54 protein-coding genes and 5 pseudogenes are annotated in these 51,118 nt (G+C 61.2%); 25 read left to right on the top strand and 34 right to left on the bottom strand.

What is annotated here, in order from left to right; all coding sequences use genetic code 11:
• Nucleotides 1-10: 10 nt before the first annotated feature.
• The 9 genes and pseudogenes from A3AS_RS0134310 to A3AS_RS44195 all read right to left on the bottom strand — a co-directional run bounded on the left by A3AS_RS0134310 (nt 11) and on the right by A3AS_RS44195 (nt 6,288).
• A complete protein-coding gene (locus A3AS_RS0134310) occupies nt 11-487 on the bottom strand; it encodes a DUF2269 domain-containing protein (protein ID WP_049815071.1) in 477 nt (158 codons plus the stop codon).
• Nucleotides 487-1,764: an SDR family oxidoreductase gene (locus A3AS_RS0134305; RefSeq protein WP_026202654.1), complete on the bottom strand. Its 1,278-nt coding sequence runs from the start codon at nt 1,762-1,764 to the stop codon at nt 487-489. Before A3AS_RS0134305 ends, A3AS_RS0134310 begins: the two co-directional genes overlap by 1 nt.
• Before the next feature lie 22 nt (nt 1,765-1,786).
• Complete coding sequence (locus tag A3AS_RS0134300; RefSeq protein WP_026202653.1) at nt 1,787-2,341, bottom strand: hypothetical protein; 555 nt, start codon at nt 2,339-2,341, stop codon at nt 1,787-1,789.
• 21 nt (nt 2,342-2,362) lie between these two features.
• A complete protein-coding gene (locus tag A3AS_RS45975; RefSeq protein ID WP_371260736.1) occupies nt 2,363-2,500 on the bottom strand; it encodes a DUF2934 domain-containing protein in 138 nt (45 codons plus the stop codon).
• A 344-nt stretch (nt 2,501-2,844) separates the two neighbouring features.
• On the bottom strand, nt 2,845-3,915 hold the full coding sequence (locus A3AS_RS0134290; protein WP_018322003.1) for an ROK family protein: 1,071 nt from the start codon (nt 3,913-3,915) through the stop codon (nt 2,845-2,847).
• A gap of 338 nt (nt 3,916-4,253) precedes the next feature.
• A pseudogene (locus A3AS_RS0134285) lies at nt 4,254-4,729 on the bottom strand (DUF3147 family protein).
• On the bottom strand, nt 4,726-5,073 hold the full coding sequence (locus A3AS_RS0134280) for a DUF3147 family protein (protein ID WP_018322002.1): 348 nt from the start codon (nt 5,071-5,073) through the stop codon (nt 4,726-4,728). The pseudogene A3AS_RS0134285 and the gene A3AS_RS0134280 overlap by 4 nt, the downstream one beginning before the upstream one ends.
• On the bottom strand, nt 5,070-5,675 hold the full coding sequence (locus A3AS_RS0134275) for a cupin domain-containing protein (RefSeq protein ID WP_018322001.1): 606 nt from the start codon (nt 5,673-5,675) through the stop codon (nt 5,070-5,072). The genes A3AS_RS0134280 and A3AS_RS0134275 overlap by 4 nt, the downstream gene beginning before the upstream one ends.
• On the bottom strand, nt 5,662-6,288 hold the full coding sequence (locus A3AS_RS44195) for a phosphatase PAP2 family protein (protein WP_018322000.1): 627 nt from the start codon (nt 6,286-6,288) through the stop codon (nt 5,662-5,664). Before A3AS_RS44195 ends, A3AS_RS0134275 begins: the two co-directional genes overlap by 14 nt.
• 191 nt (nt 6,289-6,479) lie before the next feature.
• On the opposite strand from A3AS_RS44195, the gene A3AS_RS0134265 reads away from it, so the two are divergent.
• A complete protein-coding gene (locus A3AS_RS0134265; protein WP_018321999.1) occupies nt 6,480-7,748 on the top strand; it encodes a DUF892 family protein in 1,269 nt (422 codons plus the stop codon).
• Between the two features lie 967 nt (nt 7,749-8,715).
• Here A3AS_RS0134265 and A3AS_RS44190 read toward each other — a convergent pair.
• Both A3AS_RS44190 and A3AS_RS50180 read right to left on the bottom strand, forming a co-directional pair.
• A complete protein-coding gene (locus A3AS_RS44190; protein WP_018321997.1) occupies nt 8,716-8,952 on the bottom strand; it encodes a hypothetical protein in 237 nt (78 codons plus the stop codon).
• Between the two features lie 47 nt (nt 8,953-8,999).
• Nucleotides 9,000-9,461, bottom strand: a complete 462-nt coding sequence (locus tag A3AS_RS50180) for a hypothetical protein (RefSeq protein ID WP_371260735.1) — start codon at nt 9,459-9,461, stop codon at nt 9,000-9,002.
• 71 nt (nt 9,462-9,532) lie between these two features.
• Between A3AS_RS50180 and A3AS_RS0134245 the strand changes: the two genes are divergently transcribed.
• On the top strand, nt 9,533-10,522 hold the full coding sequence (locus tag A3AS_RS0134245; RefSeq protein WP_018321995.1) for a sensor histidine kinase: 990 nt from the start codon (nt 9,533-9,535) through the stop codon (nt 10,520-10,522).
• Between the two features lie 16 nt (nt 10,523-10,538).
• Entirely contained in the window at nt 10,539-11,198 is a 660-nt protein-coding gene (locus A3AS_RS49470) for a hypothetical protein (protein ID WP_245283344.1), read from the top strand.
• A 423-nt stretch (nt 11,199-11,621) separates the two neighbouring features.
• Here A3AS_RS49470 and A3AS_RS0134230 read toward each other — a convergent pair whose 3' ends face one another.
• Nucleotides 11,622-12,725: a DNA topoisomerase IB gene (locus tag A3AS_RS0134230; protein ID WP_018321993.1), complete on the bottom strand. Its 1,104-nt coding sequence runs from the start codon at nt 12,723-12,725 to the stop codon at nt 11,622-11,624.
• Between the two features lie 258 nt (nt 12,726-12,983).
• On the opposite strand from A3AS_RS0134230, the gene A3AS_RS0134225 reads away from it, so the two are divergent.
• On the top strand, nt 12,984-13,808 hold the full coding sequence (locus A3AS_RS0134225; protein WP_018321992.1) for a ribonuclease HII: 825 nt from the start codon (nt 12,984-12,986) through the stop codon (nt 13,806-13,808).
• A gap of 31 nt (nt 13,809-13,839) precedes the next feature.
• Here the strand turns inward: A3AS_RS0134225 and ligD are convergent, their stop codons facing one another.
• From ligD to A3AS_RS0134180, 9 genes are all read right to left on the bottom strand, one after another.
• Complete coding sequence (gene ligD / locus A3AS_RS0134220; protein WP_018321991.1) at nt 13,840-14,787, bottom strand: non-homologous end-joining DNA ligase; 948 nt, start codon at nt 14,785-14,787, stop codon at nt 13,840-13,842.
• Nucleotides 14,784-15,326: a hypothetical protein gene (locus A3AS_RS48645; RefSeq protein WP_210163482.1), complete on the bottom strand. Its 543-nt coding sequence runs from the start codon at nt 15,324-15,326 to the stop codon at nt 14,784-14,786. The genes ligD and A3AS_RS48645 overlap by 4 nt, the downstream gene beginning before the upstream one ends.
• Before the next feature lie 107 nt (nt 15,327-15,433).
• Nucleotides 15,434-15,739 carry a DUF2934 domain-containing protein gene (locus A3AS_RS45970; RefSeq protein ID WP_018321989.1) on the bottom strand — a complete coding sequence of 102 codons (306 nt, stop codon included), beginning with the start codon at nt 15,737-15,739 and terminating at the stop codon, nt 15,434-15,436.
• 14 nt (nt 15,740-15,753) lie between these two features.
• Nucleotides 15,754-15,915: a DUF2934 domain-containing protein gene (locus A3AS_RS45965; RefSeq protein WP_018321988.1), complete on the bottom strand. Its 162-nt coding sequence runs from the start codon at nt 15,913-15,915 to the stop codon at nt 15,754-15,756.
• A 730-nt stretch (nt 15,916-16,645) separates the two neighbouring features.
• The gene (locus A3AS_RS0134200; protein WP_018321987.1) at nt 16,646-17,287 is read right to left on the bottom strand and encodes an HD domain-containing protein; all 642 of its coding nucleotides are present in this window, start codon (nt 17,285-17,287) and stop codon (nt 16,646-16,648) included.
• Between the two features lie 183 nt (nt 17,288-17,470).
• Complete coding sequence (locus tag A3AS_RS0134195; protein ID WP_018321986.1) at nt 17,471-18,445, bottom strand: GlxA family transcriptional regulator; 975 nt, start codon at nt 18,443-18,445, stop codon at nt 17,471-17,473.
• A gap of 221 nt (nt 18,446-18,666) precedes the next feature.
• Entirely contained in the window at nt 18,667-19,089 is a 423-nt protein-coding gene (locus tag A3AS_RS0134190; protein WP_026202649.1) for a cupin domain-containing protein, read from the bottom strand.
• Nucleotides 19,090-19,210: 121 nt separating this feature from the next.
• On the bottom strand, nt 19,211-19,882 hold the full coding sequence (locus A3AS_RS0134185) for an HD domain-containing protein (RefSeq protein ID WP_018321984.1): 672 nt from the start codon (nt 19,880-19,882) through the stop codon (nt 19,211-19,213).
• Nucleotides 19,883-19,956: 74 nt separating this feature from the next.
• Entirely contained in the window at nt 19,957-20,946 is a 990-nt protein-coding gene (locus A3AS_RS0134180) for an NADP-dependent oxidoreductase (RefSeq protein WP_018321983.1), read from the bottom strand.
• Between the two features lie 551 nt (nt 20,947-21,497).
• Here A3AS_RS0134180 and A3AS_RS0134175 point away from each other — a divergent pair.
• On the top strand, nt 21,498-21,917 hold the full coding sequence (locus tag A3AS_RS0134175) for a CopG family transcriptional regulator (protein ID WP_026202647.1): 420 nt from the start codon (nt 21,498-21,500) through the stop codon (nt 21,915-21,917).
• 4 nt (nt 21,918-21,921) lie between these two features.
• Complete coding sequence (locus A3AS_RS0134170; protein ID WP_018321981.1) at nt 21,922-23,070, top strand: PHB depolymerase family esterase; 1,149 nt, start codon at nt 21,922-21,924, stop codon at nt 23,068-23,070.
• Nucleotides 23,071-23,533: 463 nt separating this feature from the next.
• Here the strand turns inward: A3AS_RS0134170 and A3AS_RS49465 are convergent.
• From A3AS_RS49465 to A3AS_RS0134160, 4 genes and pseudogenes are all read right to left on the bottom strand, one after another.
• Nucleotides 23,534-23,837: pseudogene (locus tag A3AS_RS49465) on the bottom strand (Ku protein); the annotation flags it as partial.
• Between the two features lie 258 nt (nt 23,838-24,095).
• Nucleotides 24,096-24,311 (bottom strand): hypothetical protein, encoded by a 216-nt coding sequence (locus tag A3AS_RS49460; protein ID WP_018321979.1) that lies wholly within the window; start codon nt 24,309-24,311, stop codon nt 24,096-24,098.
• 58 nt (nt 24,312-24,369) lie between these two features.
• A complete protein-coding gene (locus A3AS_RS45945) occupies nt 24,370-24,612 on the bottom strand; it encodes a hypothetical protein (RefSeq protein WP_018321978.1) in 243 nt (80 codons plus the stop codon).
• Between the two features lie 96 nt (nt 24,613-24,708).
• A complete protein-coding gene (locus tag A3AS_RS0134160) occupies nt 24,709-24,918 on the bottom strand; it encodes a cold-shock protein (RefSeq protein WP_026202646.1) in 210 nt (69 codons plus the stop codon).
• A 390-nt stretch (nt 24,919-25,308) separates the two neighbouring features.
• Here A3AS_RS0134160 and rpsU point away from each other — a divergent pair.
• A pseudogene (gene rpsU / locus A3AS_RS45940) lies at nt 25,309-25,581 on the top strand (30S ribosomal protein S21).
• Nucleotides 25,582-25,696: 115 nt separating this feature from the next.
• Here rpsU and A3AS_RS0134155 read toward each other — a convergent pair.
• A complete protein-coding gene (locus A3AS_RS0134155; protein WP_018321976.1) occupies nt 25,697-25,975 on the bottom strand; it encodes a DUF1488 domain-containing protein in 279 nt (92 codons plus the stop codon).
• A gap of 103 nt (nt 25,976-26,078) precedes the next feature.
• Nucleotides 26,079-26,375, bottom strand: coding sequence for a hypothetical protein (locus A3AS_RS0134150; RefSeq protein WP_018321975.1), 297 nt, complete (start codon nt 26,373-26,375; stop codon nt 26,079-26,081).
• Nucleotides 26,376-26,916: 541 nt separating this feature from the next.
• On the opposite strand from A3AS_RS0134150, the gene A3AS_RS48640 reads away from it, so the two are divergent.
• From A3AS_RS48640 to A3AS_RS0134115, 5 genes are all read left to right on the top strand, one after another.
• Complete coding sequence (locus tag A3AS_RS48640; RefSeq protein WP_018321973.1) at nt 26,917-27,261, top strand: hypothetical protein; 345 nt, start codon at nt 26,917-26,919, stop codon at nt 27,259-27,261.
• A 235-nt stretch (nt 27,262-27,496) separates the two neighbouring features.
• Nucleotides 27,497-27,739 carry a hypothetical protein gene (locus A3AS_RS44175; protein WP_018321972.1) on the top strand — a complete coding sequence of 81 codons (243 nt, stop codon included), beginning with the start codon at nt 27,497-27,499 and terminating at the stop codon, nt 27,737-27,739.
• Nucleotides 27,740-28,703: 964 nt separating this feature from the next.
• Complete coding sequence (locus A3AS_RS0134125) at nt 28,704-28,988, top strand: hypothetical protein (protein ID WP_018321971.1); 285 nt, start codon at nt 28,704-28,706, stop codon at nt 28,986-28,988.
• A gap of 167 nt (nt 28,989-29,155) precedes the next feature.
• Nucleotides 29,156-29,407 (top strand): hypothetical protein, encoded by a 252-nt coding sequence (locus A3AS_RS0134120; RefSeq protein ID WP_018321970.1) that lies wholly within the window; start codon nt 29,156-29,158, stop codon nt 29,405-29,407.
• Nucleotides 29,408-30,748: 1,341 nt separating this feature from the next.
• Entirely contained in the window at nt 30,749-31,726 is a 978-nt protein-coding gene (locus A3AS_RS0134115) for an ABC transporter substrate-binding protein (protein ID WP_018321969.1), read from the top strand.
• Nucleotides 31,727-32,239: 513 nt separating this feature from the next.
• Here the strand turns inward: A3AS_RS0134115 and A3AS_RS0134110 are convergent.
• The 6 genes from A3AS_RS0134110 to A3AS_RS47855 form a co-directional block, all read right to left on the bottom strand.
• Nucleotides 32,240-32,911, bottom strand: coding sequence for an ATP-binding cassette domain-containing protein (locus A3AS_RS0134110; RefSeq protein WP_018321968.1), 672 nt, complete (start codon nt 32,909-32,911; stop codon nt 32,240-32,242).
• Complete coding sequence (locus A3AS_RS0134105; RefSeq protein WP_018321967.1) at nt 32,908-33,651, bottom strand: ABC transporter ATP-binding protein; 744 nt, start codon at nt 33,649-33,651, stop codon at nt 32,908-32,910. The genes A3AS_RS0134110 and A3AS_RS0134105 overlap by 4 nt, the downstream gene beginning before the upstream one ends.
• Nucleotides 33,651-34,607, bottom strand: a complete 957-nt coding sequence (locus A3AS_RS0134100) for a branched-chain amino acid ABC transporter permease (protein WP_157644470.1) — start codon at nt 34,605-34,607, stop codon at nt 33,651-33,653. The genes A3AS_RS0134105 and A3AS_RS0134100 overlap by 1 nt, the downstream gene beginning before the upstream one ends.
• Entirely contained in the window at nt 34,607-35,506 is a 900-nt protein-coding gene (locus tag A3AS_RS0134095) for a branched-chain amino acid ABC transporter permease (protein ID WP_018321965.1), read from the bottom strand. The genes A3AS_RS0134100 and A3AS_RS0134095 overlap by 1 nt, the downstream gene beginning before the upstream one ends.
• Before the next feature lie 71 nt (nt 35,507-35,577).
• Nucleotides 35,578-36,882, bottom strand: a complete 1,305-nt coding sequence (locus tag A3AS_RS0134090; RefSeq protein ID WP_018321964.1) for an ABC transporter substrate-binding protein — start codon at nt 36,880-36,882, stop codon at nt 35,578-35,580.
• A 71-nt stretch (nt 36,883-36,953) separates the two neighbouring features.
• Entirely contained in the window at nt 36,954-37,304 is a 351-nt protein-coding gene (locus tag A3AS_RS47855) for a thermonuclease family protein (RefSeq protein WP_157644469.1), read from the bottom strand.
• A gap of 658 nt (nt 37,305-37,962) precedes the next feature.
• Here A3AS_RS47855 and A3AS_RS0134080 point away from each other — a divergent pair.
• From A3AS_RS0134080 to A3AS_RS45930, 8 genes are all read left to right on the top strand, one after another.
• Nucleotides 37,963-38,841 carry an N-acyl homoserine lactonase family protein gene (locus A3AS_RS0134080; protein WP_084674971.1) on the top strand — a complete coding sequence of 293 codons (879 nt, stop codon included), beginning with the start codon at nt 37,963-37,965 and terminating at the stop codon, nt 38,839-38,841.
• Nucleotides 38,838-39,875: an ABC transporter ATP-binding protein gene (locus A3AS_RS48635; protein ID WP_198293749.1), complete on the top strand. Its 1,038-nt coding sequence runs from the start codon at nt 38,838-38,840 to the stop codon at nt 39,873-39,875. Before A3AS_RS0134080 ends, A3AS_RS48635 begins: the two co-directional genes overlap by 4 nt.
• Nucleotides 39,872-40,573 (top strand): ABC transporter permease, encoded by a 702-nt coding sequence (locus A3AS_RS0134070; protein WP_018321960.1) that lies wholly within the window; start codon nt 39,872-39,874, stop codon nt 40,571-40,573. Before A3AS_RS48635 ends, A3AS_RS0134070 begins: the two co-directional genes overlap by 4 nt.
• Before the next feature lie 4 nt (nt 40,574-40,577).
• The gene (locus A3AS_RS0134065) at nt 40,578-42,113 is read left to right on the top strand and encodes a GldG family protein (RefSeq protein WP_018321959.1); all 1,536 of its coding nucleotides are present in this window, start codon (nt 40,578-40,580) and stop codon (nt 42,111-42,113) included.
• A gap of 8 nt (nt 42,114-42,121) precedes the next feature.
• Nucleotides 42,122-42,652, top strand: coding sequence for a hypothetical protein (locus A3AS_RS0134060; RefSeq protein ID WP_157644468.1), 531 nt, complete (start codon nt 42,122-42,124; stop codon nt 42,650-42,652).
• The gene (locus tag A3AS_RS44170) at nt 42,649-43,752 is read left to right on the top strand and encodes a HupE/UreJ family protein (RefSeq protein WP_018321957.1); all 1,104 of its coding nucleotides are present in this window, start codon (nt 42,649-42,651) and stop codon (nt 43,750-43,752) included. The genes A3AS_RS0134060 and A3AS_RS44170 overlap by 4 nt, the downstream gene beginning before the upstream one ends.
• A gap of 1,181 nt (nt 43,753-44,933) precedes the next feature.
• Nucleotides 44,934-45,344, top strand: coding sequence for a hypothetical protein (locus A3AS_RS0134045; protein WP_157644467.1), 411 nt, complete (start codon nt 44,934-44,936; stop codon nt 45,342-45,344).
• Nucleotides 45,345-45,404: 60 nt separating this feature from the next.
• A complete protein-coding gene (locus tag A3AS_RS45930; protein WP_084674968.1) occupies nt 45,405-45,698 on the top strand; it encodes a hypothetical protein in 294 nt (97 codons plus the stop codon).
• A 624-nt stretch (nt 45,699-46,322) separates the two neighbouring features.
• Here the strand turns inward: A3AS_RS45930 and A3AS_RS0134040 are convergent.
• Nucleotides 46,323-47,417, bottom strand: a complete 1,095-nt coding sequence (locus tag A3AS_RS0134040; protein WP_084674972.1) for an IS110 family transposase — start codon at nt 47,415-47,417, stop codon at nt 46,323-46,325.
• Nucleotides 47,418-47,785: 368 nt separating this feature from the next.
• Between A3AS_RS0134040 and A3AS_RS0134035 the strand changes: the two genes are divergently transcribed.
• The 5 genes and pseudogenes from A3AS_RS0134035 to A3AS_RS0134015 all read left to right on the top strand — a co-directional run.
• Nucleotides 47,786-47,995 carry a hypothetical protein gene (locus tag A3AS_RS0134035; RefSeq protein ID WP_018321953.1) on the top strand — a complete coding sequence of 70 codons (210 nt, stop codon included), beginning with the start codon at nt 47,786-47,788 and terminating at the stop codon, nt 47,993-47,995.
• A 240-nt stretch (nt 47,996-48,235) separates the two neighbouring features.
• Nucleotides 48,236-48,418: a hypothetical protein gene (locus A3AS_RS44165; RefSeq protein WP_018321952.1), complete on the top strand. Its 183-nt coding sequence runs from the start codon at nt 48,236-48,238 to the stop codon at nt 48,416-48,418.
• 419 nt (nt 48,419-48,837) lie between these two features.
• Nucleotides 48,838-48,972, top strand: a pseudogene (locus A3AS_RS49450) (starch synthase); the annotation flags it as partial.
• Between the two features lie 110 nt (nt 48,973-49,082).
• Nucleotides 49,083-50,685: pseudogene (gene istA / locus A3AS_RS0134020) on the top strand (IS21 family transposase).
• A partial coding sequence (locus tag A3AS_RS0134015) for an ATP-binding protein (RefSeq protein ID WP_018321950.1) occupies nt 50,582-51,118 on the top strand: 537 nt, incomplete at its 3' end. The pseudogene istA and the gene A3AS_RS0134015, both read left to right, overlap by 104 nt.

Here is a 51,118-nt window from a genome sequence, read left to right as displayed (position 1 = left end):
CTCCCATCTTTCAAAAAACCGCAGGTTGGGGTTTGGCTATCATCAGCCAGAGTATAGCGGCTACGGCAGTGAACGCTGGAATGCCGAAGGCGAACCACAGCCAGAAAAGTCGGTGATATTCAGGAGGCAGAAGCGCACCTTTTGCCGCTGCGGTTGAGGCAAGATCCCTCAGGCGGATTTGCATCCAAACAACGGGCAGCCATAGTGCCCCCGTGATGAGATACAGCACGATCGACCAAATGATCCATCCTTCCCAGAAGGAGTAGCCGACGTGCAGCACAAGCAGCGAGCCTGTGACGGGCTGTGCAACGACAGCGGTGGCTGTGAAGATAAAATCTGCAATCACGACAATTCGGGCGACGCCTGCGATGACGGAGGGTTTTCCGCCGAGGTGAGCTGCAAGCATGAAAAACGCAATGCCGGATCCTGTGCCAAGTAAGACCGCAGCGCCGACGATATGTAAGTATTTGAGAACGAAGTACAGCATCATCGATCTTCAAGAAGAGCTAGCGCGGCGAAATGCAGGACGATAATCGGCCAGATTTTCAACATCGGCCCTAGAGGATCGGTCCATAGGCGAGGCACAAGGATGGTCCCGATGATCGCGTAAGTGAAGGAGATCGCGATGGCGGCATAGAGCCCGTACCGGCTGGTTGGTCGATAGGCAATCGCGAGTCCAATCAGCAGATCGGATAATGCGCCGGCGATCACCGTGACCGCCGCACTCGTTCCTTCGACACCGCCCTCGCCCATGAGGCCCATACCGTAGCCCCAACCCGGGCCCAGCGAGACAAAGGCGGTCGAGATCCAGAATAGAGACAACACGATAAATATCGCTGGTTTAAGCAAGTACATGCGCGCAAACCAGCGTTCCTGCACTGAAGCTGGTTCGGAGGCGAAGAACTCCGGAAGCCCTTTTGGATGCAGCCCAAGCCGCCGCATGTCTCCAACATCGCCGACCGCGCCTCGCCTAATCTCCCGCTCGGCAGTGCTCCGTACGGGAGGCCGCCAGCCCAAAAGCGATATAATGTCACCGAACTTGTACATCACACTTGAAGCAAAGTTCGGCAAGCGGATCTCGTGCGCCGGAGGCCAACGGTACCAACGGCGGATCAGTGCGATGACTTCGGGGAAAGAATGGCGATGCGGGCCGACAAGTTCGACAATTGTCCGTGTGGGCGCACCGGGCTCTAGAAAATGCTGCACGGTTTGCACGACGTCCTCAAGCAGGACGATCTGGAGCTGTCCCGTGTTCGGCATCACCGGCAAAGCCGGAAGGGCTGCCAGGCCTCGCATGAGCGCGCTGGCCCCATAGGCCGCCCGACCGATCACGACAGACGGTCGCAAGATGATCCAGTCGAGGTCACGGCCCATCAGAGCCTTGTCGCCAGACAATTTGGTTTCTGAAAACGCGCTGGGAGTTTGCCGGTCTACCCCGATCGCGGAGAAATGGATGACGCGGCGGATTTTGAGTTGCTCACACGCGGCAAAGAGATTCGCGATGCCGTGGTGATGGACCATTGACGTTGATTCTTTTGGGCTATCTTGGAGCACCCCGGCGCAATTGACTACGGCCTCTACGCCATCGAGATGGGGCAGCCAGTAAGAGGCAGACGTCGCCTCGTTAAGGTCGACCGAGATAGCGCCCGGAATCGCGATGCCGGCGCTTCTACTCATGGAAATTACTGAGTGGCCGCGCGAGGACAGGTCAGCCACAATCGCGGACCCTAACAATCCCGTCCCTCCGATGACCGCAACCTTCATTGATGGTCCTCCGCGTTGGGAGCTAAGCCCTCTTGCGCGACCGCAAACCTCGAACGAATTCCTCCATATAAGGAAGGACTTCAAACAGCAGGACTGCGAATAAGAATGCAGCCACGTAGGTCCAGGGTAATGGCTCTCGCTTCAGGACGAGTTCGTAACGTGCGGGCTCAGACCCCATCCCCCAGAGGCTAAGGAACTGCGGCCAGTTCAAGATAATCACGATAACCATCGCCATGAGTGGCATCAGTTCAAGAAAACTATGGACCTGCTGTTCGATGGGCGTGATGAACCGCTTAAGGCTGGCGAATGTTGTGTCCCAGAGAGCTGTCAGCTGATGCGCAATAAAGCCTGCGATCATAGTCGCGACAATAAGAGCGTTAATCTCCAAAAAAATCGCCGCCAGCAGCGGTATCGCCAATTCGATCAACATCAACAGATGAAGCAGAGTTTCCTTATAGCCGCTGGTTATCTCAATCCGAGAAGCACGATGGCAAAGGTAGTCAGCAAACCCGGCCAATAGCCAGAGGGGCAGCACAAAGTACAGCAATATGGTTTCGGCTGCGGCGGAATGAGACATACGGTTAACGCTTCATCTCGTTTACAGGCTGTCTGGAGTGCGGAGGGGAGATGACTTATCCTCGTTTCGCAGTTCCTGCTCCGCCAGCTGCCAGAATTCTTCCTCCCTGCCTTCGGGTTTTCCGCTCCGCTCCCATATTTCATAGGCGCGCTTCTCCATTTCCTTTTCGGTCGGTTGGGTCACGACGGGCCTCCTTCAGTTTCTGTGCGATCGTGAAGTGTCGGCTAGCCGCAGCCTCTTCAACGGCCAGCCGTCAGCGACACGCTGGGCCGCCCGCGACCAAAATCGTACATCCCTCCGGTGATAAAGCCGCCAAATGAGCGAGGTTCCTTCGTTGAAACGTCGCCCGACAAGCGGCAAAAAGTCGCCCGTGGCGAAAGAGGTCGCTGTTTGTTGATCGCGCCTGCGAACCGATCGCAAGCTCACTTTGGCGGGGCGAAGCGATCCCTTAGCTGAGCACAAAAAAGGCCATGGAGCTCGACCAGCGCGGCGGTCTGATAGACTCAGCCTTCGCCTTTTCCCTCGCGGTTGGTAAAGCGGGCGTTGCCGAGGCCGGTGCCGATCGTCAGTACGCCCCAACGCTTCACGTCCTGCATGAAGGGGACCTCGGACAATCCCTGCACCACCCCATCGTTGTGCATGACGATGGCGGCGTCGTTCTTCCCGATCTGCGGGATCGCTTCGACGAGACTTGCGGGCAAATTGAACTTGCTGCTCTCCCAGTTACCGGGCAAGTTCTGCGCGCCCTTCTCGATCGAACCGTCGCTCTCGATGACGCCTGGGCATGCGATGCCGATGAATGGTGCGAGCTTGAATCCCTCGTCTTCCGCCTTCGCGATCAGTTCTTTGAGCATCTTGACCAGGCGCTTCACGGCGTTCGCACGCGACGGCTCCTCGTCGGCATGACGCCATAGTTCGAACTTCCACACGCATGCCTTGGAGAGGTCCGGCGCCTTCTTGCGACGGGTTTCCACGACGCCGCAGCGGATGTTCGTGCCTCCGATGTCCACTGCAAGGATGGAGTCGTGAGCTTCGAAGATCCAGGATGGAGCGAGATATAGCGCGCCAATAAGGCCGGCGTCGTCCGGGTGAGAATGGATCGGGAGCATCTCAACCTTGAAGTTTTCCGCCTTGAGGAGGATTTCGGCTCGCGCGATGGCGAGTTCGCCCAATCGGCTGTCCCGAAAGCCGCCGCCTACCACGATGCGCTCGGTCTTATCCCAGGCCTTGGTTTTGAGGAAGCGGCGCGTTACGCGGGCGAGCTCCTGTGCGAAATCCTCGATGGCGCTGTGGACGACGACCGATGCTTCAGCATCGTCGCCGCCAAGGACGGCGTCGAGATCCTTCTTGCTGATGTCTTCGGAAAGCTCCTTTCCGAATGGGTCTTCGCCGGATTTTCGCAGCGCCTTCCGCCACTTTTCGAGAGTTTCTCGGAAGGCGCCCTTGCTGGCGCGGTCCCCGAGGAATTCGTCCTCATCTTTCAGTTCAAGATTGAAACTGTCGATCTCAACCCATGGCAGGCGAGAGGCGCCGTGCGCCGCTATCCCAGTGGTTGTGATCGTTTCGTCAGCCATTTTGAACCTTACACAAGCCGCAGGCACCAACTGGGCGGTCTTGCTTTCAACACGCGCTGTTCACCGCGGTTCCTCGCGTCTCCTTCCCCGTGCCAAGTCATGGGATGATCTGCTGCAAGTCCGCTCACTTGGCACTCCCTCGCACCCACGTCTCGAACAGCGTGGCTGTTGGCGTGCGGGATTTCGGCTGCGCCCAATGTCCTAAATAGAGTTTCCTCGACCTCTTATCGTTGTGAATTAACATCCAGCGCCAGCGACGGGGACCGAGGCCGATATCGACGTGATTGCCTGGAAAGGAGCTCGGCCGGGACGAGAGGCCGCCAGCCGTCCGATCAGTCCTATCGCGTTCGCGACCTCGCGGAGCCGCTGATCTGTTGCACTGTCCGCATCGATCGCATTTTCCGGCGCACGTACCAAGCCAGAACCGCGATCGTCAACCAAGCGAGTGACGCGCCGACGAAGGCGGCGGGAATGTTGCTGTGTAGAATCAGCATCGCAAAACCGACCGCAAAGGCCAGCATGCCAAGCGCGCCGAGCGCAGCACCAGCGGCGTCGATGGCCGCCGCCATCTGCCCGCGGCGCTCGCCGGCGAGACCCGCTTCGCGCTTGCGGCGGATTTCGTGCTTCTCGATCAATGTCGCGCTCGCGCAGAATATGGCTGGAAGGGCAAGAAAACGCCCCCCATGACTGCCCCATAGCGGCTGCTGACGAGGCCAGTAAAGACGGTGGCAGCGCCGCCGAGTGCGAAGCGGATCAGATATTCGTACCAGCGGCCCTGCTTGAGAGATGACGGCGAAAAATGGATCGGGCTCACAACTGGCCTCCGGCGAAGATTAGCAGCCCGAAGGCGGCGACCAACCAAACCACGAGTGACAGCAACGTAGCCGCGACCGCTCGCAGCTTTGCTCGGACAAGCAGATGGCAGACGACGACACTGTAGATGGCGAGCGCAATCGCTCCTGCAATCATCGCCTGGGCTTGCAAGGCGGCGTAGTTGACCCCGTGTTGATATAGCGCGATGCCAAGCGTGGCGAGCGCGACCGAGGGCGCTGCTCCGAACAGGCCGGCGAAGCTCTTTGGGCGCAGGAGATCTCCGAGCATCGCGAAGGCCGATACGACGGCACCCCCGACAAGGAAGCGGATGACATACTCGGTCATTTCGCTTTCTTCCAGATTTTCGAGAGCGGCCCGCCGGCCCCAAAGACCGGATCCTTGCGCGGCACCGACACCTTCGGAATGGCCTTCAACGCCCGCGGACGGTCTTCGACGCTTGTGCACTCGTCGTATGTGCCGGTCAGCGGGTAGGCCCCGACGACGAGGAACTCATCGTCTGCGGAAAGGCACTGATGGCCTGTGCCGGCGGGAAGAACTGCGACGTCTCCAGCCTTCAGCGTGAAAATCCTTCCCTTGTTGCCGCCGAACCGAACGCGCCCCTTACCGCGCGCAATGCCGAGCACCTCATGGATCCTGGAGTGATAATGCACATAGTCATAGACGCCGTTCCGCCAGCTGTCTCCCCATCCGTTCGCTTCAAACAGGTCTTCGATCACGGCTGCAGCATCCAGCCCCTCATCGAAGGCGACCGCGTTTCGATAGAGTATGAGCGGCAATCGCGGGTGATTTGGAATGAGACCGTCGTCCTTAAAGCGAACCGTAACAGGCTTTCGCGCTCGCGCGAGATCCATAGCCTTCCGCTTGCCGGGGCGCTTCAGACCGGTTGCGCGCTCCATGTATCCCTTCAGGTCCTCAAGAGTCGGCATGATCGTCCTCCGCTGAAATGCCGTTCGGGTAGCCGGTCCAGAGCCGAAGGGCACGTTCGAGAACCGCGCCAAGCGCGAAGCCGGCAACGACATCGCTCGCCCAATGGGCCAGAATCACTATGAGCGACAGCCCGACCGCAAGCGCTCGGATCGCCTGCCGTGGGCCGGCCGGCAATGCGCTGGCAGCCGAGGCCAGCGCGCCCATGTGCAGCGCATGACCTGAGGGAAAAGCATCCTTTCGTTTGCCGGAAAGCGGGGCGCCGTGCACATGCCCGATCACCGTTCGACGGTCCGGCCGAGTTTGGTCGAAAACAACTTTCAAACCATGGGGAAGCAGCGAAGCAGCGACAGTCACGAGCAGAGCGTGATTGCCTGCGCGTCGCAGCGGCACCCCACAGCCCCGGCAAGCAAGCCAGCCGGCGGCTGCCAGGACCAGCAGGACCTTCTCATCGGCGCCCCAAGTCAGGGCGCGGGCCACGTGCTCCGGAGCAGGCGCGGTGTTGCGAGCGATAGAATGTGCCACCGCGACATCCGCTCTGGTAGGTCGGACAGTCACCGGAAAGCTTGGCCTGCGGCCAAGGCGCCTTGCTGAAAATCTAGCTATTTTGAACATGTCTCAAGACCGGAAAGGTAAGTACGTTTTCAACGCTCCACCCGCCGCCGAGGTCCCCCCTTCCGTCCAATCCGACTTCCAAACAGCGAGCGCCGTGGTGCGGCGCTCAGGCAGAATCCCCCCGCCCGATAGGAACAAACGATCCTGGCTTCCGTTCGCGATGATCTCCCCTCTCATCCCGAGGCCTTTCAATGTACCACCATGTCAAGAAGCTGATGTTCACTGTTCGCGTCGACGAACCGGACCCTCGTTTTGGCAACATGCTTCTTGAACAGTTCGGTGGCGCCAACGGCGAGCTCGCCGCTGCGATGCAATATTCAATACAGGGGCTCAACTGCGAGGATCCCGATCGCAAGGACCTGCTGATGGATATTGGCACGGAAGAACTGAGCCACCTCGAAGTCGTGGGGACGCTTGCCCGCATGCACCTCAAGCCGGCAAAGTTCGATCGCCAGGCCGCCGAGGCCGATCCCCTGATTGCCATCGCTGGCGGCGGTGGCGTGAACCTGTTCAATTCCCAGGGGAATGCATGGACGGCCGACTACCTGAAGATCACCGGCGAGCTCGACGTCGATCTGCGCAGCAACATCGCGGCCGAAGCACGGGCCAAGATCGTCTATGAGCGGCTGATCAATTTCTGCGACGACGCCGGCACCAAGGACGCGCTCCAATTCCTGATGACTCGAGAAATCACCCACATGAGAGCGTTCGCGCTGGCGCTCGAGAGCATGGCTAAGCCAGCTTTCAGCATTGGCCGCATCGCTCCGACCCCCGGACTGGTCGACCAATTCTTCAATGATTCCACCGGAACAGGCGACCATGGTGAGATCGATACCCGCGGTCCATGGAACGAGGGCAATGGCTGGGTCTTCACTGAATCGCCGGCGATTCAGGCCGAACCCGGCGCCTCGGCCGCGATTGTCGCGGAAAGTTCGCCCCCGGACGACCAGGCCGGTCTGAGTGATTTGTTGTTCGATGAGCTCCGCGACATCCTGCACGCGGAAAAGCAACTGACCAAGGCGCTTCCTAAGATGGCGGAGGCAGCTCGCTTCGATCAGCTGCGTGAGCTGTTTGAGCAGCATCTCGCGGAGACTGAAAATCAGGTGGAGCGCATCAATGAGTGCTTCGAGTTGCTGGGCAAGACCGTCCGGGCGAAGCCTTGCAAGGGCATGACGGGCCTTATCGAAGAAGGCCAGGAAATCATGGCTGAAGGAGAGGAAAAGGAAGACGCGGCGGCCGACCTCGCCCTCATTGGAGCGGCCCAGCGTGTGGAGCACTACGAAATTTCGGCTTACACGACGGCGAAGAATCTTGCCCAGCAGCTACGCCACAGTGCGGTCGTCGCGCTGTTGTCGAAGTCGCTTGCGGAGGAGGAGAATTCCGATCAGCTGCTGAACCAAGTCGCTCGATCGCTGATGTCGGTGGCAAAAATGCCAGCCGCTATCGAACAGGCCGAATAACGCTCGCTGGGATCGACCCCTGGCTCGATCCCAAGTAGGTGATGCCGATCAAGCAGCGGATAGCAATAGAGATCGTGCGTACGCCACGATGGAAGTCGGCGAGGCTTCCGCAAGGGCTTCGATGTATGGCGCGAGGTCGAGGCGGTTGCTGTCTGCGGTATCGCGCAGACTCCTGGGCCTTGGCGACTACGTCCACCCGGCTCACCGCGGACGCGATCGCCGTCTGGGCCGCCGGGTCTGTCGCCGAGCGAGCATGAAGCCTAAGGACGGAGGCTATGGTGGCAAGCGGGCTCCTGCAGCAGAGCCTCTGAATACCGATTGGCTTCAGATAATTTATGCAGCGTGCTTCGCAGAAGCTCAGTGACAGCGGCGGTCAGGTGGCCGTGAGGATGAAGAGGACGAGCGGGATTACAGCCGACGATGGGCCCGGGATGAAGTAAGCGACGCAAGCGCAATGCCCACCGCAGTCGCCTCAAGCCCGCAGCCCGGTCGAACAGAACGGAGGACAGAACGGGCCGGAATGAACAGCCGAACGGGGGAGGAGCGCAGGTGAACGTCCCTGCCACTTCAGGTCTTCTCAAGCCGCTCGCACCGCAGGGCGGGCTTTCGCCTGACCGTCCGGAACGACGCGATTGGGCTTGAACTCGGGTTTCGATCTCGTCAATGCCCTCGCAAGCTGGGCACACGAACTGATGTACTGTCGTGGCCACCGGATCCTGGCGCATTATCTTCGACATGAACCATCCTGCACCGCCCAGCTCCAAACGGGGAGTGAACCCTTCAGGCGATCCACCAACTGGCAAAAGCCTCAATCGGTATCATAGCACGGCATCGGGAGCGCTGTATCTTTGGAGCTGAAGCTCTCGCAGAAGGAGGGTTTGCTATTGGGCCTCGCTTGGGTCGGGAGAGCACTTAGCTGCTCTGCACCTCCTCTGCCCTTCGTCGTAACAAACGACGATGGAGCATCCTATTCCGAAGAAAGCCGGTAAACCTCGCCGGGCTTGAGTTCGACCTCTTCGAACATCTTTTGCTGCTTTTCAGACAGGACCGCCGGTAGGATGTGTGCTGTCCAGCCTTCCGGCACGGCCGCAAGGACCAGCGTCACCGCCTGGCTTGGCTTGGCGAAAGCAAGCCATATTTCCGTCGATCCCGAGTCCGACGTCGCCTCCACGATTGTAAACTCTCTGCCGAACGACTCTGCCATGAAGGGTCAACCAGCCGCCGCTGCAGCAGTTTCTAACTTAGAGCGGCTCACTCGGGCGGCTTCAATCCCGGCGACCGCAGCCAATCGCTCATGTGCGAGCCGGTCTCACATTGCCGCGCCTTCCGGATGACCTGCTCCCGTAGAGGCCCGTGCGGAAGCAGGCTCGCTTCTTCGCGCAAACGCTGAGCCTCTTCGGCAAGGCGCTCTTCCAGAGATCTAGTCTGTTTGAAACGACGCCGCTTCGTCATGGCGCTGCTCCCTTGTTCGAGGAGGGCGGGAGCGCTACCGGCGTTCTCATCACAGATAGTAGCCGAGGTCCGGGCTGTGATGGCCGACCGTGCGCCGGTGCCGGTCGCCCCGCGAGGAGTATCTTTCATAACCTTGTCGGAACTCTTCAGAAATGGCTCAAGAGGTGTAAGCGGCTCAAACCAAGGATTCAGCGGCAATTGGGTCAATTCGGCCGTTGACGCGAAATCGTCGGGGGCGCCCAGCGCTGCGCGGACGGTCAACAGCCCATTTTGTTTGTGTACGGTTTAGCCACATATTAGCCTAGTGGGAAACATTGCGAGGCGAGCGGCCGATGAATCTCGAAGACTTGTACCGACTTCTGCGCAGCGAGCATGTCCAGGCACAAGGGATCGTCGACACCCTCGAGGAACCCCTCCTTGTGCTTGACCAAGGGGGATGTGTTCTGACAGCCAACCGCGGGTTCTACGAGACCTTCAGGGTTGGACGGGACGACACGGTTGGGCGCAGCCTTTTCGACCTCGGCGACGGTCAATGGGACATTCCCGAACTCAGGCGCCTCGTCGGCGAGATCATTCCAAGGTCCACCGCCGTCGTCGGCTACGAAGTTGCAACCAATTTTCCGGCCATCGGACCGCGAACGATGCTGGTCAGCGCCCGTCGTCTGGTTCACCCCGATAATAACAGCTCCAGTGTCCTGATCCTGTTCGAGGACGTGACCGACAGACGCCACAGCGACGCCCAAAAAGACATTCTCCTCGCCGAGACGCGGCACAGGATGAAGAACCTCCTCGGGATCATTCGCTCTCTTGCCAATCAGGGCGACGTGGAAGGCCGGTCAGCGAAGGATTACCGGGACGCCTTCCTAGGGCGACTCCAAGCTGTGACCGAAGCCGAAACCCTCGCGCTGGCCGGCAGTGCCGAGGCCGATCTGAGTGCTCTGGTGGAGCAATCGCTGAACGCTGCGGGCCCGGACAGATACCGGGTGATCGCCGGACCGGCCATTCGCCTCAGCGTACGTCAGGTCATGCCGATGAGCCTCATTCTGCATGAACTGGTCACCAACGCTTGGAAATACGGTGCGTTCTCCAAGCCTGGAGGAATGGTACACCTCGGTTCGCGCAGGTCGGAGGAGGAGGGCAAGCCCGTCCTTCACGTCGATTGGCGCGAGGAAAACGGCCCGCCCGTCACTCCGCCGAGCCGCTCCGGCTTCGGCTCCAGGCTGATCGATCTCAGCGCGGTGCAGGGCCTAGGGGGTTCTGTGGAACTGAAGTATGAGCCCACCGGTTTACGCGTTCACATCACAGCGCCTTTGGAGTCCTAAAAACCGGGGAGCACTCATGGACAACGCTCCCCGAATATTGGTTGTCGAAGACGAGTACCTGATCGCACTGGAGCTCGACACCGAGCTGAAGGCTGCCGGATACCGCGTGATCGGTCCGGTCCCAGACATAGATGGGGCTTTGGAGCTTTTGAAGGTTGAGCGGCCCGACGCCGCCATTCTCGACGTCAACTTGGCGGGAAAATGGATCACCCCGTTGCCGAGACGCTCCGCTCGATGTCCGTGCCCTTCATTCTCGCCAGCGGCTACGGTGCCGCCGACCTCCAAGGTCAACCGGTCCTACGCGATGCGATCAACGTCGGTAAATCGTGGAGGTCCGACTTTCTCCTCACATCTCTTCGCCACGCACTCAAGCGGGTGTAGCTCGTCGCCGGGACTGGCCTTTCTCTGTAATCGCCATTTTGAAATTATGGGGGTTAGCTCCTGGAACCGAAGAGGCTTAACCTATGTTAATGTCTGCATAGGGAGGTGTCCTATGGCCGGCGAGTACACAGACTGGCTGGCAAACACGATTGCCGCCAGAATCGAGCGGATCAAGGCCGCCAACGAATTGACTAACGAGCAACTGCGAAAGTCCTACCTGCAACTAGGACTCTCCGAGGCTCTGCTTCAACTCCCGGTCCCGAAAGTCTGGCGTCCTGATCCGCCGAAGGAATAATGCGGCTCATCATATGTTGTAGGTAGCGAGCGTCTACTTTGGTACTTAGGAACCTCATTTCACCCGAGGTCCAATCGTGTCCGAGACGAGGGACACTGAGCCATCGCCACCGCCTCCGCGACTAGGGCCACCGTGTCCCAAGTGCAGCGGGCCCTTGCGGTACACCACATCCATCCTCGACGTGAAGAACGACAGAATGGTGCCGATCTATCGATGTGGCGACTGCCACGAAGCAGTGTGGCTGTGAAACTCATAGGCGAATATCTTGAACGTCCCGCCCAGTTCGAGCGGTTGGCATCTTGGGCTGCTGCGCCTTGCCGATGATGGAAGAGCGAGCTCAGGAGAGCCGGCGTGGGAACGATGGCGCGCCTGACTTCAACCGCCACGGTCAAGAACGCGCCGTATGCCGAGTGCGACGAGAAGCTAGGCGGAGGTCTTCAGACAATCCAGACGCTTGCGGAGAAACGCCAGCACCATGATCTCGTCGGACGTGAGCTTGGCGTACTGGCGTTTGAACTTCTGCGCGATCTTGGCTTCGATCATCTTCACGAGGTCACCGGACATGTAGGCGTTCAAGACTTCCGGGTGCACGTAGCACTTGCGGCAGATTGCGGGTGTGTTGCCGAGCTGCTTCGAGACGCTTTCGATCGCGGCGACAACGTTGCGTTTCGCCTCGGCCTGGCTATCGTACTTCTTGCATTCGGCCAGGGCCAACGCTGCTAAAACCGTCCCTGCCCACGTCCGAAAATCCTTCGCGCTGAAGTCCTCGCCCGTGATGTCCTTGATGTAGGCATTGACGTCGCCGGAATCCACGGTGCGCGGCTGTCCGTCGTCGTCCAGGTACTTAAAGAGCTCGTGTCCCGGTATCTCCGCGCAGCGCTTCACAATCGCGGCTATGCGCTTATCCTCGACGCGGAGCTTCCACTGCTTGCCTGACTTGCCCGTGAAGTCGAACCGAAGGACGCCCCGGCCAACCGCAACGTGCTTGCGGCGCATGGTGGTCAGTCCATAGGACTTGTTTTTCTCGGCGTATTCCGCGTTGCCGACCCGGATCAAAGTCTTCTCAAGCAGGCTGACGATCGTCGCCAGCACCTTCTCGCGGGGCAGCCCGTGCAGCTTCATGTCGGCGGCGACCCGCTCCCGCAGGGCGGGCAGCGCGGCCGCGAACTGGATGATGTGCTCGTACTTGTTCTGGTCGCGCAGCTCGCGCCATTTCGCGTGGTAGCGGTACTGCTTGCGACCCCGCGCATCGAGCCCGGTTGCCTGGATGTGGCCGTTCGGCGCTTGGCAGATCCACACGGACTCGTAGGCCGGCGGGATACCGATCGATTTGATGCGTCGGATGATAGTGGCATCGGTGATGCGCTTGCCGTCCTTGTCGTAGTAGCTGAAGGTGGTTCCGGTTCGCTTGCGCGTGTACCCCGGCGCGGAGTCGGTGACGTAGCGAAGGCCCTCTTCCGCGATGGTGGCCGCGACCTCGGCGGTACGGTCTAGGATCTGTTCTTCGGTGCTGGTCTGTCGGAGCATGGGCCGGTCCCTCGGAAGCACCCTGGGGTGAGGCTCCGCTCTTTTCCAAGGGATGAAGATACCGGTTGGTTCCAGTCAGAGGTCGGTGGTGCGATGTGTAACTGCCTGGCAGCGCCGATATCGGGACCTCAGATGAGATGCGGCCGGTTCCTTTGGCAAAGCGCTACGCAGTCGATGGAGACGGCATGGCTCAACTTCAGACAATCGACACAAAGTTCACGGACACGTTCCTCTCAGTCAGTCTTTGCGAAGGCCGCTATGTCCCAATATTCGCTCGATGTATTGCGTCAGCGCTATGTCCTCGAAAAAAGACCGCTCGAGGCCACGGTCGAGGAGATCTTGCGGGCGGACACCCGCGCGGGAGCCCGCGCCATCCTGGCTTCGATCGAGAAGAGGCGCTTCGAGAACAGGTCCGAGGGACAGCGCCTGCGCAAGATGCTTCGCTTTGAGACCTCTCTCTGGGAAGGCGGCCACCATGCCGTGGCAGGCGTGGACGAGGCCGGAATGAGCCCTCTTGCGGGGCCAGTCTCCGCTGGCGCGGTGATCCTGAAACCCGGCACACGGATAGTCGGAATCGATGATTCGAAAAAGCTCGATGCCGCCGCTCGTGAAGAACTCGCGAAGGAGATCAAGGCGAAGGCGGTGAGTTGGTGTGTGGCATTCGTCGAGGTCGAGGAGATCGACGCGATCAATATCTATTGGGCAGGCATTCAGGCTATGCAGCGTGCGGTTCGGGGATTAGGGCTGGCGCCGCAGCACTTGCTGATCGATGCGAAGCGTTTGAAGGAAATTGACATCCCTCAGCAAGCCATCATCAAAGGCGACGCCAAGTCGGCCAGCATCGCCGCCGCCTCCATCGTCGCGAAAGTCGAGCGCGACAGGGTCATGCGGGCGCTCGACGTGCGGCACCCCGGCTATGGCTTCGCGGATCACAAGGGCTACCCGGTGCCGGCTCATTATGAAGCGCTCGCCAGACTAGGCGCATGCGCAGCTCACCGGCGGTCGTTTGGACCCGTTCGTAAGGCTCTCGGGTTGCCGCCCCTGCCGCCGTGGCCTTCCGCATCCGAACGCGCCGCCGGCTAAACTCCAGGTCGTACGCTTCGGCTGGCCTGCATTATTTTCGCGACCAGCTCTTTTCGCGAACGACATCCTTGGCGTTCTTGTCGGACCGAAGGCCAAGATAGACCGGCTGGCGCAGCTCGCCCTTGCTGGTCCACTCCGCGAACTTCACTTCCGCAACCAACGAAGGACGCACCCAGGTCGTGACCCGCTCGTCCTTCACCTTGGCGGGAAAGGGCGACTTGGCAGTCTTGAGCCTCGCGAGCTTGCCGTGAAGCTGTTCGAGAACTTGGTGGCTGAAGCCGGTGCCGACGTGGCCGATGTACCGCCATGCGTCGTCTTCGCGCACCGCCAGCACGAGGGCGCCGAAGAAGGGGCGCGTTCGCCTCGGCGCCGTGAAGCCGGCGATCACCACCTCCTGCCGCTGTGCGGTCTTCACCTTGAGCCAGTCCGCGGTCCGGCCTCCAGATGCATACGCGCTGTCAGCGCGCTTCGCCATGATCCCTTCAAGGCCTTTCTTCTCGGCCTCGGCGAAGAACTTTTTGCCGCCGGCTTTTCGGTGCTGGCTGAATGCGATCAGTTTGTGGTGTGGCAGGATGGCCTTGAGTCGCTTCTTGCGTTCGAGGAGCGGCAGCCCACGCAGGTCCTCGCCGTCTGCGAACATGAGGTCGAACGCGCAATACAAAAGCTTAGCCTCATGGCGCAGGGCATTTTGTAGCAGTTGGAAATGGGATACACCGTCCTTCCCGATCGCGACGAGCTCGCCATCGATCACGGCGTCGCCCTTCACGCTTTCTAGGGCCTGTGCAACCTCAACATACGAATGGCTGATGATCTTGCCATTGCGGCTGTACAAGGCCACCCTGCCCCCGCGGATCTCAGAGACCATACGGAATCCGTCGTACTTGTCCTCAAATACCCAATGGGGATCGTCGAAGGGCGCATCGGTGAGCGTCGCCAGCATCGGCTGCAGGCGCTTAGGCAGCGTTGACTCTCGGCTCATTTCGAAGCCGACTGTCGATCGAGAACTCTCTCGGTGCTGCGGGGACGGAATACCCCAAACACACGCGTCCGAACCGAAACGAACGCTTTCCAGAGTTTCGCGAACCAAGGGATCGTGAGCAGCTTCGGCTTCACGATGACGAAGAGCCGCTCGACCACCAGAAGGCTGAATGCGTAGCAGGCCACGATCATCGCCGTCCCGGTGATCCAGTGCCCCTCTCCTGTCACGGCTACCGCGACAAGCTTCAGGGGCTCTACGGTAGCTGTCGGGAGCGCCAACAAGAAAAGCGACGGGTAGGGGCCGAGGCCTCCGATGGACCTTCTTAAGCTCATGCGATGCTCCTCCGAGGAAGAACGACAGCAGCCTGCCGGTTGTTCCTGGTAGCGGAACATACGTCGCTTGATCTCTTTCCATCCGTGCAGGCGCTTGAGACGGACTGGGAGGCGCGCCGCCATCGAACACCACAGCGAAGTCAAGGACGCAGCGTCGCCCTTGGAAAACGAGGTGACCGCCGGGCGTAGCGCCCAGTCCAGAGACAAGGGACCACGATAGAGTGCGTGTCGTCCGTATCTCGAAGCGGGTGATGCCTCGCGTCTCATGGATGTTTTGCCACTCCGCTCTATCGGGTCAGCGGGCCGCGCCCCTTTCAACCTTCGCAACTCCCAAGCTTTGCTTGGTCCAGCACTTCGCGTTCCGCGCGTAGCCAGAACTCGGCATCTCTACCGTGTGGCCGCCCCGCACGCTCCCAAAGCTCGTACGCGCGTCGCCTGGTCTCGTGTTCCAGGCTCTCAAGTTTCAGTCTGCAAACTCTGCGGCTGATCTCACCAGCGAATTCTTCGAGGCGCTTCGCGGTCTCCTGATCGGTTATGAGCGCGGCCGCGTGACGAGCCAACCGAAGCTGATGTTCAAGCCGCCGAAGTTCGGACAGGTGGTCAATGAACGCACTCTGCATAGACCGTGATGGCCTCAGGGATTGTCCGACGTCTTAAGCTCGTGGCTGAGGCTTTCCTCCTTCAGCCGTTGCTCCGCCTCGTACCAGAACTCATCTATTCGGCCCTCCGGCTTACCAGCTTCCTCCCAAAGCTTGTAGGCGCGGGCACGTACGTCATCTAAATCAACTTGGGTCATGCTGCTTCATCCTCCCTTGCTATACCGTCAGCTGCCAAAGGTACTGGCCGCCGGGACCAGAACTCCAAATTGCGAAAGCAACCTGTTTGGCGGTGCGGAGTTCCCCAGCCGGCAGACCAACAGAGGTGGGTAACTGATCGTCACAGCCGCGCGGCTGGGGTTCGCTGTCGACCGGACGAGCCTGGTGTATCGACCATAGGAACGATGGTCCAAGGCGAAACTTGGCTCTGCATGCGTTTCCGACGCATAGGCTCTCCGACGGATAGCCCGAGCGGCCCCAGCCCTGGGCCAACGTCCAGGCCTGGGGTCGTTTCATTGCGTAAACAGACCCGCCAAGATCAGCCGCCTCTTGTTACGCCTGGGCGCTTGCGAACGGTCCAGGTTTTTGGGAGCGTCGGCTCGTGCGTCTCCAAGCTGCTTCGAGTGGGCTTGGCCGACTTTCGAGCAAACCGAGCTCAAGCCGTTCTCGGCATACGTACTCGGTCGCACCAGTTTAGACGGCCCTTTGAAAAGCACGCGTTGCGCGCTCTGAGATGAGAACTGATCTGCTCGATCGTCCGTCGCGCGACCGGCGCGTCGCAGAATTCACGGCATGCAAACCGGGCGGCCAAGACCCCATTGACCGCAACGACATCTCCCTCACCCGTGCCGATGGCGATTCCTTCCCCGACCGGACATCGTCGGACGGCTGGTATCCATCTCGGCCTCCTCGGCTGGGAGCAAGCAGGGCTCAGTTCGGCCAGGCCGAGCCAAGGATGATCGAGCAGAAGTTCTGACGGACGTAGTTCATGTCCTTCAGGGCCAGGACGTCGGCCTTCACGTTTCCGAACGTCGTCAGCGGCTTGTTTATGATGCCGTTGGCGAAGTGATCGATGATGTTCTCCTTGAAATTCGTCTCGCGCGGATGATGGACGCAGACATGGTCGCGCTGTTCACGCGTGAAGTCGTGATAGGCGATGCCGAGCACGTCCATCTCCACACCGGCGGTCACCAGCGCGATGGTCGGGCGCATATGCTCGGGGATCCCCGGCGTGGTGTGGAGCGCGATGGCAGTCCAGACGTCCTCGATGTCACGCTCGGGCACGCCGTAGCTTTTCATGAATTCGCGCGCAGCATTGGCGCCGTCGACCTCGAAGCGCAGATCGGGGCTCGAATATTTCTCGGTGAGACCCATGTCGTGGAACATGGCGCCGAGGTAGAGCAGTTCCGGGTCGTATTTCAACCCGCGGCGCTCGCCAGTGAGCGCGCCCCAAAGGAAGACGCGGCGACTGTGGTTGTAGAGCAGGTCGTCTTCGGTATCGCGCACGAGCTGCGTGGCGGCGCGCGCGATAGCACTGTCTGGCAGGCGCACGCCGGCAATGATCTCAGACATGGAGCAATCTCCTCGGTCGAGTAATGGGCTGGTTGCTTGTCGGTATTAGGCAATAGAGCCCTGCTCCCGACAACCAGCGCGACGCTACGGATCAGGACAGCCGTACGTCGTTTCCTGACAAAAGGCCGCTCGGAGTGATCTGGACGCTAGGAGCCCCAGTTTCGTGCTCGGATAGCTCGCGAACTATTCCGTTTCCGCTCGTCGGAAGCTGGCGCGGTATTGGACAGGGGTCACGCCGAGACGAGTGCTGAAGACAATCCTCATCCGGTCCGCCGATCCGAAGCCGCAATCGAAGGCAATGGCCTTCAGCGGTCGGTCGCTTGCTTCCAGCATCATGCGCGCGGTATCAACGCGGGCGCGCTCGATGAATTCGTGCGGTGTGGTCCCGGTCACCTGCCCGAAATGCCGGGCCAGATTCCGGGGGCTCATTCCGACGACAGCGGCAAGCGACTGCATCGTGTGGCGGTCCCCAATATTCGCCATGACGTGGTCCTGGATGCGTGCGATGGGCGATTCGGGATCGGCAGGTGCCGTGAGATAGGGACTGAACTGCGACTGTCCGCCCTGGCGCTGCGCAACCACGACCAAACGCTTGGCAACCTTGAGAGCCGTTTCAGCGCCGTGCCGCTGCCCGACGAGCGCCAAGCCCAGATCTATCCCAGCCGTCACACCCGCCGCGGTGATCAGCCGTCCATCGCGCACATAGATCAAGTTCGGTTCGACTTTCGCCTTCGGGAATCTCGCCGCCAGCGCCTGTGCATCCTGCCAATGGGTCGTGACTCGCCGATCGTCGAGCAGTCCGGCATAGCCGAGCACGAAGGCCCCCGTGCAGATCGATCCATAGATGCTCGAGTGCCGCGGCAGCTCCTTGACCCATTCAAGCAGGCACGGTTCGGGTTCTGCTTCTGGTGGCGTCGGAGTGCCGGCCACCAGAACGATGTCGAAGCCGCCCGCCGCCTCCTCGAAGGTCAGGTCGGCGACCATGCGGATGCCATTCGACGCGCGCAGCGGATCGCGGTGAGCAGCAATCAATACGGTTTCGTAGCGATCCGCGCTGCTGATAAACGCGTTGGCCTCGCTGAACACGTCCATCGGACCCGCCACGTCCAGGGCCTGGACCCCCTCACAGACGACGATCGCGACAGCTTGTACCGGCACCTGCTACTGCCTCTCCACCTGGAGCCTTATTATGCAGGTAGTCCGGCCCTCGCAAAAGGCCTGCCCCGATCCGGCAGGCAACAGAACGAACATCCGCGCATCCGGGATCAACCCAGGCGCTATGGCCTTTTATTGGTCGATTGGCTCTCCCGGCGGCCAACCAAGCGACCCATGCAGGTCCAAAAAAGATCGTCACGGCATCAGGCGAATTTGTCGCGCCATTATCGTGATCCCGGCGCCTTGTCTGGTGTGGTCAAGGGCTCGTCCTTGGAATCCACAACGAAGATTGCCAGTAAGCTGGCGGGCTCGTTGTCATTCGCGTTCTCACTGACCCTGTGATGTGAACCGGGCATTTCGTAAAAGCTTTCGCCTGCGTGATAGATCTTCGCGGGTTCGTCGCCGACTTGGCTACGGATGGCCCCGGACAGCACATAGGCGTAGATAAAAGCTGACGCTGCGTGATGATGAGCGAGCGATTTGGCCCCGGGAGGATAAGTCACCGTCACAGCAACCAGCCTCTTTCCTTCGACATTCGGCAGTGCGTGCGCGAAGGCGACTTTCACCTGCTCTCGTTCCTGCGCAATCGCCGGCGAAGCTCCCAGGGCGATCGTTGCTGCTATCAGCGGGATGGCGGCCGTTCGCATTGCTCTTCTCGCTGCTTTTGCTGTCATACCTCGAGGGTTTGATACCGCACCAACCCGATAGGCAAATCCACTGATCGACATCATCGCACCTTCTCCTCTAACGAGCTCACGCAAGATAGTCCTAGTCATGATGGTGAGCCTGGGGTTGGGAATCCGGGAAGGGTGAAGCAGCGATCAGGTCGCATGCGTTGGGGCTTTTGAACCCCGGGATGAAACGTTCGCAGACGGCGGCGTTGACGGTGCCATACGTGGTCGCTGGCTTATACGCAAAACCGGCGAAATACTCCTGAATGAAGCCTTCTTTGAAATTTGTGCGCGGGTACTTGGCGACAATTTCCTCGCGCAGCTCCGCTGGGAACTGATCGAACCCCACTCCGATGACATCGAGAAGCACACCGGAGTTCAGGAGCGCCACTTCGGGTCCCATATGCTTCGGGATGCCGGGGGTGGTATGCAGCGCAATTGCTTCCCAGACGGTCTGCACCTGATCTTCAGCGATGTTGTGGGTGCTGAGAAACTGTCGGGCGGCATTTGCGCCATCGACCTCGAAGCGCTCGTCTGGGCTCGAGAACTTCTTGATCAGGCCGAGGTCGTGAAATGCGGCAGCGACGTAAAGGAGTTCACGGTCGAAGGGCAGATTCCTCTGACGACCCTGCTCAGCAGCGAACAGGTAGACGCGAATCGAGTGATTAAACAGCAGATCGGTGGAATGTTCGCGCAGGATGTCCGTCGCCTCTTTCGCGAGCAAGGAATCGGGAATGACGAGAGCCTGGGCAAGATTTGAGGTCGCCATCGTTGCGTCCTTTCAAGAATTACTGTGGAGCTTGGCTGCGCGTTGCGCGGGAGCGCAACTATTAAATTTGCTGATCACCTCGCTCCGACGTCGAGCACGATCCTTCCTTTCGGCTGCGGCCGCACGCGTTCCAGCATCAAATGAGCCTCGCGCGCATCCGCGAGAGGTAAGACTGCCCCGACGTTTGTTCGCAGCTTTCCCCCATCGATGAACCGAGCGATCTTCGTCAGATATTGGCTCGTGACGTCGACCAGAAAGAAGGCGGCTTCAACACCGTAGCGCTTTGCAAGATCCTGATCCGGGCGGGACACTGCCGAGATCAGCTTGCCGCCGCGACGAAGCACCTGGAATGAGCGTTCTTGAGTTTCGCCGCTGACCAGATCAATCACGGCGTCCGCGTCTCGAACTTCTTCCTCGAAGCGCTGCGTCCGGTAGTCGATCACCGTGTTTGCGCCCAGATTGCGCACGATGGAAATATCGCCGGTCGATGCGGTTGCGACAATTTGCAGACCCGCCTGACGGGCCAGTTGAACCGCATAGGATCCAACGTTGCCGGCTGCGCCGTGAATGACCACCGTTTGACCTGCTTTGAGTTGGGCGTGATCAAACAATGCCTGCCATGCCGTCACGGCAATGACGGGGACGGACGCGGCTTCAACGTGGCTTAGCGAGGTTGGCTTGCTCGAAACCATCCCTGCGGACGCGAGAGCGTACTCGGCATAGGCTCCGATAAACCGCGAGTTGGTAACGCCAAAAACCTGATCTCCGGTGCGTAATTCGGTGTCACCGGGTCCCGTCGCGACGATTTCGCCCGAAATATCCGAGCCCAGCGTGAGAGGGAGCGGCTGCGGCAAAGCGCTCTTGCCGGACCTGATCCAGCCATCCCATGGGCCAACTCCAGCGGCCGCAACTTTGACCAGGACCTCGCCAGGACCTGGCTCGGGTCGCGGCACGCGCTCGAACTTCATGACGTCTGGCGACCCAAACTCGTGCACGCGCCAGGCCATCATTGTTGAATGGGTTCGCTCTTCACCAAGTCGAGGAACGATGCTGCTGGAGGTCATCTGATGCTCCTTGCGCTCAGTTCATCATGCTTGCCGTCGACCCTTCGGGGCGATTGATGGGACGGGCTCGCCCGTATTTCGCAAGGACTCGTGCCCCGGACAACGAGCACGATCCCGCGGATCAGGACAGCCGTACGTCGTATCCTGACAAGGGCCTGCGCGCCTTCCCGGCAAGAGAGGCGCTTCGTCGCCAGATGTTTCTGGATCTATTCCGGTTCCACTCTGCAGAAGCTGTCGCGATGTTACGTCCAGGCGGGGGCTCAGAGGCTTACACCGACGGTGGAATCCCACGATAGTTGCTCGCGCGCATTCGCAGGCTATGGCTGAAGAACGTCACCGCAGGACGCCCAGCTTACGTTATCGGCCGGGGCAGCGCCCCCTCCTCGGGTTCGGGCCGCTTAGAGCGCCTCCTGCAACCTCGAGTCGTTCCGATCGAGAAGATTGCCAGGAACCCCTCCCCTGCGGCTCACGTGGTATCCATAGCGCACCCCTTGAACGTTCAGCTGCTCCATCTATATACCATCCACTCAGATGGACCATGGATGGAAGCCATGACTAGTAACGTCCGCGAAATCCGGCCAAAGCCGTCGGACTCGGAAAAAATCACGATCAATCTTGGCTTCGTTGATCTCGGTCAGGTCGACTTGATGGTCCAGGAAGGATTCTACTCGAACCGGACCGATTTCATCCGAACGGCAATCCGCAACCAGCTCGAACGCCATGCCGACGTGGTCAAGCAGTCCACGGTACGAAAGAGTTTGGACCTCGGGCTTCGGCACTACAGCCGCGAGGATCTCGATGCGGCGCGGCGGGCCGGTGAGATGCTGCACATCAATGTTCTGGGCCTCGCCACCATCGCGCAGGACGTCATGCCCGAGCTGGCCCGCGCGACAATTGCCTCGGTCTCCGTGTTGGGGGCCCTGCACGCCAGTCCCGCCGTCAAATCCGCTCTCGCCGACAGAACGAGGTAAAGCCATGCTGAAATTGGACATCGTTCGCGAAGCCACACGCCTCACACGTTCGGGCCAGCTCGTCGAGGCCACGGCGCTGCTCCAACGCATGCTTCGGGGTGAGCACACACCGGACATCGCCGCCCGCACCACACAACGCTCTACCGCGACAAAAAGAAAGCCGCCGATCATCGACGCCAAGCCAGATGTCACCGCGAGGAGAAGTCCGCGTCGCACGGTCCGTCCGCCGTTGGATCTCGCCAAGAACCTCCCTGGGCTTGGCCTCGGAGGGCCGCTGCGGCGCGCCCCGCCGTCCATGGCGGACATCGTGCCGGACGGCACCCGGTTCGTCGAAGGCAGCTACGGCAACGCCGCGGGAAGCCGCACGTACCGGCTCTTCATCCCCAGCGGCTATCATGGACAGGCCATTCCGCTGGTGATCATGCTGCACGGTTGCACGCAGTCGCCGGAGGATTTCGCCGCGGGCACGCGGATGAACTTCATCGCCGAAGAACAGACCTGCTTCGTGGCCTATCCCGCACAGCGGGCCGAAGCAAACCATGCGAAATGCTGGAATTGGTTTCGTCCAGCCGACCAGCAGCGCGGCGGCGGCGAACCCTCGCTCATCGCCGGCATCACCCGCCAGATCATGCGCGACCATTCTGTCGATCCGCAACGCGTCTACATCGCCGGGCTCTCGGCCGGAGCTGCGGCTGCCGCCGTGATGGGATCGACGTACGGCGATCTGTACGCGGCAGTCGGCATCCATTCCGGACTTGCCTGCGGGGCCGCCACCGATCTGCCCTCGGCGCTAATGGCTATGAAGCAAGGCGGCGGGCCCGAGGCGATGCCGGGCAAGGGTCCGCCCGTCCCGACGATCGTCTTTCATGGCGACCGCGACAACACGGTGCATTCGAAAAACGGTGATCGAATCGTCCGGCAGTCCATCGGTGGGACGAGCACGACGGCGAAGGTGCAGCGCCGACGGGTGCCGGGAGGGCATGCCTACACTCGCACGGTCCATGTCGACGCCGGCGGACGCGGAGTCCTCGAGCACTGGGAGATCCACGGAGCCGGACACGCATGGTCGGGGGGCAGCCCCGCCGGCTCCTACACCGATCCGGACGGACCGGACGCAACGAGAGAAATGCTGCGCTTCTTCCTCGAGCATTAGCTCCCACAGGGGCGGAAGCGAGGTGGCATCCGCTTTTCATCTCGGTGATGGGAAGCAGAGCTCGCAATCGTTCTCCATCGAACGGGGGCCCGCTGGCGCTATCAGGTCTTCGGCTTCTGTTCCGCTGCAGCCTCTCGAGCGATCCGCTCCGACTTCAGGCGCTCCCCGTTTGCATGGAATGCCTGTTGGTCGCGTTCATGCTCGGAGACCGGTGCGCTCCGCGCGCGTGTCGCGAAACACCTTCTGGGCCTCCCGTTGCGCCGCGGTCGGCGTCATCCGGTCTGATGTGCGATTGTTCATTGCTCCCTCCTTCGGGCGCAAACGGTCCTTGCGCTATGTTGCGCATTCGGACCGCCAACCTTGGGGGTAGGTTTTCCCCCGGCGGGGCTTTTGGGGGGCCAGGGGCATGGATTCGACTCTTCGCGAAGCCATTCGTTCCAATCCCCTGGTGTCTCGAAGATGACGCCGACTTCCGCTGCGCCTTGGCTGGCTTTTTCGCCGCCGCTTCCTTCGCCGGCTCCTTGCCCTCGATCGACGTCAGCATTTCCTTCTGGCCGGCTGCCGCCTTGCGCGGCTTCTTGGCCGGTTGGCAGCCTTCGCCGGCGCGGCCTTCTTGCCGACTCGGCGTAGCGCCTCCATCGGGTCGACGACGTTGGTCGCGCGGGCTTCGACTTCGGCGTGATCGGTTTCCCGGCGCGCTTCTGGTTGATGAGGTCGATCAGCGCGGTCTCGTAGTCGTCCTCGAACTTCTCCGGCTCGAAGCGGCCAAGTCAGAGCGGTCGAACTGCTATCTCAGACGAATGTCGCTCGCACCATTTTGATTTCTGGGATGACGGTTCGCTCGCTGTAGACGACGAAGCCCTGGAGATGGGCCGCTTCCCGAGCTTCGAAAGCCAAGCTATCGATGCGATGCTCGCAAAGCTTCAGGCTCTTTGGCGATGTGCGCAAGAGACAGCACCGCTCCAATTTCAACGGCCCCTTGCTGGTCAAAAAGTGCTCGTGCAAACTTGGGGCCGGTCCGACCACTAAAGCATCGAGAGCACAACAACCCCATGTTCGAGCTCGCCTGAAGTAAGGCGTGCGCGTGCCATACGTTCGAACTCCGTTCGATGCTTGTGTAGATAGCTGAACGCCTGCTTCTCAGTACTGAATGTCGTCGCAAGCCGGCACATCTGCCGATGTGCGCCGAACGCGAGAAAGAAGGTGATCGTCCCGCCGCGCTCCGATCTAGCTCTACGCAAGACGCCCCGCCTGTCGCATGATCGGCTCCCTAGATTTCGGCGTTCGCGTCACAGGCCACTAAACCCGCGACTTTCTTGGGCGCTTCTTCGGTGGAGGCGCTGGCAACGCCGCCTGAAGGACTGCGTCAGCTGCTTCCTTGGCCTCACGAACTTCTCGAAGCCGCGCCATGTTCTTACGAACTTCGATGGCCTGCTTTTCGACATCGGCCAATGCCCGCGCTCCCTCTTCAGCGGCCAAGCGCTTGCGATCGGAACGTGCGATGCCTTCTGATGATGGCTCTGCCGGCTTCTTGGCGGTCATCGCTCGCCTTGCTCCACAACGACAAAACCCGCTCAATCCAACGATCGAGCGGGCAGAGGGGCCGTTCCAGTACATCCGTGAAACGGCGCCACGATATCAAGCCAGCGAGAGGTTCTCAGCGCTGACTTTGCCTCGCATCTTGTCGGTCTCGGTCTCGAAGTTGACCTTTTGGCCCTCTCCGAGCCCGGAAAGACCAGCTCGTTCAACGGCGCTGATATGAACGAACACATCGTTGCCGCCGTCGTTCGGCTGAATGAAACCGAAGCCCTTTTGGCCGTTGAACCACTTAACAGTACCTGTCGTCATCTCTTCTCCAAAGCGCAAAAGCGCATACCGCACGATGATCGCGCGGCTATCTTCAACGTCGTCGATGTCTTTGGAAAAGGAGCCCGCGGGCGCATTCAACAAGGCACAGCGGCTAATCGAACAGCACCAATATAGGTCAGTTTTCGGATTTTGCAAGGAGGGAGGCCAATTAGTTTCGTCCCGACAATTCTGTCGAGATGCGAGAAAGAGTTTATGATTGACACTCGTCAACGCGAATGGTCACGTTGATGCACCAAGCTGCATTGCTGTTGCAGGCAGACTAGTACTTCGCGAACATCGCCGCCGTTATCCTGAAGACCGAAATGAAGCTCCTGCGCGTTTGGCTGCCTGCAGGACGTATCGCGTTTGCAGCCCAGCGAGGAGACTCAATTGCAGGTACTTCTCAGAGACAACAATGTTGAGCAGGCTCCGTGTTCTCAAGAAGAAGATGCAACGAGAGGGCGTCTTCCGGGAAATGAAGCAGCGTCGCTCCTACGAAAAGCCGTCGGAGAGAAAGCCCGCGAGAAATCCGAAGCTATCCGACGAGCCCGGAAGCTTGCCCGGAAGCAGGCGATCAGGGAGGGATTGCTGCCCGCGCCGCCGAAAAAGAAGCCTTTTGAGCGGAAGCTGCCTTTGCCGGAGGTCAAAGCACGAGCGGAGTAGAAGGAGGCCCGCGTTCCGGAGAACGCCGCACGTCAACTGCTTGTCGGACCTCGTGCTATCAGGGCTACGTCACCTGTGAGGCAGCGAAGATTCAGCCGTGGCGGTCCCATCATCCTTACTGCCTGAAATCGATGCCTCGCAGCACAATGCCTGGCGGCGTGCCTTCGAACTCGGTCGCGCGATACTTGCTTGCCGCACGGGCTTCGATGCGATCCCGCAGGCGCGTGAATTGGGCTTCCCGCTGCTCGGGTCTGACTTGCGGCCCACCCTCGAGGAAGTCCATCGCAGAGGTTGAGATCGCGCAAGGAATCTCTCTGGCGCCGTCATGCATCGAGAACCGCACGATCATCCGGTCGTATTCGTGGGCGATAAAACGGCCGCTGGTCAATGTCATAGGTTACTCCGTTACGTCATCGCGAGTTGGAAGGATCCGCCCTCGCAAGGCATATCGTTCCGGACTGCCTGCCGCGTCCCGGTCGCAACGAGCCTGACACCGCTCAGCCTTCCCCCGACAGCCGGGCAAAATCATCGAACAGCGCAGCCACCAGGGCGCGGTGGCGCGTGTCCTCGGCAGGGAGGCTTGCAGCATAGAGGTTGAGCAGATGCCGTGCCTTCACCGCCGCCTCCGGCCAGGAGCCAGCCGGCACCGTCATCATGCGATTTTCCAGATCAGCCTCGCGCTCGCGCAATTCGCGCAGATTGGTCTCGACCTCGGCCAGCGCCCGGCGCAAGTCCGTCGCCTTCTGCGCGGCCATCCCGCGGTGCTTGTCAAGGTCGACCGGCTGATCCGTCATTGACTGATGCTCGCGCCTACGGCTCGCGCATGCGCAAGTTTAACCGAGCCGGCCGACAGCAGCTCCGTGGCTTCGCAGGGGACCTCGAGGGGCACGGTGATCGTCCTGGCAGTGTGGCGACAGGCTGAGAAGCTCGGACCCTCGATCGTCTCCTCGTCCGTGAAGACCTTATAGGCTCCAGCCGGCAAGACACGCTCGCTCCCGCGGATGCGGAAAGCGACGGCTTCTCGCCGCGAGCGGATGGTCATGCATGCCTGCCTTTCGCAAGTGACGCCCCAACCGACGCTGGCGATCACGACCATGCTCCCGTCGCGTGGCAATAGCCAGCACTATCGTCACCAGGGGCGGGCGAGCGTCGCCTGCAATGCACATATCGCTCGCTACTGGCTCGGCGCAGGCGTAGGATCGCTGCCATCGCCGCACTTCTCAACGGCTTCAACCGGTGACTGAGGGTCACGTTTTCGCATTTCGGAATGGATCGTGCCGCCGGTGATCGTTCCGTTGTTTCTTCTGCTTCTCGTGTGCGGAGCCGCCTTCCTCAATGGCTAGGGCAACACGCGTGCCGTATCTCGTCAGCGGGACCAACGAATACGGCAGCTCCAATCTCGGCCGCGGCACTGCGACAGTCGCGCTGCGCCTCGCACGGAAACTGCTGCGTGAAGGCTACATGGACGTCAGGGTCTGTACCCCGCGTGGACGCGTGCTGCAGTTGGACGAACTCGACGAACTCAAGCCACCAAAGGAGAACGAAATGGCGAAGGGCCAGCAACGCGGCAATCGCGAAGCCAAGAAACCGAAGAAGGAAAAAGCCAAGGTGATCGCCGCGGCCCCGAGCCGCAAAGAGGCCGCCTGGCAGCCGGACTTCGGACCTACAAAGAAGAAGTAGCGAAGAGCGGATGGCGAGCGGCGGTGCTACGCCCCGTCGACGGCTCAATGACCTCTCACCCGGCGTGATCCGATCGGACGGCTGGCCGTCGGCCTATTGCCAAAGCGGTCTGGGTCGAAGTGCCTTTGGATCGCTCGGCTGCCGGCCGGCCTTGGCGGCAATCGGGTTTGAAACCAACCCCCATTGGGCGCATTTAGCCCCTGCGCGAGGCATCTCGCCACGAGCGAGCGATTGAATGGCACGATCCTTCGAGACACGCGTCTATCTCATCCGCGTCCTGACCGACGACCGGACGAGCAGGCTTTGGGTTGCCGCAGGATCATCTCCCGAGGACGCGGTGCGCCTCGTTCTAAACGCCATTCCTGAGGGCTGGTCCGCCTCGCCGGCGCAGGAACAATTGACCTCCGCCGAAATGGAACGGCTCAATCTGAAACAGGGCGAAGTCCACGAGATCACACGCACCATCCGCATGTGTTGAAGGGCTACTTTGAGTTGGCTGAGAAGTGCGGCGCCCGACAAAAAGAGGACTAGCGCTCCGGCCAATAAGAGCGCACGCTACCCACATCACCGGCCGAGGCACTGTCCGTAGGCGTCGGTGGCTGAGAGACCGATTGTGCTCCCGCGTGCAGGGCAGAGGAGCACGCGATGTCAATCTATTCGTATGATCACGCAATACTCGCACGTTCCCGCGAAGTGATTCGCCGGTCTCTCGAACTGCTCAGATGGAGCGACCTGTGTTCGGCAGCATTGGAACAATCACATAGGTGAAGGCGCTGAGCCGCAGAATGCCACATTCTTGGCCGATGCAGCGAACGACCGACGATCTTTTGACTAGAGCGGAAGCGGCCATCGCGGAGGCGAGAGCTCTTCGTCATGAGCGCGAACGTCTCCTGGCTACGGCTCGAATGTGGACGTGCGCCCCCAGATCGCCTTGCGGCAAATGCAAACCGGAATCTATGAAGGCGATGGCTTTATGATCGGTCCGACCACCAGACGGTAGGTTGGGACCCAAGCGCTCTTCCAGCTTTCCAGCGTGTCCCCGCAATAAATGCACTCGAAGCTATTTACTTCCCGCGCTGGAGCCATTGCTTCAGTGCGGTGATAGACGGCTCCGCATTTGCAGTTTCGATGCTGCTCTTTCATGCAGCAGGCGTACGCCAATTTGTGCCCAGCGGCCATCTGGACGATGGTAGATATGGCCACAACTCGGGCGCTGTCCCGAGTAATTTCCAGAAGCGACATCGCGCGCGCGATCAATTCGGTTGTGCGACAAGCCCGGCTCCCTCGTTCAGCTGACGGGAGCCCGCACGGTCTATCAGGCATCAAGGCTCCGCAGGGCCTCTACTGGCGACCGAAGTTACTGATGTTGTTCAATGCGAACCGGCCCTGGAAGCTTAACCTATGTTAATCGTTTGTACCGTCTGGGCGCTGAGATACCTCGCATGGATCGGAAAGATCCAGTGGCCGCCATTCGTAATCGCATTGATGAGCAAATAGAGGTCATTGCGCAGGCGATCTGCGATAACAAAGAGCCCGTGGCGGCACAGCGCGTGCTTGCAGCACTTGTAGCCCGTCTGGCGGCGGAAGAAGCTTTGGAAACCGGAAACGCCGTGCCCGCCCGACTCGCGCGCGCTAAGGAGGTCGGCTTTGGGACGCAGAGCTCATCGACTGGTTTGTGCCCGTCGCCTCTCGCCAGGGTGCATTGCATCCGGCAGGTCCTCACCTAGACGGTCTGAGCTTGGCTCGAGGTCGTGAACGTGAAAAAGTATTTGGGCATGCCCACCTAACACAGGTTAATGGCAGGCATTCCTGTTCACGGCCGATCCCGGCGCTGGGCTCCAAGGAGAAAGCGCAATCGCTGGATGGAGAGGCTAAACATCGGAGGCGTTACACCGTGGCTACGGCGCGCGAGTATATCGATTTTTGGACAGAGAACAGCGTTCATGCGGCGGAGCAATATAGAACAGGCGGCGCCACACAAGACGCCCAGGAATTGGTCCGGCGCCTTCTGGACGGAGCTAACGAGCAAGGCATTTCCGAGGACGCCCTGCGCGAGGAAGTAGGCGATCTCGTGGAATATGTGCGAGACAAGCTCAAAAGCGCAAATCAGGCGGAAAACGATCGCAGAAAAAAAGTTGGGACCTGACGTGGCCTTACTACCGGCGAATGAGCCGTGGCCCCGCAGGGCGTATGCTTCACCTCCTCATGCCCTTATCGCGTCGATGGATGTTACGTGATCATGGGAGTGGTGGCGCGCCATTCTGACAAGCTCAAGCGCCTCGCGAGGCTCTTGCGTCGCGCAAAAAATCGGCCCCAGCTACTTGGCGGCGGCTGGGCCGTTGGTTCAGCTCGGACTGGCAGGGGGCTAACAGCCGAGCACAACAGCAATTCATCCGCGTTCCCGCAGTTCCTGGGCAAGGTGATCATAGCGGCTGCAGGGCCTCACTCTGGATCGAGCCTGGATACATCGCCTGGTTCGAGGTTGAGTTCCTCGAACATCCTTTGCTGCTTTCAGTAAGAACGGCTGCTACAACCTCCGCCGTCCAGCCTTCGGGAAAGGCCGCGAGAACCAGGGTGAGCGCTTGGCTTGGCTAAGGCGAGCCACATCTGCCTCGCTGGCTTCGACGCGCCGTCCGAGGCCACTTCAACGAGTGTAAACGAATTGCCGAACGACTCTGCCATCAGGAGCCAATCCCGTCCGGGCGCACTAGTTCTTGTTTGAATTAATCCACCTCGAAAACTGGGCAGCCGAGTCGGCTACTTTGCCGGCCTTTCCTAGAAACCGGCCCATCGCCCGACGCGCGTCAGACGATGGGCCGTCTCGGGTGGATGGCGGCACCTAACTCCGGTAGCGCCACAGACCGGCTTGCAAATGGCCGTCGCGGAGGTTCGTTCCTATCAGCGGTATCGCGGCCAACCGCGGCGGCCAGGTATCTAATTTGCGTTTTGCGGACCAATGGCACTTCTGGACCTCGAAATCCGCAAGGCATTGTTCTTGCGCGCATCGAGTTCTATCTGCTTTTGGTGGCGCTGCGAGCGCGAAGTCAGGAAATTTCCTAAACGAGTGGCTTCAACGGAGCACTGGCGTGACGTGCTAACTGAACGCTAGAGGATTAGACGCGGACACCAACAAAAACGCCGCCCACTTAAATAAAGCGCAGGCGGCGGCTTACCAGCCCCGGGAGGGGCGGAGGGCATTACGGCCAGCGGTCATGTGTACCGCGCAAACGGGCCGAACACATGGCTGCTCCGACCAATCCTGCAACGTGAAGATCGTCCTTGCCAACCCGGAGCCATCCACACAAGGCCCTTCACGTCGGTCCGTCGAGCCCGCCATCACGTCCGCACCTAGGGCAGACCGGACCTCGAGCCGGGCTCGAAAATCGCTTATGACCCGTTTGAGACATCAGCCACCTCCCGCCGACGCTATCCCCGAACCCCGTTCAGTGCGATAATTTGACTCGTTCTCCTGATCCGGGAGACAGCCATGCGGCGGCGGCAATTTGTTAAATTCATTGGCGGCGTGGCACTTGCTTGGCCGCTCAATGCCCGAGCACAGTCGGCGGGCAAGTTATACCGTATTGGTTATTTCAACGCGGGCGCCGCAGGCTCCCGAATGGAACGAGCTTTCGTTGAAGCCCTCCGTGAGTTGGGCTGGATGGAAGGGCAGAATATTGCCTTCGAGTACCGATTCGCAGAAGGTCATTCGGATCGGCTACCCGGCATGGCCACAGAGTTGGTGCACCTCAAGGTCGATGTCATCGTTGCAAACGGAACATTGGCGTCACTCGCCGCCAAGCAAGCCACCTCGACGATCCCCATTGTCACGGCGCCTGCTGGCGATCCACTCGGGAGCGGGCTTGTTCCGAGTTTGGCGCACCCAGGCGGGAATGTCACAGGTTTGAGCCTAATGGCTCCGGATTTGGGCGGGAAGCGGTTGGAGCTACTCAAGGAGCTTCTGCCCGACGTCTCCAGGGCGGCCATTCTGTGGAATGCTACCAATCCCTATGCGGAGGATGTGTTCAGAGAGACGGACCGTGCCGCCCGGACATTGCGAATTACGCTGCAATCGCTTGAGGTGCGCAGTCCCGATGATTTTGATACAGCGTTCGAGGCTGCCAAAGTCCAACGTCCAGAGGGCCTGATTACGGTCGAAGATCCACTCACCGTTGGTTATCGAAAACAGATTGTCGACTTCGCAGCGAGAAATCGCTTGCCTGCCATCCACGGCGTTCGGGAATTTGTGGAGGCTGGAGGCCTCGTCGCTTATGGCGCGAGCCTATCGGATTTGTCCCGGCGCGCTGCGACCTACGTAGACAAGATCCTGAAGGGCACCAAGCCTGCGGATCTTCCAGTTCAACAGCCAACCAAGTTCGAGTTTATTGTCAACCTCAGCGCTGCCAAGGCGCTCGGGCTGACCATGCCGCCATCGCTGCTCGCCCGCGCCGACGAGGTGATCGAATGAGGGCGTAGTTTGCTGTGGTGCATGAGTCCGTTGCTGGCCCATCTGCGAAGTTGCGCCTGCGCGGTCGGAAGTCCGTTCGTTGAGCCAGAGCGGACCAGATTTGCTCAACCTGAGTTTTCCAGAAATGCAACGGGGCGAGCAGCTACTTTGTAATCCGGGAGGCTATGGACGGCACCTCCCGTAACTAGCGGTCGCGCTTAGAAATAGGGAAGTCGGCGGACAGATATTTCCGAGAAGCTTTGTCCGCCTGTTCCGAGTTAGGCTGCCTAAACCTCGTAAGAATTTCGCGACGTCGGACTTGCAACCGATTGCTTTCCGCCGAGAGCGACTGAGCGGAAATCAAGACCTGGCGGCAAGCTCTTTGACCTATTGTGCGACCACCGCAAATCCCCTGCCGGCTTCGCCGGCGCTGGACGCCTCGTGTTGCATTGAGCGCCGGTAGATTCGTCTGTTCGGCAAGCCTCGATGGAGTTTGGCTGGACCGTCTGTTTTGCGCGCCGAACCGGGCGAGCGCTACGCAAGGACCCGGCTTTCGATTTCGCCGCGCTCGATCGTCAGCGTCACGTCGGCGAAGGTCTCGAGCAGCTTCGGGTTCGACTCCGTAATCAGCAGGGTAATGTCCCGATCCTGCGAACGAAGCCGACGCAGCGCCTCGGCGTACCTCTGCGCCAGCACAGGGGCGAGGCCCTGGAACGGCTCGTCGAGAATGACGAGGCGGGTGCCTAGCATCAGGGCGCGCCCGAGGGCGACCATCTTGCCTTGGCCGCCCGAGACGGAGCCCGCCGGGCGACTCGCCAGTTCCTTGAGCTCCGGCAGGACGGAGTAGGCTCGCTCCAGCCGCCGGCGCACCTCGTCCGCGCTTAGTTTCGCGACGCGACCGGGCAAAAGAATGTTTTCTTCCACCGTAAAGGCCGAGAAGAGACGACGGTCCTCGGGGGCGTAGCCGATGCCTAAGAAGGGCCGGCGGTGCGGAGGAACATGTCCCAGGTCCTGACCGCCCAGGCGCACGGTGCCGCTCGCCTTCGTGAAGCCCATGATGGTCCGTACCGTCGTGGTCTTACCGGCGCCGTTTCGCCCGATGAGCGCGGCGGTCGCGCCCGGCGGCAGCGAGAAGCTGACGCTGCGCAGTACCGGCGCATCGACGATCGCGACGTTGACGTTATCGAAGTCCAGCATCGCCGTCATATGCCGATCACCTGTTCGCGGACCTTGGGATCGGCCAGAACCTCCGCCGGCGTGCCGACCATTTGTATCTTCCCGACGTTCCACACCGCGACTCGGTGGGCATAGCGCTCCACCATGTCCATGTCGTGCTCGACGAAGACCGAAGTCACCTTCTCCTTGGCGAGCGCGGACGTCAGGATGTCCATGATCTCCAGCTTTTCGGCGGAGGCGACGCCCGAGGTGGGCTCGTCCATCAGCAGCAGTCTGGGCTTAAGCGCGAGCGCCAAAGCGATGTCGACCAGCTTGCGTTGTCCCTCGGGAAGCTCCCTCGCCTTGCGAGACGCGTACAACTTGACGCCGACGAGATCCAGAAGGCGCTCCATTTCAGGCAGCTCAGGCAGGGCGGAAAGAGCCGTGAAGCCGGAAGGGCTTCCCAGCCGCGAGGCCGCGGCGATCAGCATGTTCTCCATCACAGTCTGATCGAGAAAAAGCTGCGGTATCTGAAAGGCCCGCGCGATGCCGAGCTTGGTGATCGTGCGCGGGAGCTGCGCCGTGATTTCCTGGCCTAGGAAGGTGATGCTTCCGGCCTGCGGCCGCAGATAACCCGTCGAGATGTTGAGGAAGGTGGTCTTTCCAGCGCCGTTCGGTCCGATGATCGCGAGGTTCTCGCCTTGAAGCACGTCCAGATCGATACCGTCGGCGGCGACGACGCCACCGAACCGGATCTTGATGCCCTTCGCGGAAAGGAGGACGTTGGCCATCAATGTCCTCCCTGCTTCGCCTGGCCGTAGCGCTGCCTGAGACCTATCAGTCCGTTAGGCGCATAGAGAATGATGACGATCAAGACCACGCCGAGGATCAGCTGCCAGGTGTCGGCCAGGTGGGCCGCCGCATAGAAGCGCACGCACTCGAACATCGCCGCGCCGGCGAACGCCCCGAAGGCGTGGGCGCTGCCGCCGAGGATCGCGATAAAGACGAACTCGCCCGACTTCGTCCAGAACCCGAACTCGGGCGTGGCGATCTGCTGGATGATCGCCACCAGCGTGCCGCCGATGCCGCCGAGAAACGCCGAGATCACGTAGCCTATCAGAAGCACGCGCCGTGCGGACGTCCCGAGGTACTCGAGCCGGGTCTCGTTCGATTTGATGGCACGCAGCATGTGTCCGAGCGGGCTATCGAGGTAGCGTTGCACACCGTAGAAGGCGACGACCGCGATCAAAAGGCTCACGTAAAGAATGACGTACTGGAAGGTTTCGGGTGTAAACGACAGCCCCAACAGGGCCGGACGAGGGACCCGGATGCCGTCGGCGCCGCTGGTGTAGTGAAACATCTTCTCCAGCAGCGACCACAGCACCATCGAAAACGCCAGATTCAGCATTCCGAAAAAGATTTCTCGGTAGCGCACGACAAAGAGCCCGACGATGAGGCCGAAAACGGCGGAGGTTATGCCGCCAAGCGCGATGAAGAGCACGATGTCGCCGCCACCGACGTACTTGCCCCAGAACGCCGTGGTATACGCCCCGGTAGCGAAGAACATCGCATGTCCGAACGACACCTGCCCCGCCTGCAGCAGAAGAATGATGCCGAGAACGACGATGCCCTTCGCGAGGATCAACGCGAACAAGGTCGCCCAGCTCGATACCAAAAGGGGCGCGACGGCGCTGACCAGAAAGAAGATGATCGCGATCGTGGTGACCGGCTTGATGCGACCGCTCATCATATTTTCCTTACCTGCACAGCGCCGAACAGGCCGAACGGACGCACCAGAAGCACCAGCACCATCAGCAGATAGGGAACGAGAACTTCGAATTCCGGCTGGAGATAGATCACGAAGGCACGGGTCAGGCCGATCATCAGCGCGGTGAGCGCGGTGCCCTCGATCTGGCCGAGACCCGCGGTCGCAGCGACCGCAAAGGAAAGCACGATCATATCGGCGCCCATACCGGGGACCAGCGAGGTGGTCGGCGAGGCCAACGCTCCTCCCAACGCGGCCAGACTCGCGCCGATGACGAAGGTGACGAAATATACGCGTTTTGCATCAATCCCGATGGCCGTCGAAGCTTCACGGTCCTCCGTGACCGCAAGGATCACCGCTCCCGAAAGCGTCCTGCGCAGGAAGTAGCGGAGCCCGAACAGCGTCGCCAATGCGAGGCCGGGCAGCAGAATGACCTGGTACGACGTGTAGCTGACGCCGAACACGGCGACGTTGGGAAGTAATCTCAACGGCTCCGCGGCGAAGATGGGCTGCACGCCCCAAATCAGACGCTGCAGGTTGTCCATGATCATGAAGGCCGCGAAAGTGATCAGAAGCTGGAGGACATCCTCCTGTCCGGAGAGCGGTCGCAGCAGAAACCGTTCGATGAAACCGCCGCACACGACACCGATCAGGATGGAGGCGGCCAGCAGCGCGGGATAGGTGAGCCAAGGCGAGATCGGCGCGATTGCAAGGCTGAACGTCGCAGCCAGGTAGGCCCCGAAAGCATACAGCGAACCGTGCGCGACGTTGACCACGCGCAGCACGCCGAAAATCAGGCTGAGCCCGACCGAGACCAAGAACACCAGTGCGGCGTAGCTGATCCCATCGAGGATAGCCAAGATAGCGAGTGTCGAGTTCATGATGGCCTTCGGAAAAGGTCCGTCCTCCGGGACGCGGCTCGGAGGACGGGGATCAAAAGTCGAGCGTGCCGTTACTGAGCCTTGAAGGTCGGCACGTCCATCTTGACGAAGTCAGGCTTGAGCGTCTTGAGCCACTCAACCGACCGTACGCCCGCCGGGTTGGTGATCATCTTCGGATCGAAGATCATAATATTGTCGAGCAGCTTGAAGTCATACCCCGAGACGGACTTGGTGACGCCGACCAGCTGAGCTTCGAGACCCTGGTTGTCCTCGGGCCGTAGCGTAATCGGACGGCCGAAGCCGGTGGCGAACTCGATGCCCGCGGTCGCATCGACGACTTGTTCGCGCGTGGGCCAGTTGCCGCCGTTGGACTTGATCGCCTTGTCGTAGGCCGTCTGCAGGGCCTTGAACGCCTGCGCCATGTGATAGACGGGGTAGATCGGCCATGCACCGGTCTTCGCCTTGAAGGCTTCATTGAACGCCTTGAAGGCCCCGTCGTTCTTCTTCTCGGGATGCAGGAACCAGTGGTCTCCGCGCGCGCCGACGATCAGGCCTTCAGGCAAGTCCTTGCCCAACCGCTGGATCGATGATTCGCCGATCCCGAGCACGAAGGTCGACTGCTGCAACAGGCCGCGCTGACCGGCCTGGCGGACCAGCGTGTCGAGATCTCCGCCCCAAGACGTGGTCAGAACCACATCCGGCCGCAGCGCCAACAGACGGGAAATCTCGGTGGAGTAGTCCGGTGCGCCGAACTTCGGGAAGAGCTCCGCGACGACTTGCACGTCCGGCTTCATCGCCTTGAGGGCGGTCGAAAAGATCTCCCAGCTCTCCCGACCCCAGGCATAATCCTGATTGACCACCGCGATCGTCTTAAAGTCGGGCTTGGTCTTGAGCAGGTAAAGGAGCACGGCCAGCATTTCCGGCGTGCCGTTCGCCTGAGTCCGGAAATTGTAGCGGTACTTCTTGGTTTCGAGGATGGAGGCCGCACCGCAGTCCCACATGAAATTCATGACTTTGAGGTCTTCGGCGACGGGCACCAACTGGGTGCAGCTGCCCGACGAGATCGAAGCAAACGTGGCATCGACCTTTTCGTCCTGCACCACGCGTCGGTAGTTCGAGACGAGCGCTTCGCCTCCCGCACCTTCGTCGATGAAGGAGAGCTTGACCGGCACGCCGCCGATGCCGCCCTTCTTGTTGAGGTCCTCCGCGATCATCTCCGCCGCGGCCTTCGCCGGCACACCGAAGACTGACGCAGGGCCCGACAGGAACGTCGTGATGCCGATTTTGAGCTCCGACGGCTTGCTCTGCGCAAGCGAGGTGCCCGTAAAGGTCACAACTACAAGCGCGGCCGAAACCGCAGCCTTGAGAAACTGCATCGAAAGTCCTCCCTCTTCTACGTGTCGCGTCCGGCTTCAGCCGCCGTGCGCTTCTTCTTGCAACAACGCTACTATAATTGGCGCGTGTTGCCAGCCCTCTTCGCCGCCGTTCGCGAGCCGACGAAACCCGGTTCGACGACGCCGCCTATTTGTCGGCTGCGCATCGACTGGAACGGACAGAGTCCCGAAATGATCGATGCCTCCAATCCCAGGGTGGGATAAATGCTCCGGCCAGAGCCCTTACGCGCCATTCGTGCCTGCTCTTGATCTGCGACGGAGGTTTCCGAGTAGCGTGGAAAGGCCATCGCCTGTCCTTCGCGTACCAGCCAGCCGTTCACGCCTTCCTTGTCGATGGAGCATATCGCGAGGTCGCGGCCGTAGCGATCTTTTCCGGAGGTATCGCAGCGCCACTGAGTCCTCAAGCTCGCGTTCCCTGCGCATCATCTCCGCCTGGACCTTCTGCGCTTCGGCAAGCTTCGCATTGTTGGTGGCGAGCATCTGCTGCAGGTCCGCGAGCTGGCGGTCGCGCTCTCCGAGGTCGTCCGCGAGCGCAAGACGCGCCTCCTGGCCTTGTTCGGCGATGGCGGTGCGCTCGGTCCGCAACTTGGGCGCTGGTCGAAATGAGCACTTGGTTTTGCGCGTGCGAAGTGACGTTCCCTGTGGATTGACTTAGAGATGGGACGCTTCGTTGAAGGCGCGAACAGATCCCAGCTGACGCTCTTACCGGAATGCCTGGAGGATTGGGTATTGGACCATAGCGGGCATTGGACTTACGACACGTGACATTTGGAAATTGAGCGCCCCAGGAGAGCTTTACGTCTACTGAAATTCCATTTTTGGCCTGCTGCGGTTGAAGACTGGTTTCAGCAGGAATGCCCTGCCCCCAGCCATCCACTCACGCAACGAGCCTCGGCCAATCCTGACCACCGGCGCCGCAGTACCGTCGGGTGAACCGCGACACCGTCCAGAATTATTGACAGGTCTACTGCGGCGTGTTGAACTTAAGTGCATCCTGCCGGCGCCTCTGCGGCTTTGCACAGAAGCAAAACATAACAAAATTCGCGACGAGGGAGGCAAAGAATGACCCGCAAATATTTGACGGCAATGGTCGCTCTTCTCGGGAGCGTATTGTCGACTACGGCACTAAGCGCCCAAGACCTTAAGCTTTACGCGTTCAGTTCCGGCGCGTTGACTCTCGGCAAAGGATTTTTGGTGAACGGCGCACCCATGGAGCCGGCGATCCAGGTTCCGGTCGGTTTTTACGTGATCAAACATCCGAAAGGGAATGTTCTCTTCGATACGGGTAACAACGACAAGATTATCACCGACCCAGGCTACTGGGGCGCCGCGTTCACCGGGTTGAAGCCGGTCAACACGCCAGATGTCGCGATCGATACGCAGCTGAAGAAAATCGATCTTACGCCCGACGATATCACCTACGTCGTGGTGAGCCACCTCCACCTCGACCACGGCGGCAACGTGGCCAAGTTCCCGAAGTCGACGCTCGTCGTGCAAAAGAGCGAGCTTCAGAACTTCTTCTGGCCGGAGCCCGGCACCGGCTCCAATTACGTTCTCGGCGACGTCCTGCCGCTGCGCGGAAACATGACACCAAGCGCAAACGCGGTGAAGATGTTGCAGCTCGAAGGCGATCAGGACCTGTTTGGAGATGGCACGCTCGTCGTGAAGCGCTGGGTTGCCCACACGCCGGGCAGCCAGATGATGACGGTGCGGCTGAAGAACACTGGCCTCATCATCCTCACCGGGGACAACGTCTATTTCCGGGAGAACGTCGAGCAGAATATACCGCCGAGCACCCCGCTGGTCTATTCGACATCGGGATTCTACTCGGCCTTCGAGTGGATCAGGCGGGAGATGGCGACGCAGAAGGCAAATTTCTTCACTGCCCACGACCCAGACGCGTTCAAGGCGATGAAGAAGGCGCCGGAATTCTACGATTGACCGGCTCGACGCCGACAGTGGACCGGCACCTGACGGATCGACCGCGCCGAGCCCCGGCGGGGCTTGGCATTGCGCCGGCTGAAAGCTCGCGACACGGCATCGCCGTCGCGTCCGTCGAACGGCTGGGCAAACGTTATGGCCGCCGCCAGGCAGTGGACGGCGTCTCGTTCGAGGTGAGGGAGCGGGAAGTGGTGGGCCTGCTTGGTCCCAACGGGTCGGGTAAGACCACCATCTTGCGCGTCATCACCGGCTATCTGCGGCCGAGCGAAGGAACTGTCCGCATCGACGGCTTCGACGTGGTCCGCGACGGACACCAGGCGCGTGCGCGGATCGGCTACGTGCCGGAGAACGCCCCGCTCTACGGCCATATGCGGGTGGACGAATTTCTTCACTTCATGGGACAGTTGCGGGGCTTGCGGGGAGGTGCGTTGCGCCGAGGCATCGAGTCCGCCCGCGCGCGGCTCGCGCTCGAGCCGGTCGGCGACGCCGTGATTGGCCGGCTGTCGCGCGGCTATCGGCAGCGCGTCTCAATCGCCCAGGCCGTGCTGAACGAACCCAAGTTGTTGGTGCTCGATGAGCCGACCAACGGCCTTGACCCGCGTCAGGTCATCGAGCTGCGCGGGCTGCTGCGGACCCTGGCCCGCGACAGCGCGGTCCTTGTCACCTCGCACGTCCTTGCCGAGATGGAACGCGTCGCCGATCGGGTCGCGATCCTGCTCGACGGGCGGCTGCTCACCGTCCACCAGCTCGCCGGCGCGGGGCGCGGCACTTCGCTTCGCGTCCGCGCCCGAGCCGATCGGGCGGACGAGGTTGCGGCGGCGTTGTCCGGCCTGGCGGGGATCGGCGGCGTGACCCGGGAGGAGCCGGAGGGCGGCCACGCCGTCTGGCGGGTGGAGGTGTCGGAGGCCGGCGCAGCGCCCCGTGTCGCCGCCGCCCTCTGCCTCGCCGGCATCGCCAGCGTCGAGACGGTCGAGACGGCTTCAGACCTGGAGGAGCTGTTCCTCCGGCTAACGGCGAGCCGAGCGCTCCAGTGACGGCGTTCCTCGCCCTGGTTGCCAAGGAGTTGCGCGCGCTGTTCGTCTCGCCGATCGCTTACGCCGTCATCGCCGTTTTCCTTGTGCTCAACGGCTACGGCTTCGCCGTCACGCTCATCGCCACCAAGCAGGCGACGCTGGTGAACGTCTTCTTTCAGGCGGCCGTGCAGCTCGTCCTGTTAGTGCCGCTCGTTACCATGCGGCAGTTCGCCGAGGAACGCCGGGGCGGCACCCTCGAGCTGCTGCTGACGTCGCCGGTGCGCGAGGGCGACATCGTGCTGGCCAAGTTCGCAGCTTCGATGGGCATGCTGCTCGCGATGGTCGCGCTCACTTTGGTGTATTCAGCGATATTGGCGCGGTTCAGCACTCCCGATTGGGGCCCGATCTACAGCGGCTACCTCGGCCTGACTCTGCTCGCCGGCGCCCTCGTCTCGATCGGTCTTGCCGTTTCCGCGCTCACCGCCAACCAGGTCGTGGCCGCGGTCGTTTCGCTCGGCGTGTTCGGGATGCTATGGGCGATTGACGCCTGGGCCGCGTTGCTACCGTCACCGATCGACAATTGGGTGCTCGGGCTGTCGCTGCTGGCGCGCTTCCAGCCTTTTGCCGTTGGCGCCATGTACGCTTCGGATTTCGGCTTCTTCCTCGCGGTGACCCTGCTCGGGCTGTTCCTCGCCGTGCGCGGGCTGGCCCGGCGCTGACGCCATGGAGCACCCCGAGCTCGACTGGAACGCGTTGCTCTGGACTGGTGGCTGGCTCGCCGCCGTCCTGGTGCTGTTCGCGACCGGGCTGAGGCTGCCGCTGCAGACCGGGCTCGCGGGCTGGCGGGGGCGGGCCTATTCGGCCGGAGTCATCCTGATCGCGCTCGGCGCCGCGGTGCTTGCCAATGTCGCGCTGCATCTGCATGACGTGCACTTCGACCTGACTCGCGAGAAAGTCTATACGCCCTCGGGGGCGGCCATGCGGGCGATTGACGAGGTCTCCCGTGAGGTAACCGTCACCTACTTTTATCGGTCGCAGGATCCCGCGGGGCGGCGCGCGCGCGACCTCCTTGCGATCATGGCCCGGCGCAACCCGCTGCTCAAAGTCGTCGCAGTTGATCCGGACCGGGACCCGAGACTCGCGCGCGAGAAGGCAATCCAGATCTACAATGCCGCGGTCGTGGAGGCGGAGGGACGTCGGGTGCTGGTGCAAGGCACTGACGAGACGGAGATCGCGATAGGTATCCAGCGCGTATTGCGCGGGCGCGCGATTACGGCCTGCTTCCTCGAGGGCCACGGCGAGCTGCCGATGGACAACTTCGAGTACCACACGCACCTGGAAAGCGGCGCTGGCCACAGCCACGACGACGCCAGCTCGCAGGTGGTGGAGATGCCGGGCCACGGCGCGGGGCGGCTGCGCCGCGCGCTCGAAGCGCAGGGTTATGAGGCGCGGAAGCTCATACTCGCCACCGAGGGTGACGTGCCGACTGGGTGCACCCTCCTCGTCGCGGCCAATCCGCGAACCACGTTCCTGCCGGCTGAAAGCGCGGCCTTGCGCGCCTATTTGCGGCGCGGCGGGTCGGCCCTTCTCCTGCTGGACCTGGGTTTCGTGCTCGAACCCGGGCTCGCCCGGCTCGTGGCCGAGCTCGGCGTCCGCCCGGAGCAGGAGGTCGTCGTCGATCCCTTGAGCCACTACTCGACCAACCCCGAGATTGTGGCGGTCACGGGCTACGACCCTCACCCGGTCACGCGCTCGGTCTCGCTCACCTTCTACCCCGGCATCCGCCCCATCACGATGCTGTCGACGGCGGACGACCTCCGCGTCACCCCGCTGTTGCTCAGCAGCCGGGACAGCTACACGCGCCCGGTCAAACCGGTGGGGTCACACGCGGTCGAGCCTGACGCGGCGAGTGATAAGGACGCGGCAGCGCCCCCGATCCCCGGCCCCCGCGTGTTGGGCGTCGCCGTGGAAGGGCGCCTTGACGGCAACTCCGAACCTATGCGCGCCATCGTCGTCGGCGACAGCGACTTCGCCAGCAACTCGTTTTTTCCGTATATGGCAAACAGTGACCTTTTGCTCTCGGCGGCCCGCTGGCTGGCACGTGAAGAGCGCACGACGACGGTTGCCGCGCGCGTTCCCGTGCCGCCCCTCATCGCATTGACCGGGCGGCAGTCGAATGCGGTGTTCTTCCTGGTCGTCGTCGCCATGCCGCTCCTGGTGATCGGGCTCGGCTGCGTCGTTTGGTGGCGGCGACGATGAGGCGGCACGTGTTGCACCCCGTCCTCGCGGCGCTCGCGCTCATGTACCTCGCGGCCATGGTGGTGAGCGGCGCCATGCCGGTGCAGCGCCAGCTCGTGCGGTTCGAGGCCAAGGGCGTGCTCAAGCGCCCGCCGGAAGAGGTCACGCGGGTGGAGTTGAGCCGCGGCACGCGGCGCGTTACCCTGCTCCGCGCGGGCGACACGGCGTGGGCGACGCCTGACGGCGTCAACATTGGCACTGTCGGGCTCCGGGTCAGCAAGGCCGTCGAGATCATGCACAATTCCGGGCCTGTCCGCGAGATCGGGGCGGCGGAGCTGGCGGGGAGCGACCCGGCGCCGTTCGGTCTCGACCCGCCGCAGCTCTCCGTGAAGCTCTACGGAGGGGACGGCGAGCCGGTTCTCAGCGCCCGCTTCGGCGAGTTCAACCCCGAGGGGTACCTCCAGTACATGCGCATCGATGACAATCCGCGGCTCTACCTCATGTCCCGCTTCGTCGGCGGCGAATGGGCCGAGGTCATGACTGAAGCGGCCGCGCGATGAAGGCGCCTGCCTCTCTCCGCCGAGCGGCGCAGTGGGCTGCTCTCGCGCTGCTGCTACTGCTCGGACCAGCGCAAGGGCACATCACCGGCTCGATGGGCTATGCCACCGTGAGCCTGCACGGCGGAACTGTCCGATACAGCGTCACCCTCGGCCCCGATGCGCTCGCGGCGGCCGGCGGCGAGGCCGCCGGGGTGCGGCTGGCGCCCCGTGGAGACTACGCCACGCTGGCCGATTTGGTCGCGCGCAAAGTCGGCATTTCCGCGAATGGAGTGCGATGCGAGCCGGTGCCCGGAACGGTCACGCCGCCCACGCCCGACCGCGCCAACGCCGTAGTGATCATCGATTATGCCTGCCCTGGTACGCCGCGCGAACTTGTGCTGCGCGACGACCTGTCCGACGTCCTCGGCAACGACTACCACACGCTTGTCCGCGTCGAATCCCTGGGGAGCGTGCAGCAATACACCCTCGAACGCGACCGGCGCGAGGCTCGCCTTGCCGTCGCGGCACCGAGCGGGAGCCCGACGCCCGAGGTTACCGCCGGGAGCGGCGTCTTCGCCTTCTTTCGACTCGGCATCGAGCACATCCTCACGGGAGTTGATCACCTCCTGTTCGTGCTGGCCCTCGTCCTGGGCGGCGGAGGAATCGGATCCTTGTTCGCCGTCATCACCGCCTTCACGGTGGCGCACAGTATCACCTTGGCCGTGGCGGTACTGGGCGCGGCGTCGCCGCCTAGTTGGATCGTCGAGCCGGTGATCGCGCTCTCGATCGTCTACGTCGCGGCGGAAAACGTTTTCCTCAAACGCACGGCGTCGTGGCGCTGGGCCGTGGGCTTCGCGTTTGGCCTCGTGCATGGCTTCGGCTTTGCCGGCGCGTTGCTCGATCTCGATCTGCCCCCGGCCGCCCTGGCCGGCGCGCTCGTCTCGTTCAACCTCGGCGTTGAAGCCGGCCAGGCAGCGGTGATCGCCGCTTTCCTTCCGGTTCTCATCTGGTTTCGGCGCGCCGCGTGGGAGCGGCCGGCGGTGACGGCGCTCTCCGCGCTCGTGCTGGTCTTTGGGCTCGCCTTCCTCGTCGATCGCGTTCTGGTCGCCGCGAACTGGTGAGATTCCGCCGAGCGCAACGGATAATGTGAGCTTCGCGCATGACAGGCCGTCGGTACGACCATTGTAACGGCCAATGACAGTCGATTGATCATTGTCTGTCCCCTCTGACGTCACGAAGGGCAGCCACTGTACGTTCATTTCGTCAGTTCCGGTATTGGCCCGTGGCTCACCTAAGCCCGTATGGGCGGCGACATCGGCTTCGGAGAGATGAGCTGACCAAGTTCATGACGGCAGCCGAGGACAGCCTTCGACGCTAAGCCGACCTCTCGGCGCTGCCGGCCTTCTACTCAATCCTGGGTCTCCTCGCTCGGGGGCGGTTGTCGCAACGGCGGCCGCAAAATGCGTGCGCAGAAGCTTCACCGATGCTTTGATCAAGTCGCTGGACCGGATCACAACCGGATGGACCAGCAGCGGCGATCGAACGCGACTGTCCGCTCTCTGCAAATCGCTACTCGAGCGGCCGCCAGCCGTGAGCCGAGCTGGGCTAGTGCTGAGATGGTCAGGATTCGCCGCGCAGCTGCGCTGTCACTAGGCTGGTGACGATGGCCCAAGTCGGATCCCGCTGGGCAACAGGGAATAGCTCACCAAACGGCTCGTGCAGCCGGTTGAGGAAACCGATGCCCCTGAGCAGCTATGAGGTCCACGCAGCGGTCCTCAAATCGATTCCGGAATGGCCGCCGTTCCAGGTGATGCCAAAACGGCCTTCAGCGGGCGTGTGTTGGATCTCAGTTGGGATCCCTCAGTCGAGCTGTTCCTGACCGGTCGCGCGGCGATGGCCTACGCTTGGTGAATGTCAAAAAGCCCTTCGGTTGAGCAAGGTGGAAATCGTGCAAGTCGTTCGAAACGGCTTTGAGGCTGCTTTCATCACGACGGAAGAACGAACTCGGTATCTTGCCGCACTCGATGACTTCACGAGCTTGTAAGAGCAAAGCAAAATATCTTATGACCGCTTATGGCCCGTGGCTGACCTCAGCCCAGAGCGCGGCAATGTCCGCTTCCGAGAGATAACCCGACCAAGGCATTCTGGCTGTCGAGGGCAGCCTTTGACCCATAACCGACTTCCTCAGTTCATGCAAAATTGATCATTCGCCGTGTTCATGGTTGACCGCCCGCTGCTATGCAACTCAAAAGAGGAGTTGTTGGTAACGGCTATCTTTCCACCGTCAAAGCTGAGACTAAGCGTGAACCCTCTCTGCAAAACCGAAGTTTTAGCTCTACTTGCTGCTACGAGCTTATCTATGGTGGCCTGTTCTCCCCAAGAGGACTTCCATCTCACCTGCGCGACAACCATTTTTGTCGCGGACAAGCTTATGGAAACCGGCAAAGTCCCGACTGACGCGGCGCTACGACAGAAAGCGAACGACGCTGAGATCAACCATCAGAACGCGTCGGCCACTTTCAGAAGGTTGGACACACGTGAGCCTGAAGGTGAACGTGAACGTCTCATCGAGCTTGCTTTTATTTTTGGGAATGAACGTGATCGAATTCTCAAGGAGCTGTCACCAAAGGAAATCGTCGCCCGAGCGAAGACCTGTATCGAACAGGCACCTCCGAAAGGGCGTGGGTTTCCACGTCCTGATGGCAGCTTTTGACCGAAAGGCTAGGGCCGCGCGGCGCAGCAGTACAAAACTAGGGCACGAAGGATTATGTCCATGTACTTCCTCACTGCCTGTCTGATCGTGGTAGTCCTGAGCGCCGCGGTATCGCTTCGTCGGTCCAGAACTCTATCACAGCCTCAGTGGGCTACCCCGGCCCAGCGGCTTGCAGCACGGCGGCGGGCACTTTGGCCGACACTCTGCGCGGGGCTTTGTCTGCTGGGGCTGCTCGGATTTCATCATTTTCAAAACGAGCCAGAACTCGGTCCCACCGCGACGACCTATCTCATGATGCTTGTTGCCTCTTTCTTCGGTGGTTCGTTTCTTGGCGTCATTGGCGGGATGGATTGAAGAAGCAGGGATCAACGCAAGGCAAAAACGCGCCCGACAAGCGTCTTTCGCATCTTCCTGTTGATGTCGGGATTTGGCCCATGGTTGACCGCGACCCACAGCGCCGCGATGTCCGCTTCCGAGGGTGAACCGACCCAATTAATGCTCGCTACCGAGGGCAGCCTGAGTTCTTCGCATTTGACCCATTTGTATGGTCCGGCCGTGCGTAGCAAGAGGTTCGTCGATCAGGTGGTGAGTGGTCTTGCATCAATGTATCCGGCCTTTGATTGGAGCATTTTCTCCGGGCCACCATGGATATCAGCGCGCGTGCGTTCTCATTAGCGGACAGGCCTCGATTGGGCCATTTGGGTCACCAGTGTTCGCATGCGCCGGGAAGACCGAACCTCCATCTCGTCTCATCCTCTCGCAGACCTCGGCTGGAACGTGTTGATGGGATTACGTCATGGCTTGCTCCTCGTACCTCGTAGTTCCTTTGTTCGAGCCAGGGGCCGTTCCTTCGTCCCGGCCCGCAGGACGGCGTCGCGTCGCGCGCAGGGGCGGTCAAGGCCGGCCGTGGCGCTTGGCTTGCGGCTGGCTCCGGCGTTGCCAGGCCGCGCCTTGACCGCGCCGAGCACGGCGCGAGGATCAAGCGGGCCGGACGCCTGCGTCGTTGGTTGTCAGTTCGAAGGCGCGCCCTTTAGCCAGCACCGCCCAGGCGATGCGGGCAAGCTTATTGGCGAGCGCGATCGCCAGCACGTTGTGGTGCAATCGCCTCTTGGCGGCTTCGATCCAGGATCCGAGCCCGTAGCGTTCCCGGTTCTTTATCCTGACCAGCATAACCCATGCCGCCTGCACGAACAGAACGCGCAGATAGCGATTGCCGCGCCTTGAGATTTTGCCAAGGATCGTGCGATCTCCCGTCGAGATCTGCTTGGGCACCAGTCCGAGCCACGCGCCAAAGTCACGGCCTTTGGAGAAGACGTCTCCAGTGCCGATCGCGGCCACCATGGCGCTCGAAATGATCGGCCCGATGCCGGGCACCGTCATCAGGCGCGAACATGCCTGATCTTGACGGGCCAGGGCTTCGATCTCGCGGGATAGGCCATCGATGCGCTGATCCAGTCGACGCCAGTCGCCTGCCAACTCCTCGATTACATGCAACATGCGTGGCGACAGGGCATCGGTGCGCGTCGCAAGGATGGTGGGCAGTTCTGTGCGCAGGAAGCCGATGCCCTGGCGCACCGCGATCCCGCGTTCCAGCATGAAGGCGCGAATCTGGTTGATGATGCCGGTGCGTTGCGACACCAGCCGCTCGCGCACCCGATGCAGCGCCTGCAGATCCAGTTGCTCCGCGGTCTTGGTTGCTACGAACTTCATCGTCGGGCGCTGCACGGCTTCGGCAATCGCTTCGGCATCATTGAAGTCGTTCTTCTGTCCCTTGCTATAGGGGCGGACATATTTGGCCGGCATCAACCTGGCATGGTGACCAAGCGATGCGAGTTTGCGGCTCAAATGATGTGCGCCGACGCAGGCTTCCATGCCGATCAGGCAAGGCGCCATATTGGCGAGCCGCGCTTCCACTTGGCCACGCGACCACTTTTGCCGCAGCACGATGGCGCCGCGCGCATCGTGGCCCACGACGTGGAACGAGTTCTTGCCGATATCGATGCCGATCACGGCGATCGCAGTACTGGGTGTCTTGGGACATGGCGTGCTCCTTGTCTTGGCGCCCCTGGCCAGCTTATCGCTGGCGGGGCAGGAGCACGGCCGGACCATCCCATTAGCGGAAATTCCGCGGTGGATGCGGTGTCCCTGAGGGAGTGGACGAGTTAGGAACGACCCATGCCCAAGTTGGCGGGCTATGACAGACGACCTTTTAGAACGGGCTGATTGTGCCATCGCCGAGAGTCGGAAGCTCGTTGCGCAGCCAGGCTAGACGGAGCGGCGCGCACATAGACGACAATTCGTTTCAACCATACTCACCTAAGTACGACATGTGGCGGCGGGGTTGGGAAGACGAAGATGCCTTAAGGCGTTCGCAGCCTTGAAAGGCGGGTGGACGCCTAGCACCCTTGAAGCTAGGCTTTCTATTCCTTCAGGAGACCACAATGCCCTACTTCACATCGGATCAGACCCCAGGGATCCGCACCGCCAAGGTGCTCGCCGACGTCTTTTGCGCGCTCTTGCTCGCAACCTTTTCCATCGTCTTCTTCGGTTGGATCGGCGGCTTGGCTGCCTTCATTGTCCTCGAAGGTTGCCTGCTTGCGGTCGATTGGCTGGTACCGAGCAAGGACGATGCTGCGGCCGTTGTCCGCTGAACTGAGAGCAGTGAACGTGGAATGGTCCTTGTACTTACAAGCAAGGGGAACCAACGGGCCGTAGCAAAGTTGACCCTTCGCGGATCACGCCTCGACAACGTGACACCGACACAAGGCCGCAGTTCGGCGCCCGCCCGAGCTGAGGCCTTTTTTGTTGCCAGTGTACATTTTTGTACAGAACTCTTGGACGCGTTGTACTTCAATCAACATGAACGGACCGATTGAGGGAAGGCGCCCGTCATGAGTATCGAGCGCATGCACCCGCCGAAGTATTGGAGAATGAGGGCCGAGGAATTCCGAACCAAGGCCGACAATTGCGAGTTTCCAGAAGCCAGCGAGAGCCTGCGGAAGGTCGCCGCGCGCTACGATGATCTTGCTCGTCGCGCCGAGCGAATCCGCACCGTCGAAGATGCATCAGAGTAGACAACGCATCTGGCGACCGCGAGCGCATTTGCCGATGTAAACGTCCTCAAGATCGTTCGACGCCCTGAGAGGAGTGGAGGCTAGTGAACGTCGGCTATTGGCCCGTTTGCGACATGTCGAGGTCGTCTAAAGATGCCCGCTTAGAGGGGCGAAACGGAAGAGAGCAGCGCGCGACCAAAGTGATGCTCATGACCCGTTTGAGACATCAGCCACCTCCCGCCGACCGCGGCTGACGCTATCCCCGAACCCCATTCAGTGCGATAATTTGAATTGGGACTAACGTTCTCCTGATCCGGGAGACAGCCATGCGGCGGCGGCAAGGCACGTCCGCAGTTGGCCCGGAGCGGTCTGTGAGGGCAGCGCAGAGCGCGTCTGCTCTGCCCCCGAAGTCAGACGTCGACTTGTTCTGCTATCGCGAGGGCAAGGGCGAACCCCGCTTCGAGGAAGCCCTGCTCCAAGCGCAGGAGCGAGCCCCGCAGTCGATTGCCGTCAAGATTGGCTTCGACGATGCCGAGGCGCGCAAGATCTTCGCCGGAAGCGATTTCACCTTTGTGTTTCGGCTTGCAATATTGACCCCCTAAGCCGGGGGATCGGCGTCCAAAATTGACCCCCTACAGATAGGTCTGTTGCGCTGCCTGCTTTGGAATGAAGCAGGTGGTTGGGGATGCTGGTCGTGGAGACGATTGCGCGGATTCGGCGCGAGCACTTCATCAAGGGCAAGACGATCAAGGAGATCGCCCGCGACCTGAAGGTGTCTCGGAACACGGTCCGGAAGGTGCTGAGGTCGGGAGAGACCTCCTTCGAGTACGAGCGGCAGGTGCAGCCGCGGCCAAAGCTGGGACGATGGGCAGTAGAGCTTGACGGATTGCTGGCGGCGAACGCGGGCAAATCGGCTCGTGAACAACTGACCTTGATCCGGATCTTCGAAGAGCTGCGCGGCCGCGGCTATGACGGCGGCTACGATGCCGTGCGGCGTTACGCCAGGCGGTGGAGTAAAGAACGCGGGCAATCGACCGCGGCCGCTTATGTCCCGCTGAGCTTTGCCCCAGGCGAAGCCTACCAGTTCGACTGGAGCCACGAGGTGGTCTTGCTGAGCGGCACCACGGTGATGGTGAAGGCCGCCCATGTCCGGCTCTGTCACAGCCGCATGCTGTTCGTGCGGGCCTATCCGCGGGAGACGCAGGAGATGGTGTTCGACGCCCACGACCGGGCGTTCGCCCTGTTCAAAGGCACCTGCAGCCGCGGCATCTACGACAACATGAAGACGGCGGTCGAGACCATCTTTGTCGGCAAGGATCGTCGCTACAATCGCCGCTTCCTGCAGATGTGTAGCCACTATCTGGTCGATCCGGTTGCCTGCACGCCAGCGTCGGGCTGGGAGAAGGGGCAGGTCGAGAACCAGGTCGGGCTGGTCAGGGAACGCTTCTTCACGCCGCGGCTGCGGTTCAAAAACCTCGACGAGTTAAACGCCTGGCTGCTCGACACATGCATCGGCTACGCCAAGGCTCATCGCCATCCGGAGCTGGCCGACCAGACGATCTAGGAAGTGTTCGAAGTCGAACGTCCCAAACTCGTTCCCTATGCCGGCCGCTTCGACGGCTTCCATGCGGTGACGGCATCGGTCTCGAAGACCTGCCTGGTGCGCTTCGACAACAACAAGTACTCGGTCGCAGCCAGCGCAGTCGGACGACCGGTTGAGGTTCAAGCCTATGCCGATCGCATCGTGATCCGTCAGGATGGACGCATCGTTGCCGAGCACCCGCGATCCTTTGGCCGCGGCGATACCGTCTACGACCCCTGGCATTATGTGCCAGTGCTGGCTCGCAAACCCGGCGCCTTGCGCAACGGTGCTCCGTTCAAGGACTGGGTGCTGCCCGCCGCAATCGAGCGGATCCGGCGCAAGCTTGCCAGCACCGACGATGGCAATCGGCAGATGGTCGACATCCTCAACGCGGTGCTGACTGACGGTCTGCCTGCGGTGGAAGCCGCCTGTGCTGAAGCGCTCGGCCACGGCGTCCACTCCGCCGATGTCGTGCTCAATATCCTGGCCCGGCATCGCGAGCCCGCTCCACCGGCAAACATCATGACGCCGGCCGCACTGACGCTCCGCCATACGCCGATCGCCGATTGTGCCCGTTACGATAACCTCCGGAGGACCAACTGATGGAACGAACTCAAATCTTCGATCTCATGGGCGAGCTCAAGCTTTACGGCATGAAGGCCGCCTTCGACGAGATCATGGCGATCGCCGTCAAGCGACAGCATGAACCTCAACGCATCGTCGGCGACCTGCTCAACGCCGAGATCAACGAGAAGCAGGCCCGGTCGATCAAATACCAGCTCACCATTGCCAAGCTGCCGCTTGCCAAGGATATCGCCGACTTCCAGTTCGACGGTACGCCGATCAACCAGACTCTCGTCAATGATCTCGCTGGCGGCGGCTTCATCGCCCAACAACGCAACGTCGTCCTGGTCGGCGGCACCGGCACAGGCAAAACCCACCTGGCCATTGCCATCGGCAGAAGCTGCATCAGATCAGGTGCCCGTGGCCGCTTCTACAATGTGGTCGACCTCGTCAANCGTCTGGAGACCGAGACCCGCAACGGACGGCAGGGCCGGCTTGCCGAGCATCTGACCCGGATGGACTTCATCGTCCTGGACGAGCTCGGATATCTGCCCTTCGCCCAGTCCGGTGGCCAG

Source organism: Bradyrhizobium sp. WSM2793 (assembly GCF_000379585.1).
Taxonomy (GTDB): domain Bacteria; phylum Pseudomonadota; class Alphaproteobacteria; order Rhizobiales; family Xanthobacteraceae; genus Bradyrhizobium.
This window is presented reverse-complemented; position numbering and strand designations above follow the sequence as displayed.

Bases quoted from the DNA above. Each gene is read 5' to 3' on its own strand.
- A3AS_RS0134090 (WP_018321964.1), bottom strand. From the start codon at position 36,882: ATGCAGTTTCTCAAGGCTGCGGTTTCGGCCGCGCTTGTAGTTGTGACC.
- A3AS_RS0134225 (WP_018321992.1), top strand. From the start codon at position 12,984: ATGTCCCAATATTCGCTCGATGTATTGCGTCAGCGCTATGTCCTCGAA.
- A3AS_RS0134170 (WP_018321981.1), top strand. From the start codon at position 21,922: ATGCTGAAATTGGACATCGTTCGCGAAGCCACACGCCTCACACGTTCG.
- ligD (WP_018321991.1), bottom strand. From the start codon at position 14,787: ATGAGCCGAGAGTCAACGCTGCCTAAGCGCCTGCAGCCGATGCTGGCG.
- A3AS_RS0134280 (WP_018322002.1), bottom strand. From the start codon at position 5,073: ATGACCGAGTATGTCATCCGCTTCCTTGTCGGGGGTGCCGTCGTATCG.
- A3AS_RS0134110 (WP_018321968.1), bottom strand. From the start codon at position 32,911: ATGACGGCGATGCTGGACTTCGATAACGTCAACGTCGCGATCGTCGAT.
- A3AS_RS44170 (WP_018321957.1), top strand. From the start codon at position 42,649: ATGAAGGCGCCTGCCTCTCTCCGCCGAGCGGCGCAGTGGGCTGCTCTC.
- A3AS_RS0134245 (WP_018321995.1), top strand. From the start codon at position 9,533: ATGAATCTCGAAGACTTGTACCGACTTCTGCGCAGCGAGCATGTCCAG.
- A3AS_RS45930 (WP_084674968.1), top strand. From the start codon at position 45,405: ATGTACTTCCTCACTGCCTGTCTGATCGTGGTAGTCCTGAGCGCCGCG.
- A3AS_RS0134200 (WP_018321987.1), bottom strand. From the start codon at position 17,287: ATGTCTGAGATCATTGCCGGCGTGCGCCTGCCAGACAGTGCTATCGCG.
- A3AS_RS0134065 (WP_018321959.1), top strand. From the start codon at position 40,578: ATGGAGCACCCCGAGCTCGACTGGAACGCGTTGCTCTGGACTGGTGGC.
- A3AS_RS0134150 (WP_018321975.1), bottom strand. From the start codon at position 26,375: ATGACGGATCAGCCGGTCGACCTTGACAAGCACCGCGGGATGGCCGCG.
- A3AS_RS45975 (WP_371260736.1), bottom strand. From the start codon at position 2,500: ATGGAGAAGCGCGCCTATGAAATATGGGAGCGGAGCGGAAAACCCGAA.
- A3AS_RS0134310 (WP_049815071.1), bottom strand. From the start codon at position 487: ATGCTGTACTTCGTTCTCAAATACTTACATATCGTCGGCGCTGCGGTC.
- A3AS_RS0134175 (WP_026202647.1), top strand. From the start codon at position 21,498: ATGACTAGTAACGTCCGCGAAATCCGGCCAAAGCCGTCGGACTCGGAA.
- A3AS_RS45965 (WP_018321988.1), bottom strand. From the start codon at position 15,915: ATGACCCAAGTTGATTTAGATGACGTACGTGCCCGCGCCTACAAGCTT.
- A3AS_RS45970 (WP_018321989.1), bottom strand. From the start codon at position 15,739: ATGCAGAGTGCGTTCATTGACCACCTGTCCGAACTTCGGCGGCTTGAA.
- A3AS_RS0134105 (WP_018321967.1), bottom strand. From the start codon at position 33,651: ATGGCCAACGTCCTCCTTTCCGCGAAGGGCATCAAGATCCGGTTCGGT.
- A3AS_RS48640 (WP_018321973.1), top strand. From the start codon at position 26,917: ATGGCTAGGGCAACACGCGTGCCGTATCTCGTCAGCGGGACCAACGAA.
- A3AS_RS44175 (WP_018321972.1), top strand. From the start codon at position 27,497: ATGGCACGATCCTTCGAGACACGCGTCTATCTCATCCGCGTCCTGACC.
- A3AS_RS0134155 (WP_018321976.1), bottom strand. From the start codon at position 25,975: ATGACATTGACCAGCGGCCGTTTTATCGCCCACGAATACGACCGGATG.
- A3AS_RS0134115 (WP_018321969.1), top strand. From the start codon at position 30,749: ATGCGGCGGCGGCAATTTGTTAAATTCATTGGCGGCGTGGCACTTGCT.
- A3AS_RS0134290 (WP_018322003.1), bottom strand. From the start codon at position 3,915: ATGGCTGACGAAACGATCACAACCACTGGGATAGCGGCGCACGGCGCC.
- A3AS_RS0134180 (WP_018321983.1), bottom strand. From the start codon at position 20,946: ATGACCTCCAGCAGCATCGTTCCTCGACTTGGTGAAGAGCGAACCCAT.
- A3AS_RS0134035 (WP_018321953.1), top strand. From the start codon at position 47,786: ATGCCCTACTTCACATCGGATCAGACCCCAGGGATCCGCACCGCCAAG.
- A3AS_RS44190 (WP_018321997.1), bottom strand. From the start codon at position 8,952: ATGGCAGAGTCGTTCGGCAGAGAGTTTACAATCGTGGAGGCGACGTCG.
- A3AS_RS0134080 (WP_084674971.1), top strand. From the start codon at position 37,963: ATGACCCGCAAATATTTGACGGCAATGGTCGCTCTTCTCGGGAGCGTA.
- A3AS_RS0134125 (WP_018321971.1), top strand. From the start codon at position 28,704: ATGGATCGGAAAGATCCAGTGGCCGCCATTCGTAATCGCATTGATGAG.
- A3AS_RS0134300 (WP_026202653.1), bottom strand. From the start codon at position 2,341: ATGTCTCATTCCGCCGCAGCCGAAACCATATTGCTGTACTTTGTGCTG.
- A3AS_RS0134190 (WP_026202649.1), bottom strand. From the start codon at position 19,089: ATGCGAACGGCCGCCATCCCGCTGATAGCAGCAACGATCGCCCTGGGA.
- A3AS_RS44165 (WP_018321952.1), top strand. From the start codon at position 48,236: ATGAGTATCGAGCGCATGCACCCGCCGAAGTATTGGAGAATGAGGGCC.
- A3AS_RS0134160 (WP_026202646.1), bottom strand. From the start codon at position 24,918: ATGACGACAGGTACTGTTAAGTGGTTCAACGGCCAAAAGGGCTTCGGT.
- A3AS_RS0134100 (WP_157644470.1), bottom strand. From the start codon at position 34,607: ATGAGCGGTCGCATCAAGCCGGTCACCACGATCGCGATCATCTTCTTT.
- A3AS_RS45945 (WP_018321978.1), bottom strand. From the start codon at position 24,612: ATGACCGCCAAGAAGCCGGCAGAGCCATCATCAGAAGGCATCGCACGT.
- A3AS_RS0134230 (WP_018321993.1), bottom strand. From the start codon at position 12,725: ATGCTCCGACAGACCAGCACCGAAGAACAGATCCTAGACCGTACCGCC.
- A3AS_RS0134265 (WP_018321999.1), top strand. From the start codon at position 6,480: ATGTACCACCATGTCAAGAAGCTGATGTTCACTGTTCGCGTCGACGAA.
- A3AS_RS0134185 (WP_018321984.1), bottom strand. From the start codon at position 19,882: ATGGCGACCTCAAATCTTGCCCAGGCTCTCGTCATTCCCGATTCCTTG.
- A3AS_RS0134305 (WP_026202654.1), bottom strand. From the start codon at position 1,764: ATGAAGGTTGCGGTCATCGGAGGGACGGGATTGTTAGGGTCCGCGATT.
- A3AS_RS0134275 (WP_018322001.1), bottom strand. From the start codon at position 5,675: ATGCCGACTCTTGAGGACCTGAAGGGATACATGGAGCGCGCAACCGGT.
- A3AS_RS44195 (WP_018322000.1), bottom strand. From the start codon at position 6,288: ATGTTCAAAATAGCTAGATTTTCAGCAAGGCGCCTTGGCCGCAGGCCA.
- A3AS_RS49470 (WP_245283344.1), top strand. From the start codon at position 10,539: ATGGACAACGCTCCCCGAATATTGGTTGTCGAAGACGAGTACCTGATC.
- A3AS_RS0134095 (WP_018321965.1), bottom strand. From the start codon at position 35,506: ATGAACTCGACACTCGCTATCTTGGCTATCCTCGATGGGATCAGCTAC.